Origin of the sequence: Actinobacillus vicugnae, assembly GCF_901687125.1 — a bacterium.
GTDB classification, from domain to species: domain Bacteria; phylum Pseudomonadota; class Gammaproteobacteria; order Enterobacterales; family Pasteurellaceae; genus Actinobacillus; species Actinobacillus vicugnae.
The window spans coordinates 1-57,671 of the sequence record NZ_CABFJY010000005.1 but is presented as its reverse complement, the minus strand read 5'-3'; the positions used below and the strand labels follow the sequence as shown (position 1 = coordinate 57,671).

Here is a 57,671-nt window from a genome sequence, read left to right as displayed (position 1 = left end):
TGTAAAGCAAGGTTCATTTACTGTTACATTTTTAACCGCTTTTAACCATTTACCTTCTTCATAATCTGTCACACGATCAACTAACAGGAATGGATAGCGATGCGGTAACATATTCATAATTTCAGTAACTTCAATTACTTTAGGTTCTCTATTTTCTTGTACTTCAATTGTCATTTATTTGATCTCATAATAAGGAAATTAAAAATTTAACTAAAACTTCAAAAGAGCGATGGACACTTAAAAAAACGTCCATTACTCTTGGAAGTCAATTATTCACTATTGTGTGAGAAATGTTTTTCAAGCACTTTCAAGCGTTTGTTCATTTCATCAATGTTCATAGTCAGAGCGGCAGTTTTACGCCATTCTTTATTGGTTTGAGCAGGAATACCTGACGAATAAATGCCTTTTTCGGTAATTGGTTTCATCACCATACTCATACCCGTAATGATAGCACCATCACAGATTTCCATATGACCATTAATTACGCTAGCACCGCCAATTTGACAGAAACGTCCCACTTTTAAGCTGCCCGCCATAATGACACCGCCTGCTACTGCAGTACCGAAGCCAATGTATACATTATGCGCAATTTGGCAGAGGTTGTCGATGATCACATTATCTTCGATAACTGTTGGATCTAATGCACCACGGTCGATACAGGTACAAGCACCAATTTCTACGCGGTTACCAATAATAACACCACCTGTTTGTGGTATTTTGATCCATTGCCCTTTATCATTTGCATACCCAAAACCATCAGAACCAATCACGGCAGAGGCTTGAATTAAACAATCTGAGCCAATTTGAACATTGTGGTAAACCGATACATTTGCCCATAATTGGGTGCGAGCGCCAATTTTAGTATTTTTACCGACAAAACAGCCAGCACCAATAATGACATCATCGCCCAATTCTACACCGCTTTCAATGACAGCATTTGCACCAATAGCAACATTATTACCTAATTTGGCATCCGCTGAAATCACCGCATTGGGTGAAATGTTGTTTGCGGCTTTAGGCGTTGAATCCATATATTGAGCAAGTAGTGCATAAGCGAGATAAGGATTGTTAACAATAATTAAATTTTGAGATTCTGCACAAAATTCAACATCTGCTTCACTCACAATAATTGCGCCCGCTTGCGACTGAGCAAGCTGAGAGCGATATTTTGCATTTGAAATAAATGTAATTTGTGAAGAGTTTGCTTTATCTAATGCGGCAATACTAGAAATAGCCAAATCGGCGTTACCCTTAAGAGTACCGCCGATTTGTTCCGCCAATTCAATTAAACGGAAATTAGTCATTATTTTTTCGCTTCTTCTGGTTTAGCCGCTTCTTCAGCTTTTAGTGCTTCAGTTGTTGCAGCTTTGTTTTCTTCTGCTTTTGGCGCTGGTTGCTCAATTTTGATTTCTGGATGTTTTGCTTTTAAAGCATCTAACACTTTTTCTGTAATATCTTTACTTTCATCTTCTGCATATAATGCAACAGAAGGTGGTAATACTAAAGTGTAGCCTTTTGATTTTGCTACTTCTTTAATAGTTGAGTTAATTTCATCAACAACTTGTTTTTGTAGTGCTTGTGGATCCATACCACCAGCTTCTTGTTGCGCTTTATTTAATTTCTCTTGGAATGCGTCTGCTTTTTTCTGGAAAGCTTCTGCTTTTTTACCAAATTCCGCTTCGCGTTTTTGAATTGCCGCTACTTTGTTTTGAAAGGCTTTATATTCAGCTTCAATCGCATTTTGGCGAGCTTGAATTTCTTTAGAACGTAAACGAGGTGCATCTTTTTCTAATGCTGCAGATTTTTTCTTAAGCGATGCTTCTACTTTTGATTGTTCCGCTTGTAATTTTTTTGCATCGCTCTCAATTTTATTTCTTTCAGCCGTTAATGCTTTGTTTTCTTCGGCTAATTTTTTATCTTCATCGGCAAATTTGCTTTGATCTTCTTTCATGAATTTTTCAAATTTTTGTGCTGCATCAAGTGCAACTGGGTGATTTTGTAATAAGTAGTTTGGATCTACAAAACCGATAGTATCGCTCGCTTGTGCTAAACCAGCAGTTGCTAATGCTGCGGTTACGGTTGCAATTTTGAATAATTTTTTCATTTAAATATCCTTTATGTGTTAATTATGATTGATTAGGCACAATAAGCGGTAAAATTTGTCACAAAATTTGCAAAAAAGTTACAAAATTCGACCGCTTATCAAATCGTTAGAATGAGCTACCAATACTAAATTGGAATTGCTCAATCTCGTCTCCTGCGTATTTTTTAATTGGTTTAGCATAAGAGAATGCTAAAGGTCCAATTGGTGATTGCCATTGGAAGGCAATACCAGCCGAAGCGCGAACACGTTTATAGTCTTTATAATCTGGTAGCGTTGGGTACGCAGATTTTTTCCATTTAGTGTTCCATACGCTTGCCGCATCTACGAATAGAGACGTACGTACATTGTGTTGATATTTCTCGCTCACAAATGGTGTTGGAGTAATAAGTTCTAAGCTTGCTGTCGCCATTGCATTACCGCCTACGACATCACTACTTGCGTTTGTGAACTTATCATTTTGTGCAGAATAATAAATCGCTTTAGGGCCAACCGCACCGTATGCAAAACCACGCAATGAACCGATACCGCCTGCTGAATATAATTGGTAGAACGGTACTTCTTTACCGCCAAAGCCTTTAGTAAATGCAGCCCCAACTTTGGTTGAAACTACCCATTTGTGTTCACGGTTAAGTGGATAATAATTTCTAAAGTCAGCATTCACACGATAGTATTTATTATCTGAACCAGGGATGGTCACTTTACCACCTAAGTTTGCAACAGTCCCTTCTGTTGGGAAATAACCACGGTTTAAGCTGTTATAGTTCCAACCAAATGAGAAATCAAAATCGTCCGCTTTAATACGTGGATATAAATTGTTACCGTTTACGATTGGGAAATTCATTGATTTCACATATTTTTCACGGGTAAATTCACGTTCTACGTTACTTAATTTATCGTGTGTATAGCCTAAACCTAAATAGTATGAGTTATTTTCATCTACTGGGAAGCCTAATGTTCCGTTAATACCGTAAGTTTGGCGTTTATATGACGCAGAAGTATCGTTATCTGAGTTATCGTAATCCTCATAGAATATGTTACCACCTAAACTTACGCCGTCTTTAGTGAAGTACGGTTCGGTATAACCTAAGTTCACGCTGGTACCGTAGTCGTTACGTGTACCGCTTAAACTTACCGTTGAACCCATACCTAAGAAGTTATCTTGTTTGATACCTGCTTGGTAGCTAATACCACTTTCTGTACCATAACCAATACCAAAGTTGATTGAGCCTGTATTACGCTCTTTAATTTTATAAACTACATCAACTTGGTCATCTACGTTTTGCACATTTGGCATTGCCATATCAACCGTTTCGTAGAAACCTGTACGCTCTAAACGAGATTTACCTAATGCTACTGCACTGGTTGATAACCATGCACCTTCTTGTTGGCGCATTTCACGGCGTAAAGTTGAATCTGCAGTAACGTCATTGCCTTCAAAACGGATTTTGCGTACGTAAATACGACGACCAGCATCTACAACGAAGTTGATTTGTACGGTATGCTCTTGTTCATTAAATTTCGGGTATAAATCTACTTTTGCTGAACCGTAACCGTGATCACCTAAAACTTGTTTAATTCCTTCCTCAATAGTTACTAATTCGCTTTTACGGAATAATTGACCAGGTTTAAAGTCTTTTAATAGCGCATTAAGCTCTTTGTCGAGTTTTGCCGTATCACCGATAATACGAATTTCACTGATATTATATTGCGCACCTTCATGTAATTTATAGGTGAGATCAACTTCAGTTTTTTTATCATTGAATTGTACATTGGTATCTTGTAATGCAAATTGTGCATAACCGCGATCCATATAGAAATCACGTAAGTTTTCTAAATCTTTATTGTACGCTTGTTGCTCAAATTTGCTACTTTCAAAGATATTCCACCATGATACATCTGGTTGAATATCTAAACGTTTAGTTAGTTCTTTTGAGCTAAATGCTTGGTTGCCTTCAAAATTAATTTTCTTAACGTACGCCACTTCGCCTTCTGAAATATTTAATTTGATGTTTACGCCACCATTTTCAGCACGAGTTGTTGTCGTTTCAATTTTTGCTTCATAACGACCGATAGAATGATAGTGATCGAGTAAGCCTTGTTTAAAACCTTCTAATTTTGCAGCATCAAACACTTCGCCTTTGCTAATGAGATTTGCTTTTAAATTATCTTGTAGCGGATCTTTAGGGATTGCACTATTACCTTCAACATCAACACTATTAATTAAAGGACGTTCAGCAACTTTAATCACTAAAGTGTTGCCTTCACGTGTTGCACGTACGTCGTCAAATCGGTTTTGAATAAATAGTTGTCTTACTACATTTGCTACATCGTTATCAGTTGCAGTTTGACCAATTTTTACTGGAAGACTAGAGATAATGGCTTGCCCAGTTTCAGGCTGAACACCATCTACACGAATATCTTTTACCACAAATGGTGCCGCTACAACACCATTTGCAAGTAAAAGTGAAGAAAGTAATAATTTTTTCATTGAAATTATCCTATAAATGTTTGCAAAATTATCAGCGAAAATGACCGCTTATAATCTATGCATTAAAAATGAATGAGATCATTTATAAAGGCAAATGCCATTAAACCTAACACAAATACGACACCTAATTGTTGGAATCGTAGCTGAATCGTTGATGGAATTGGTTTGCCTCTAACCGCTTCACCCGCAAGTAAAATAAGTTGTCCACCATCAAGCGGCAGAATTGGGAAAAGATTCATTACGCCTAGATTGACACTAATCAATGCCATAAAACTTACATAATAGATCCAACCAATTTCAACAGTAGCCCCAGCGCCTTTCGCCATAGAAATAGGACCACCCATATTTTTTAAAGAAAGCTCGCCAGTAAGTAAATTACCTATAAATTGCAAGATTGTTTTCACTAATCCTGCGACTTTCTCTAAACTTTTCCATAAAGCATTAAGAATATCATACTTTAATTCTGTTCGATACTTATCAGCGAGAGGCTCATGGCTTGGTACAATACCAATTAAATAGCGCTCATCTTTTTTCTCGGGCTGTAACGTAACTTGTTTGACCGTACCATTTTGTTCAATCGTGAGAGACACAGGATTACCCGTTTGAACTTGCTCAATTAATTTAAACCAATCAAATGGTTGCTGATTAACCATTAAAATTTTATCACCTGCGACTAAGCCAGCTTTTTGTGCGGGTGAATTTTCTGCAACTTGTTTGAGGTCTGGTTTAACAATACTACTTTTAGTACGAATGCCTAAAGTGGTTAATGGATTTTCTTTTGTGCCATCAACATTCCAATTTGATAAATCTAATTGATAACGTTGTAATCGATCTTCATCAATGAATGAACCTTCAATTTCGACCGCTTGTTTGCCTACTGAACCAATTAATGCGAGGGTCGTTTCCTCCCAATCTTGTACATTTTGGCCAGCAACACGTTTAAACTCAAATTCTTCAGGCAATTTTGCTTGAGCCGCAATCGTATTTGGTAATACTTCGCCAATCACAGGTTTTAAAGTTGGTACACCATAACTGAACACAAGCCAGTATGCCAAAATGGCAAATAAGAAATTTGCCATTGGGCCTGCCACGATGATAAATGCGCGTTGTAGCACAGATTTACTTTCTAACATCTGCTCTTTAGGGGCGTGGTATTCGTTTTCACCATTATACATCTGCACATAGCCACCCAGTGGAATCAGTGAAAAGGCAAATTCAGTTCCTTGTTTATCAGTTTTTTTGAATAATACTTTACCAAAACCGATAGAGAAGCGAACCACCTTTACGCCACATTTGCGAGCAGCCCAAAAGTGACCATATTCATGCACAAAAACCAGTACACAGATTAAAACGAAAAATGCAATAACAGAGGTCATAACAGCCTATAGTACAAAGAAAAAGAATGTCGCAAAGAACGGAATCGCAGCAGTTAAACTATCGATACGATCTAAAATACCGCCATGGCCTGGAATTAGGTTGCTACTATCTTTGATATTCGCTTGGCGCTTGAACATACTTTCAGCTAAATCGCCTAATACAGAAATTGCAACTGTAGCAACGGAAACGAGAATAAAAGGTAAAGTAGCTAATTCACGTCCAAATACATTAGCGGGCGCAAGCTCTAAGAATAATACAGCGATAACACCAGAGGTAAATAAACCGCCAATTGCCCCTTCCCAAGATTTACCTGGTGAAACTTTTGGTGCTAATTTACGTTTGCCAAACGCTCTTCCGAAAAAGTAAGCGCCAGAATCAGCTCCCCAAACTAATAAGCAAACATAGAGCAACAAGTAGGTTCCTTGGAATGGATTTATCGCATAATTATTAAAACGTAGTGCTAAAGTAGCAATAAAAAATGGGATTAATGTACAAAAACCAAAACAGAATTTAGCAATCACGGATTTTGCCCATAAATTGGCAGATTTTGGATAGCTTACGACTAATCCTAAAGCGATGCACCACCAAATACAGGAAATAAATAGGAATGGTGCAGTTTCGTCAGTTAAAAAACGTGCTGCACGGATATAATTGCTATTCGCAAAAATGATTAAAATAAATAAACAAACGGTAACAAAAGCGACAATTGCACGAGGTAATGAACGTTTAAAACCAGCAAATTGTGCCCATTCCCACATTGCCGCAGTAATAATTGTAGCAAGCGCAAAAGTAAGTGGAAGTGGAGAAAGGAAAAAAATAGCTGCCAACACAGCAATAATCATCACAATGGCAGAAAGTACACGTTCCTTAAGCATTTATAAATTCCTTATAATTATTAGCAACCGCCGAAACGACGATCACGTTGTTGGTAAGCAATAATTGCTTCGCTGAAAGATTCATCATTAAAATCAGGCCATAACACAGGGCTGAAAAAAAGTTCTGCGTAGGCGATTTGCCATAACAAGAAGTTACTAATACGTTGTTCGCCACTGGTGCGAATTAATAGATCTACTTGTGGCTGTTCGCCCGTAACTAATGTGGTTTGAAAGCGCTCTGGTGTGATATCAGAGATAGCAATTTCGCCTAATTTTACTTTTACCGCAAGTTGTTGTGCTGCTTGAGTAATATCCCAATAACCGCCGTAATTTGCCGCAATATTTAAGGTTAATCCCGTATTTTGGGCGGTTAAAGCCTCCGATTCAGCGATACGTTTTTGTAGACTTTCGTTAAAGCCTTTTTTGTCGCCAATAATTTTTAAACGGATATTATTTTTATGTAGCTTTTTCACTTCGGAATCTAAAGCTCGCATAAAAAGCGACATCAAGGCAGAAACTTCTGCTTCAGGGCGGTTCCAGTTCTCGCTACTAAAAGCATAAAGTGTTAAGACTTTGATGCCGTGTTTGGCTGCAAAACTTACTGCAGAACGTACCGCTTTCACCCCATTTTGATGACCAAAAACGCGCAATTTTCCTTGTTGTTTGGCCCAACGACCGTTACCGTCCATAATAATTGCAACGTGCTGGGGCATTTTTTGAGGATCAAAATTCACAGAAGTTCTCGCTTTTAGAAATTTAACTAATAGGTTACATAAATGAGGATAACTATATCATAGGATAGCGCGCTAAGATAGACGCCAGAAGAATTGACAGTAGAAAAATTAAAAAGTTTGCAGGAAGCCATAGCTTCCTACATCAAGGTAATAGACTCTAGTTGATTAGAAGTTATCTTTTTGTTGGCGTAATGCGATAAATTGAGCTAAATCGACCGCTTGTAAGAATGGGTTGATTTGTAATTCTCGGGCTAAAGTTGTCGGTAAAGTTGGTTGATTGCGTGAGCGTAAAATTTCTGCTCGCTCTTGAATTTCAAATAACGCACAACTTGGTGGCAGAACAACCTCGGCAAATTTTAAGTTGCTCAATGTATATTCATGAGCTGGAAAAATTTCGACAAATTCGGGAAGCGCTTTAAAGCGTTGTAAGGTATCAAATTGCGCTTGATAATTGCCCGTAAACACACGTCCACAACCTGCAGAAAATAATGCATCGCCACAAAATAAATATTCATTTCCAAATAAAAAACTCACGTGTTGAGCAGTATGCCCAGCGCTTTCTATTACTCGAACATCATAATCAAATAAAGCCAAATGCTGTTCAGGTTGTACAATTTGCGTGGCAAATTGAGCAGCTTCTTGCGGAGCATACACTGTCATATTAGGATAATGCTCAAGTAGCTCAGGTATCCCATCTGTGTGATCACGATGATTATGTGTGAGTAAAATAGTGGTCAAGTTTAGCTGATTTTTTGCAATAAAATCTAATACAGGTATTGCATCGGAAGGATCTACAATAATTAGATCATCCGCTTTTTGAATTGCCCAAATATAGTTGTCGGCAAGTGCAGGAATGGGGGTAATAGTTAGCATAAAATTTCCTAGATAAAAAAATACATGAGTCACCCCATGTATTTTATGTAATGAATTAGTTTAAGAAGAGGGCCGCAGCGCCACGTGTTCCGCCTGCATCACCATGAATCGCTTTTTTGAATACGGGTACTTTAGCACTACGCATTAAGTGTGGCGGAAGGGCTTTTGGTAGCGCTTCATAGATATGTTCAAAATTAGATAAACCGCCACCAAATACGATCATATCAGGATCTAAAATAGTAATTAAATTACCAATACTAATTGCCATTAACTCGATATATTTATCGACAAATTCCACTACTTTTGGCTCATTTTTGTAGAATCGTTCAATAATTTCTTTAGCAGAAATCGCTTCGCCGACAAGATCTCGGAATAACATTTCGAAACCTCTGCCAGAAATATAAGTATCTAAGCAAGCGTGGTTACCACAGCCACAATTATAAATTGGTGCATTGTCCCAACCGAGTAATTTCAAAGCGTGGTAATTTAATTGCATATGACCTACTTCACCCGCCATACCTATTCTGCCAGAGTGAATTTTTCCGTCGAATACAAATCCACCACCGAATCCTGTGCCAATGATTAAACCAAGTACAGTTGAGAATTGTTGGTTATTTGGATCCCAAGCTTCTGAAAGCGCAAAACAGTTAGCATCATTTTCTGCTCGTACTTCGCGCCCTAAACGTTCGCTTAAATCTTTTAAAATGGCTTTACCGTCTGCAACACGGATATTGGTAATTTCTGCAATACCTGTTTCACGGTTCACAAAACCTGGTAAACCCAAGCCGACAGAGCCTTTTTCACCAAATTTTTGGTCAGCATTACGTACCAAAGTTTCCACGGTATAAAGCCAATCTTCATAATTGGTTTGTGGGGTTGGTACGCGTTCGCTATAAAGTTTTTCAAGTTGTTCGTTAAATACGGCAAGTTCAATTTTTGTTCCGCCGATATCTAAACCATAATAAATCGCCATAATTAGCCTCGCTTTTGAAAGATTTTAAAGGTTTCTAAGAAAGGGATAACCCAAACAAACACAACAACGTGGAAAGCCCATGAAATCAGAGTGCTGACAAACAGATCGATAGGATAATGCATACCCAAACGTAAGCGACTGATCAACATCAAACCTGCCCAAAAAATTACAAAAATTTGCGCAAAAACGACCGCTTTTCCTGTTAAACCAAATAATAGACCTGCAAAAACTAATAGCCAGGAAACGGCAAAAATTGTATGACCCGAAGGGAATGAGTAGCCCAATTCGCCTGCTTGATGTTCAGCAACGAAATCAGCATCATTCGGATATGTTTTTTCCGCAAGTGAAATAATCGTTTGAGCTTGTTCCGCTTTTGGTAGTGCGTAGAATTGCGCGGCTTGTGCGGGGAACATTTCCGTCACAAATGGGCGAGGCTCTTTAAAAATGGCTTTTGTGCCTTCTTTAATAATTTGTGTTCCCACCACAGAGCTCGCACAAATGAAGCCAACTAAAAACCACGCATGGCGTTTGCGGGTTAGCCACATTAACCACAACATAAAGAGTACGCAAGTGACTAAAGCGTAAGGGGTTGAACCTGTTTCAGTTAAGAAAAATAACCAAAAATCAAGATCATAAAGACGGTAATCTATTCCTCCAAATGTCCATTTCCAACCTGTTGCCCATGTAAATAACGGAACAAGTAACATCAAAAAAGTGAAAATTGAGAGTTTTTTAATCACGGAAAATTCCTTATAAAAAAGACCGCTTACAAGCGGTCAAATTTGATGAATAAATCACGAAATTGCTTTCGTTGCTTTTGGTAAGCTGATTTTTTTATCTTCGCTTTGGCGATACAGCACAAGTATGTGACCAATTGTTTGCACATTAGTTGCTTTGGTTTCACGTACGATTGCGTCGATAATTAATTGTTTCGTTTCACGTTCAGCACCTGAAATTTTTACTTTAATTAATTCGTGGTGATCTAATGCGTTTTCGATTTCTGCTAACACACCTTCAGTTAAACCGTTGCCACCAAGCATTACGACTGGGCTGAGGTGATGTGCTAAACCTTTTAAAAATTGTTTTTGTTTCGTTGTTAATGTAATAGACATTGCTTTATAAACCTGTGGTTTGTTTGTGAATAAAATTTGGTGTAGAAAATAGCACAAAAGGGGCGAATTTTAAAGTAAAATGCACCGAACGACAAACAAAATAAACCAGAAAAGGAATAGATATGCCAACGTTAAGTGTTGCAATGATTGTAAAAAATGAAGCTCAAGATTTAGCGAAATGCCTTGAAACCGTACAAGGTTGGGTAGACGAAATTGTCATTTTAGATAGTGGCAGTAGCGATGAAACGGTAAATATCGCTGAAAGTTTTGGCGCTAAAGTTTATGCTAATACTGATTGGCAGGGGTTTGGTAAACAGCGCCAACTTGCGCAACAATATGTCACGAGTGATTATGTATTGTGGCTAGATGCCGATGAGCGTGTCACAGCAGAACTCAAACAGAGCATTTTACAAGCGGTCGAAAAACAGGAAAAAAATACAGTTTATCAAATTAGTCGCTTAAGCGAAGTATTTGGCAAACAAATTCGCCATTCGGGCTGGTATCCTGATTATGTGGTGCGTTTGTATCCTACCGATTTTGCTCAATATGGAGATGAATTAGTCCATGAAAAAGTGCATTATCCGAAAACTGCGACGGTAAAAAAATTACAGGGCGATTTATTACATTTTACTTATAAAGATATTCATCATTATTTAGTGAAATCCGCTAGCTATGCGAAGGCATGGGCGATTCAGCGGGCGAATGCAGGTAAAAAAGCAAGTTTATTTGATGGTGTAACTCATGCGTTAAGCTGTTTTGTGAAAATGTATCTGTTAAAAGCGGGCTTTTTAGACGGCAAACAAGGCTTTTTATTAGCGGTGCTTTCCGCCCATTCCACTTTTGTAAAATATGCTGATCTTTGGAACAGAACCCGCAACTAATTACAAAAAAGCTTCAAAAAAAGACCGCTTGTCTGCGCCCAAGCAGTCTTTTTTAATTAAATATCTTCTTCGTTATCATAGCCGTCATAATGGAGATCATCACGGGCTAATGTAGTGCAGCCGTACTGTTCCAATTTGTTTTTAGTAAAGTTAGAACGTAAAGCAGAGCTGTTATTATTTAAGCTAATCACCCCAATAGTTGCGTTGTTACATTGGTGTTTATTGATAAATACCAAGTTGTAGCCAGATTCGCGAATATAACCTGTTTTATTGATTGCAGCATCGAAAATTTCTTCACGCACTAAGGCGCTGGTATTTTGCATAAAAACATTGCGTTTTCCTACACGTATATAAGTGGCTTTAGTATTGGAAAGCTCTTGAATTTTAGCGTGTTTTAGTGAGTATTTTGCCAATTTTACTAAATCCATTGCACTTGAAATATTGGTGCTAGATAAACCAGAACTATCGCTAAAACGCGTTGAACGCATACCTAATTGTTGCGCCTTTTGGTTCATTTTTTGGATGAATTGTGTTCGGCTCATACCCGCAGAACGCGCAAGGGCATGTGCAGCATAATTATCTGAATGAACTAACATTGCTTTTAATAATTCGCTACAAGCAATCGGTGTATATTTGGGCAATTTAGTACCAGTGCCTTTGATATAGTCAAAATCTTCGTCAGAAATTGAGGCGCTACAGTTTTTATTTTTATTGTTTTCAAGAAATACATTAGCGGTCATCAGCTTAGTGACAGAAGCAATTGGTTGAACATTATTGGCCGAACGACTTTCTAAAATTTTATCGTGGGTAAAATCATAAACCACATAGGATTGTGCGTTAGCGAGTGTTGGAAATAGGAAAAAAACGGGAAGAAATTTTTTAAACATATTTTAAGTTACAGCGAGTTAAAAACTAAGCCTGCTATTTTAACAGGCTTTTTTTATACTCGCTATGAATAAAACAATTCTTATGAATGCCAAATGTTCTTTACAAAAGGCAGAATAGTTTTTAATGATTCAGGAATAGAAATTAAACCTAAATTCATTTGTTGTGCTTTTTGTTTTGCCTTTGGTGGCATAAAGGCCAAATGTCTGCCTTCCTCATTAATTGGGCGCCAACGACGGGGTTGCGCAGATAAACGGCTTGGATAAAAACCAATCGTAGGCACATTTAATGCTCCTGCAATATGTAACGGGCCTGTAGAACCTGCAATAAACAGATCCGCACACGCGATCGAACAAGCAAAATCTTGCAAACCATCATTTTTATCATAAACCACCGCCTTGGTGGCTGTGATTTGTTGTGCTAATTGTTGAGCTTTTTCACTTTCACCTTTACCAGCAGTTAGCACGATTTCACAAGTGGTTTCATTAGCAATGCGATTAAGCATTTGTGCATATTGTTCTACAGATAAACTGGTTGCTGAACCACCAGTTGATGCATGCACAAAAAGCCATTTACAAGCGGTCGAGATTTGCAAATTTTTTGCTAATTTTATTTTTTGTTGCGCAATCTGCTGTTCACTAAATTGCAAGTAAGGCGGTTTAGGTTCAACGATAGGTAGTTGATGTTGTTGCAAAAATGCACGTGCTAAGTCGAGATTATATTCGCTTTCGGCTTTTGCTGATTGCGAACGGCGTTGAGTTAACCGTTGGTTATATAAAAATTGAAACACTTTGGTAGCGGGGGCAAGACGATGTTTAATACCGCTTTTCCAAGTTAATTTTGCATTATACCAAGTGGAAACAAAGCAAATAACTGCATCAAATTGGGCATTTTTAACCGCTTGTAATACCTGTTGAACTGCTTTTTTATCTGTTTTATCGCTGGCATCTAAAATCACTTTATCAATGGAAGGGCAAAGCTCTGCAAGTGGCGCAGTGTAACTTGGCACTAAAGCGGTAATTTCTACATTTGGTATTGATTGCTTTAACATGGCAAATGCAGGAAGGCAGACCATAAAATCGCCAATTTTATCGTTGCGAATTACGAGAATTTTTTTCATTGTTTTAACCTTTAAAAGAATTTTTGGCTAATTTTAGCATTTTTAGGCACAATTTTTTGCAAAAAACTGAGTAAATTTGACCACTTGTTAGTAGTTTATGAAAATATGCAATATGCATTTGTATATTTCCCTCTAAATTTTAGATGTAATTTTTACTGAATTGAACTAAAATAGACAGAATGTCGCGAACGCAACCGTTTGCGTTAATTCTCTTTTACGTTTTAAAATTTATAGGAATTCGTATGTCAGCAACAATTTTAGAATCTCTCCCATTAGGTCAAAAAGTAGGTATCGCATTTTCAGGTGGTTTAGATACTTCAGCCGCATTACTTTGGATGCGTAAAAAAGGTGCTGTGCCTTATGCATATACTGCAAACTTAGGTCAGCCAGATGAAGACGATTACAATGCAATTCCAAAAAAAGCGATGGAATATGGGGCAGAAAATGCACGTTTGATTGACTGCCGTTCGCAGCTTGCCCACGAAGGGATTGCGGCGATTCAGTGCGGAGCGTTCCACATTTCAACAGGCGGAATTCCTTATTTCAACACCACGCCACTCGGTCGTGCGGTAACAGGCACAATGCTTGTTGCAGCAATGAAAGAAGATGATGTAAACATTTGGGGCGATGGCTCAACCTTTAAAGGTAACGATATTGAACGTTTCTACCGTTACGGCTTATTAACCAATCCAAAATTAAAAATTTATAAACCGTGGTTAGACCAATTATTCATTGATGAGTTGGGCGGACGTTTTGAAATGTCTCAATTCTTAATTGAGAACGGCTTCGACTACAAAATGTCGGTGGAAAAAGCCTATTCAACCGACTCAAATATGCTCGGTGCAACCCACGAAGCGAAAGATTTAGAAGAATTAAGCACTGGCATGAAGATCGTAAAACCAATTATGGGTGTCGCATTCTGGGACGAAAATGTGGAAATCAAGCCTGAAACAGTGTCTGTGACTTTTGAAGAAGGTGTACCTGTTGCATTAAATGGCAAACGTATTGACGATGCGGTTGAGTTAATTCTTGAAGCGAACCGCATTGGTGGTCGCCACGGTTTAGGTATGTCAGACCAAATCGAAAACCGTATTATCGAAGCAAAATCACGTGGGATTTATGAAGCTCCTGGAATGGCGTTACTTCACATTGCTTACGAGCGTTTGGTTACGGGTATTCACAACGAAGATACGATTGAGCAATATCGCATTAACGGCTTGCGTTTAGGACGTTTATTATATCAAGGTCGTTGGTTCGACCCACAAGCATTGATGCTGCGTGAAACGGCACAGCGTTGGGTAGCGAAAGCGATTACTGGTACGGTAACACTAGAATTACGCCGTGGTAATGACTTTACGATTTTAAATACAGAATCGCCAAACTTAACTTATGAAGCAGAGCGTTTGAGTATGGAAAAAGTAGAAGATGCACCATTTGATCCAAAAGATCGTATCGGTCAATTAACAATGCGCAATTTAGATATCGCTGATACGCGTGGTAAATTAGGAATTTATTCAAGTACAGGTCTAATTTCTGCTCAGCATGGTGTTGTACCACAATTAGGCAAAAAATAAATAAACTATAGTAAATAATATAGAAAGTCGTATCTAATAGAAGTTGGATACGACTTTTATCGTATATATCTAATAATAATATTAAAAAGGAGAAAATCATGGATGAATTATATTCATTTCCAACATTTGAGGCTATGTGCCCGAATGAAGAAAGAAAACTCAAAAAGGTGAGAGAATATTTGCGGTATCAATATCGTACAATATTTTGTTATCAACAATGCAAATACTTTATTAACTTTTTTCGGCTTTCTAACCAATGGAAACATTTATTTTTACATAAACCATATCGGGCAAATACGCTTTTAGAAAAATATTGTGATGCACGGTTTGGACGACAAGAAAGATTAAATGCGATACTTAACAATTTTAAGTTAATAGAGCGTTATTTTCCTGTGGCGCTTTGTTCTATTCTTAGTAAAGAAAAAGAAATTGAATTACTTTGTTTGAATGATGAATTAAGGTTATGTTTGTCAGTTAATCAAATTGATCCATTAGAAGGTTTTTGGGCAATAAGTTTAAAAGAGCAGCAACAGAATATGATTTGCCAAGCGACTTTTTCGTTTATTGAACCTGATGGATTATTGATCTCTTCTGTTCAAGGAAGTAATCATGTTCAAGCATTACAAATGATGCGCCAAACCACAAAAAAATTACATGGTATGCGTCCTATGTTTATGTTGTTAGCCGTTTTTAAGCTGTTAAGTCAGCATTTAAATATTAAACTATTTGGTATTCCTCATAAATATCAAGTTAAATATCGTTGGAATGATCGTTCAAAATTATTATTTAATTATGATGATTTTTGGACTGAAAATCTTGCTATACGTCAAAAACAATATTGGGCAATTCCAAATCAGATAAACCTCAAACCCTTGACTGAAATTGCGAGTAATAAGCGTTCAATGTATCGTAAACGTTATAAGATGTTTGATGAGTTAGAGGCTAATTTACGGCAAATATTTGCTTAAAAATATTATTGAGAAAACAAATGAAATTAGTTGAAATATTTACAGATGGCTCTTGTTTAGGTAATCCTGGGAAGGGCGGTATTGGTATACTTTTGCGCTATAATGGATACGAAAAACAAGTTAGTCAAGGTTATTTTCAAACCACTAATAATCGAATGGAGCTCCGTGCGGTGATTGAAGCATTAGCAATGTTAAAACAACCTTGTCAAGTGCAGTTAAATTCAGATAGCCAATATATGAAGGATGGTATTACTAAATGGATTTTTAACTGGAAGCGTAATAGCTGGAAAACAGCAAATGGTAAACCAGTTAAAAATAAAGATTTATGGGTAACGCTAGATCAAGAGATTCAGCGTCATAAAATTGAATGGGTTTGGGTAAAAGGGCATTCAGGGCATCGTGAAAATGAAATTTGTGATGAATTGGCTAAAGCAGGTGCAGATAATCCAACTTTGGAAGATGTAGGGTATAATGCCCATTAATCAAAATAAGAGGCAAGCGGTTGAGTTTTGCAAGCGTTTTGTGATTTTGAACCGCTTGTCAAATTTTTTATGTACTTTTTTACTAAGTTTGCTACTACGCAAACGTTTTCTTTTTTTGTAGAATAGAGGTTATTAACCTTTAGAGGTTTTTATGGTTGACATTATTATTATCGGATTAATTGCATTTTCTATCTTAGTAAGCCTTTGGCGAGGCTTTGTGAGTGAAGTACTTTCACTTGCTAGTTGGGTTGTAGCATTTTTAGTGGCAAGCAATTTTTACCCTTATTTAAGTAGCTACTTCACTCAAGTAAATTCGGTATATCTTCAAAACTCAGAATATTTACGTAATGGCGTTGCAGCTGCAGTGTTATTTGTGCTTAGCTTGATTGTATGTGGGGTTATTGCAACATTATTAGCTAAATTAGTGGATACCACAGGTTTATCGGCAACCGATCGCGTATTAGGCGGAGCCTTCGGTGCATTACGCGGTATTTTGATTGTTGCAGCAATCTTATTCTTCTTAGATACCTTCTCATCAGCAAGTCATAGCGAATTGTGGAAAGAGTCCCAGCTAATTCCGCATTTTGACTTTATTGTGAAATGGTTCTTTGAGCAACTCCAAGTTAATTCTAGCTTTTTAAATTCGACTAAATAGAGAGGTTTTTATATGTGCGGCATTGTCGGCATTATTGGGGGATCGCCAGTTAATCAGGCGATTTATGATGGTTTAACATTACTTCAACATCGCGGGCAAGATGCCGCAGGTATCGTCACAATTGATGATGAAAATCGCTTCCGCTTACGCAAAGCTAACGGCTTGGTAAGCGATGTATTTCGTCAAGAACATATGTTGAGGCTACAAGGCAATGCGGGGATAGGGCATGTTCGTTACCCAACTGCTGGTTCCTCTAGCGTATCAGAAGCTCAACCTTTCTATGTAAACTCACCTTTTGGTTTAACTTTAGTACATAACGGCAATTTAACTAACAATGTTGAATTAAAAGAGCGTTTATTCAAAGAAGCACGCCGTCATGTGAACACCAATTCAGATTCAGAATCGCTACTTAACATTTTTGCGCATTACCTAGATCAATATTCCACCGCTCATTTAACCTCTGAAAATATTTTTGAAACAGTACGTAAAACTAACGAAGCAATTCGTGGTGCTTACGCTTGTATTGCAATGATTATCGGACATGGTATGGTGGCGTTTCGTGATCCATTCGGTATTCGTCCATTAGTATTAGGTAAACGTGTAGTGGAAGGCAAAACCGAATATATGTTTGCTTCTGAAAGCGTAGCTTTAGATATTGTTGGGTTTGAATTTGTACGTGATGTAAATCCAGGCGAAGCGGTTTATATTACCTTTGAGGGGGAATTACATTCAGCAATTTGTGCCGATAGTCCAAAATTAAACCCATGTATTTTTGAATATGTTTATTTTGCTCGGCCAGACTCAGTAATCGACGGTGTATCAGTTTATAGCGCACGGGTACATATGGGGGAATTATTAGGCGAGAAAATCAAACGTGAATGGGGTAGAATGATCGATGAAATTGACGTAGTGATCCCAATTCCAGAAACTTCAAATGATATTGCGGTACGTATTGCAAATGTGCTGTACAAACCTTACCGACAAGGCTTTGTGAAAAACCGCTATGTGGCTCGAACCTTTATTATGCCAGGGCAAGCACAACGTAAAAGCTCAGTGCGCCGTAAATTAAATGCGATTTCAAGCGAATTTAAAGGTAAAAATGTGTTATTGGTTGATGACTCAATCGTACGTGGCACAACTTCTGAACAGATCGTAGAAATGGCAAGAACAGCAGGGGCGAAGAAAGTGTATTTTGCGTCGGCAGCCCCAGAAATTCGTTATCCGAATGTGTATGGTATTGATATGCCAACTTGTGAAGAGTTAGTAGCTTATGACCGTTCAGTGGAACAAGTGGCAGAAATGATTGGTGTGGATAAATTGATTTTCCAAGATTTAGAAGCGCTTTATAAAGCGGTACAGGCAGAAAATCCAAACATCCATAATTTTGATGCTTCGGTCTTTACTGGTGAATATATTACAGGTGATGTGGACAAAGCATACCTTGATGCAATCGCCAATGCTCGTAATGATAAAGCAAAAACGAAAGCAGCAAAACAAGCAACAAATTTAGAAATTCATAACGAAAGCTAAATAAAAGTATAAAAAAGCCCTTGAATGTGATGATTCAGGGGCTTTTCTCTTTCTGATAAATTGGATTATTCAGAATTCAGTACAAATACAAGCGGTCAAATTTAGCTCATCTTTTACAAATACGCTTATGACTATTTTGCAAAAAACACTCAATTTTGACCGCTTATTGCTATTTATTTAGCAATTGCTTAAGAGCCGAACCAATCTCGGCAAGGCTACGCACTGTGGTTACGCCTGCTTGTTCTAATGCTTGGAATTTCTCATCTGCAGTGCCTTTGCCACCACTAATGATCGCACCTGCGTGTCCCATTCGTTTGCCTTTTGGGGCGGTTACCCCTGCGATATAACTTACAACAGGTTTGCTAACCTGTGCTTTAATAAATTCTGCTGCTTCTTCTTCGGCACTACCGCCAATTTCACCGATCATGACAATCGCTTCTGTTTCGGGGTCTGCTTCAAATAATGCTAAAATATCAATAAAACTTGAACCAGGGATCGGGTCACCACCAATTCCCACACAAGTGGATTGCCCAAAGCCTTGATCTGTGGTTTGTTTTACTGCCTCATAGGTTAGTGTGCCAGAGCGAGAAACAATGCCAATTTTGCCTTTTTGATGAATATGAGCAGGCATAATACCGATTTTACATTCATCAGGTGTGATAATACCTGGGCAGTTTGGGCCAATCATGCGTACGCCAGTTTCTTTTAGCTTTTGTTTAACGATCAACATATCAAGTGTTGGAATGCCTTCCGTGATACATACAATAAGTTGAATACCTGCATCAATGGCTTCTAAAATTGCATCTTTACAACCAGCTGCTGGCACATAGATAACGGTCGCTGTTGCACCTGTATTTTCGACCGCTTCTCGTACAGTATTAAAAACAGGCAAGCCTAAATGAGTAGTACCGCCTTTGTTTGGTGATACCCCCCCAACTAATTGTGTACCGTAGGCAAGTGCTTGTTCACTATGAAATGTACCTTGTCCGCCAGTAAAACCTTGGCAGATAACTTTTGTATTTTTATTAATTAAAATTGCCATATTATTTTCCTTCCGCTGCTGCTACTGCAAGTTGTGCCGCTTGTGTAAGCGTGGTTGCGGCAATTAAACTTAATCCACTGTTGGCGAGAATCTGGCGTCCTAATTCTGCATTTGTCCCTTCTAAACGAACAACAACAGGTAGATTTACGCCAACTTCATTAACTGCAGCAATAATTCCTTCAGCAATTAAATCGCAACGAACAATACCACCAAAAATATTCACTAACACCGTTTTTACATGACGATCAGATAGAATTAATTTAAATGCTTCTGCTACTCGTTCTCTGGTTGCACCACCACCGACATCTAAGAAATTAGCTGGACGACCGCCATGTAATTTCACAATGTCCATCGTACCCATAGCTAAACCTGCACCATTAACCATACAGCCAATATTGCCGTCTAAAGCAACGTAATTTAGTTCCCATTTCGCAGCTTCTGCTTCACGTGCATCTTCTTGGCTTGGATCTTGGAGGGCTTTGAGTTCAGGATGACGATAAAGCGCATTGCTATCAATTACCATCTTGGCATCTAAGCAAAGTAGCTGACCTTGTTGGGTTAAAACGAGCGGATTTACTTCAAGTAGCGAGAGATCTTTTTCAACAAATAATTTGGCAAGCTGGATGAAAATATGAGCGAATTGTTTAATTTGATCACCTGTTAAGCCAAGTTTAAAGGCGAGCTCTCTGCCTTGAAACGCTTGCGCACCAGTGAGGGGATCGATACTAACTTTGTGAATTAGTTCAGGTGTTTGAGCGGCAACCTCTTCAATATTCATGCCGCCAGCACTAGATGCCATAAACACCACTTTTTGTGAAGCTCGGTCGATCACCGCACTAAGATAGAGTTCACGTTCGATTTGGCAGGTTTCTTCTAGATAAATGGTATGAACAGGTTGCCCATTAGCATCAGTTTGAAAGGTCACTAAACGCTGACCAAACCATTTATTGCAGAAGTCGCGCAGTTCAGTTTCATTACGGACTAATTTAACCCCGCCAGCTTTACCACGACCACCTGCATGGACTTGGCATTTTGCAGCCCAACTGTCACCGCTTAATTGTTGGATTGCGGCAAGTGTTTCATCAATATTTGTGCAAGCAATACCACGGCTGACAGGCAATTGATATTGTGCAAAGATTTGTTTTGCTTGATATTCATGTAGGTTCATATTGGTTCCCGTATGGAATTATTTTTGTTAGAAATACCCTCAGGAATTTAATTGATCTAAGCTAAAAAAGCAAACTGAAGATGGAGAGGAAATGCAAAAAAACGCGAAATTTTGACCGCTTATTTTCAGTAGATAAGCGGTCAGATTTTTAGCCTAAAATGCAACAGAATTTAGCTATTTATATTTAGCGCTGTATGGATATGATTTTCGATTTGTTCGAGTAAAGCAAAGCGCTTGCGATACATAGAACGTTTTTTACTCGGTACACGTTCAAGCGATTTATCGATCTGCACGGACATCTGCCAGTAATCTGCTAATGATCCGCCACTTTCACGAAAAATAGTATCATAATCAACCACATAACGTTTGCTTTGGATAAAACGAGATTTATTTTGATACTTATGTGGAATGCCGAGCAATTGTTGATAACCAAGTGCTGCCGCCAGACATTTCATGCTTTCCACCATAAGATAAGCAGGGCGCAAACCGTAACATTGTTTAGTTAATTGTTTGACTAACTCTTTTGCATTTGCCTGATTAGAGCCCTGGATTACTCCCACCAACAAGTCATTTTTAACTTTTCCAAAGGTTAGTAAATACACCAATTGGTGTGTGCTTTTTTGATATAATTCGAGCGCCCAAAAACCTTCCATAGGCTGATGTTCATTAATGTTTAAGCGAAGCTCGAAATCAGGAATAATTTCACCAAAACTAATTGATTTTTCCCATAACGGTGCAAGTTTAAACATTGCCAATTGTTCGGGTAAGAAAGTTAAATTTTTACATACAGCTTGCAAACGCTGTGTTGCATTAAAGCGTTTATCTAAAAAGCGATGAATAAGTGGGTAACTGTAATTTGGACGCTGAGTAAGCAATGGAATCAGCATTGGGTGCTGGTTCACAAATTGGCTAAATAATTTAATTTGCTTTTGGTGTAAACATGTTCGTAGCCAAAAACGTAAGCGTTTAAGACGATAGGATTTTTGTGGGGTATCGGGATAGATTTGTTGTGCGTGAGGGTAATGATAATCTGACATATTTTTTGAGGTTTCTTTAAAAATGTGGAAATTATACATTAATTGGTTAAATTTACAAATAAATACACTTTTGAAGATTAAACCGCTTACAGCAATTGCTACAAGCGGTTTAATTTCTAAGCTATTTTACGAGTTAGATTTCTAGCAAAAGACGAGTTGGGTCTTCTAATAAATCTTTAACAGAAACTAAGAAGCCAACAGATTCACGACCGTCAATTAAGCGATGATCGTAAGAAAGTGCAAGATACATCATTGGGCGAATAACTACCTGACCATCTACGGCCACAGGGCGATCTTTAATCGCATGCATGCCTAAAATGGCACTTTGTGGTGGGTTAATAATCGGAGTGGACATCAATGAGCCAAACACACCACCGTTGGTAATAGTGAAATTACCGCCTGTTAAATCTTCTACGGTTAATTTGCCGTCACGTCCTTTTTCAGCGAGTGCTTTAATCGTTTTTTCAATATCAGCCATAGATAACTTATCGCAGTTACGTATAACAGGAGTCACCAAACCACGAGGTGTCGAAACCGCAATGCTAATATCAAAGTAATTGTGATAAACCACATCATCACCATCAATAGAAGCATTGATTTCTGGATAGCGTTTTAATGCTTCAACCACTGCTTTAATATAGAACGACATAAAACCTAAACGCACACCGTGTTGTTTTTCAAATTTCTCGCCGTAAGTTTTACGCAACGTCATAATAGGTTGCATATCCACTTCGTTGAATGTCGTCAGCATCGCAGTGGTGTTTTTCGCCTCTAACAGGCGTTCTGCAATCCGTTTACGTAAACGAGTCATTGGCACACGTTTTTCGCTACGCGCGGAATAAGCAACGGTACTTAACGTACTTTGTTCGCTTGCGATAGCTTGCTTTGGTGCTTGTTGAGCGAGGTAACGTTCAATATCCTCACGAGTAATACGACCGCCAACGCCTGAGCCTTTCACTAAATGCGCTTCAATATTGTGTTCTGCTAATAAACGGCGAATTGCAGGGCCTTGCGAATCAGCATCAGAGTGATCGTGTTCAATTGCTGCTGATTTACGATCTGCAGGTGTTGCTTCATTGGCTGGTTTAATGGTGGCTTGGCTAAAATCACCCGCTTTTACGGTTGAAATTTTACCGAGTAATTGTTTAGAAACTACGGTTGCACCTTGAGCTTGGTTAATTTCAGCCAAAATACCATCTTGTGGCGCAGGTACTTCTAATACGACTTTATCTGTTTCAATTTCAACGATTACTTCATCACGCTTAATCGTATCTCCTACGTTTTTATGCCAAGTTGCAACGGTTGCATCTGCCACTGATTCGGGGAGGTCGGGCGTTAAAATCTCAATAGTCATGTTTATGTTCCTTTCTTTTTGCTAACACAGTTTCTGCGTTAATCATTTAGCAAGCGGTCATTTTTACTGATTCTTTTGCAAAAAATTGCTGAAAATTGACCGCTTATTTATTATTACATTGTTAAAGCTTCTGCCACTAATTGCTTTTGTTGTTGATTATGCAATGAAGTGTAGCCAACCGCAGGCGAAGCTGAAGCAGGGCGACCTGCGTAGGTTAATTTCGCTTTTTCAGGGATCGAAGCTTCAAAATTGTGTTTACTGCAATACCACGCACCTTGATTTAATGGTTCTTCTTGGCACCAAACAAAATCTTTTACATGGGTGTATGGCGCTAACATTTTTTTCATTTCTTCGTAAGGGAACGGATAAAGCTGTTCGATACGAATAATTGCCACATCGGTTTGTTCGTTTTGGCGGCGTTGTTCGAGTAAATCGTAATACACCTTGCCTGAACACATCACGACACGTTTCACTTTTTTCGGATTGATATTACTATCAATTTCGCCAATCACTGTTTGGAATTCACCATCGACTAATTCTTCTAATGATGAAACCGCTAACGGATGGCGCAATAACGATTTAGGTGAAATTGCAACTAATGGACGGCGCATTTTGCGAATCGCTTGGCGACGTAACATATGGTAAACCTGCGCAGGCGTACTTGGTACACATACTTGCATATTTTGTTGGGCGCAAAGTTGTAGATAACGCTCAACCCGTGCGGAGGAATGTTCAGGACCTTGTCCTTCATACCCGTGTGGCAGTAGCATGACTAAACCACACATTCTGCCCCATTTCTGTTCGCCAGAACTAATAAATTGGTCGATCACAATTTGTGCGCCATTGGCAAAGTCACCAAATTGCGCTTCCCAAATGGTTAATGTTTTTGGATCGGTCGTTGCATAACCGTATTCAAATGCTAATACGGCTTCTTCAGAAAGCACAGAATCCCAAACCTCAAAACGCCCTTGGTTGGCGTGTAAATGAGCAAGTGGCACATAGCCTGTGCCGTCATTTTGGTTGTGAATCACTGCATGGCGGTGGAAGAATGTACCACGCCCTGCATCCTCACCTGATAAACGAACGTGAGTACCTTCGTCTAATAGCGTTGCATACGCCATTGTTTCTGCCATACCCCAATCTAAAAGTTTTTTGCCTTCGTACATTTCTTTACGGTCGTTATAGATTTTTTCTACGCGAGAATGTGGACGTAAACTTTCAGGATATTCACATACACGTTTTGCTAATGTTTGGAAACGATCTAACGGGAATTTACTTTCATAAGGCGCTGTCCAGTCATAATTGAGATATTGTAGCCAGTCGATAGCCGCCATATCCATTTCACGCCATTCAGGCACAACACGATCTCCGTTATCTAACGCATCACGATAATTATTCATGATTTCAGTGACTTGATCTTGGTTGAGAACGCCTTCCGCAACTAAACGATCTGCATACACTTTACGAGGTGTCGGGTGTTTCTTGATAATACTGTACATCATTGGCTGAGTGGCTAGCGGCTCATCTGCTTCATTATGACCGTGACGGCGATAAGAAATCAGATCAATAAAAATATCACGTTTAAATAACGTACGATATTCCACTGCCATTCGTGCAGCAAAAGCGACCGCTTCAGGATCATCGCCATTTACGTGAATAATTGGCGCTTGAATCATCTTAGCAATATCGGTGCAAAATTCAGTTGAACGAGTGTCATTTGGGTTTGAAGTAGTGAAACCGATTTGGTTATTGATCACGATACGGATCGTCCCCCCCACTTTATAGCCACGTGCATTCGACATATTTAAGGTCTCTTGCACAACACCTTGTCCAGCCACCGCAGAGTCACCGTGGACGGTTACGGCTAATACTTTATTGTGCTCAATATCACGCATACGCTCTTGACGGGCGCGTACTGAACCAATGACCACTGGGCTTACAATTTCTAAGTGTGATGGGTTGAACGCAAGGGTGAGATGTACACGCTCACCATCTACATCAAAATTAGAAGAAAAACCTTGGTGATATTTCACATCGCCTGTGCGGTTATCATCAGCGTGTTTACCTGCAAATTCATCAAATAATTCGGCAGGTTTTTTGCCCAATACGTTTACTAACATATTTAAGCGACCACGGTGTGCCATACCCATCACGACATCTTTCATACCTTGGCGGCTTGCATGGCGAATGATCTCTTTCATCATGGGAATAAACGCATCGCTACCTTCTAAAGAGAAGCGTTTAGCACCAGGGAATTTGGCACCTAAATAGCGCTCAAGACCGTCAGCAGCGGTTAACTCGGTTAATAAATTGACTTTTTCATCTGAGGTGAAGAGTGGTGTATTGCACACGCTTTCAATTTTTGCTTGTAGCCAGTTACGTTGTTCCATATCTTGCACATGCATAAATTCCAAACCGATTGTACCTAAATAGGTTTGTTTAAGCGCTTCAGCAAGTTCTGCGAATTTCATGGTTTCTTTACCGTACACATATTTACCAACGGTTACCGTTTCATTGAGATCGGCATCGCTAAAACCGTGATAACGATAATCTAATTCTGGCACTTGTGAAGTTTTCCAACGGTAATAACCGAGTGGATCAAGCTTCGCTTCAAGGTAACCACGGAAACGGTGTGCATTAATCCATTGCAGTAGACGAACTTGTTTTGCACTCGCTTCAGGATCGATTACGCTGACCGATTCAGGAATATTTTCACGGGCAAGTTTACGGAAATAATCACGTACTTGTGAATGGGATTGTTCTACGACTTGTGCTTTTGGAAGGGTATCAAAAATGTCACGCCAGCTAGCATCAACACTAGTCGGATCTTCAAGATATTGTTCGTAGATTTCTTCAACATAAGCTTGGTTTGAACCGCCAAAAGGAGAGGAAGCTAACCAATCTTCAAAATTTTTATGTTGCATACAGACCTAACCTTGTATATATGTGTTTGTGAGTTATGACAGGTATTATATACGTTAAAATAAATAAAATGGATTGAAACTCCACTTTATTAGGCGATTTATAAATCAATAGCGTTATTATGCCCGAAAATTAAAGCGAAGAATGTGAGCTAAGTCAGATTTTTAACAGAATGGTAACAATAAGCAGTCTTTTTCGGTGAGAAATTTGCAAAATTTCGTGAAAAAAAGACCGCTTGTGATCGCTTAATGATTACAGTGACATTGTCCACTACAAACATCACCGTGTAGATTGTGGTGATGATTATGATGATGAGAGTAAAACGCCACATTTTTGGCAAATTGGTCGCCAAAGAAATGAATAAAATGTGGATCATTGGTGACCATTTCAGGCGTACCTGCACAACAAATGTGTTTATTAACGCATAAAACTTCATCAGTATTCGCCATTACGATGTTTAAATCGTGCGAAACCATCAAAATTGCGCAGTTCAACCACGAACGAGTGTTATTTAATAGTTGATAGAGTTCCGTTTGACCTGTAATATCCACACCTTGCATAGGTTCGTCCAACACTAATAAATGTGGGCGATCTAAAATAGCTCGCGCAAGTAAAACGCGCTGTAATTCGCCACCCGATAATTTTTGCATACTATTTTGCGCTAAATGCGTAATTGAGAAGAGCGTTAGCGCTTCTTGAATTGCTTGTGTGGAGCAGTGCGGTTTTAGCGATAAAAATTTTTGTACCGTAATAGGCATTGAGTGATCTAAATGTAATTTTTGCGGGACATAACCAATTTTAAGCCCTTTTTGGTGAATTACTTTACCTTTGGTTGGGACAAGCAATTTGAGTAAAACTTTTAAGAGTGTTGATTTCCCACCGCCATTTGGGCCAACAATCGTAGTAATTGAATTCGCATATACCGTTAAATTGATATTCTGCAATGCTTTTTGGTTGCCAAAACTGACCTCAATTTGTTGAAGTTCTACAAGGGGCGTGCCCTTTTTCTTCGGCTGTGGCACGGGAGTAAGGTGATTTATTTGCATTATTTTAAAAAAATTAAGGGTATAATGTATAAGTGATCAAGTTAGCCGATTTTTGAAAGGTTGACAAGAATGAATTTTCTAACAGAACTTTTGTCGAAGCTTTTCGTAATAAATAAAAGAGAACATAGGACATATTTTGCAACACGTTATTTTAGCAAGAGATCGCCGTAGAAAGAAATCCCGTTTAAAGGGATTGCTTTTTTTAATGGCGCTGTTATCGATTTTAATCGGTATTGTGCTTGCTTTAAAAAATCAGCCTTCTATCAGCAGTGCAACAAATCAAGAACAATACGTTGTGCTAGATGAACAAACAGAACAACATAAAGACGACCCAGAAGAAGCGGTCGCTAGCGAAAATACTCAGAATCAAACAACACCTCAAACATCAGAAAATGAACAAGCTAATAATGAAGCTGAAGCAAATGATGGAGAGATTATCGCAGAAGATGCCAATGCAACGTCTTATGAAGAATTGAATGAGAAGGATGATGAAGTAGAAGGACAAGAAGGCACAATCGTTAGCAACGAACAACAAAAAACTGAAGAAAAATTATCGCCTGAAGCGGAAAAAGTCTTAGATGAGATTTTAGAAGTTGCTGATGAAGCATTACGTATTCAGGATCAATTTAGTTATACCGTTGGTCGAGGCGATAAACTAAAAGATGTTTTAGAACAATCGGGTTTAGGAGCGAGTGATGCACGAGCGATGATCAAACGCTTCCCTGAATTAGCAAGTTTAGATGGTGGTCAACAATTCTATTGGATTTTAGATAACCACGGTGAGTTGGAATATATGAACTGGTTGGTCTCGGAAAAAGAAGAGCGCATTTATGAGCGAAAAGCTAATGGTAAATGGGTTTCTCAGAAGATAGAGAAAAAGGGCGAATGGCGCCAAGATGTTGTACGAGGTACGATTGAAGGGAATTTTGCCACCAGCCTAAAAAATGTTGGTTTATCTGAACGCCAAGTGAACCAACTCGCGGTTGGATTACAGTCACAAATTGCAACGAATAAGCTAAAAAAAGGCGATCGTTTTGCGATCTTAGTAAAACGCGAATATATCAATGGCACGGTCACAGACGTGGGTAACGTTGAAGGTATTGTGATTGTAAGCGCTAAAAAACGGTACTATGCAATTCAGGCAGATAATGGTCGTTATTATAGTAGTCATGGTGAAACATTAAGCAGAGGTTTTGCTCGAATCCCATTGCTCTTTAGCGCAAGGGTGTCATCACCTTATAACCCACGCCGTCTTCACCCTATTACTCGTCGAGTAAGACCACATAATGGGGTTGATTTTGGTATCCCAATAGGCACACCAGTTATTGCACCCAGTGATGGTGTGGTAGAGCATATTGCTTACCAAGCGAAAGGGGCAGGACGTTATATTAAAATTCGTCATGGACATATTACTACTGTATATATGCATTTAAGCAAAACATTAGTGCGCACAGGACAACATGTAAAAAAAGGCGAGCGTATTGCATTATCAGGGAATACAGGCGCTTCGACGGGCCCTCATTTACATTATGAGTTCCATATTAATGGGCGTCCTGTTAATCCAATGACAGTAAAATTACCAGGCTCAAATTCTGGTATGGCAGACAAAGAACGACAATCTTTCTTAAAACGAGCAAAAGCAGTAGAAGCTAAGCTTAAAATTTAATTTGTAGGGAATTTATAATGAAGAAAAATGTAATGGTATTATTCGGGCTATCTGTGCTAAGTACAGTAGTAATTGCTGATGATGCGAGTCTTAAACGTACTTTAGAAAATATGGGTGCAACCAATGTAACCATTCGCGATTCAGCCCTACCAGGCTTTAGAACAGCACTCTCAAATGAAGGCGTTGTACAAATTAGTGAAAACGGACGTTTTGTGATTCAAGGTAAAGTGTTTGAACTAAAAAATGGTCGAGCAACTGATATTACTAATAAATCATTACTTGCAGATTTAAATGCGTTAGAAAAAGAAATGATTATTTATCCTGCAAAAAATGAAAAACACGTGGTAACAGTGTTTATGGATATCACTTGTCACTATTGCCATTTAATGTTTCAACGTATCAAAGAATATAACGATTTAGGTATCACTATTCGCTTCCTTGCTTTCCCTCGTGGCGGTATGAATACCCAAACGGCAAAACAAATGGAGGCTATCTGGACATCAACAGATAACGTGAAAGCGTTAAATGACGCAGAAAACGGCTCTTTACCAAAAGAAGTGAAAACACCAAATATTGTGAAAAAACATTATGAGCTTGGTATTAAATTTGGTGTCACAGGCACGCCAAATATGGTTGATAGCACAGGTCAATTAATTGCAGGCTATGTAGAACCAAAAGAATTGCTCAAAATGTTAAACGAGTAGTATTAAGCTATTGAATACAAGTGGTCTGATTTTGTAAAATTTTTCGGTATTATGTAGCAGTTACACAGGCATTTTTTTGTAGGGGCGAACGCAATTCGCCCCTACATCATTTAAACAAATTCGCACTTTTGTGCATTGGCTACATAATTTCAAAATTTTTGCAAAATGACACCGCTTGTTTTATTTATAACCAAAGAAGAATATCCAGTGCAAAAGCTAATTAAACAACGATCTAAACTCACTTCAATTACTTTATCAGAGCATCCTTTACTTAATCGACTATATCAAAGTCGTGGTGTTGCTTCACCACAAGAATTAGAGCGTACCTTGCAGTTTTTACACAGACCAAATCAATTAGCAAATATTGAGCAAGCAACGGAATTATTAGTAGAAGCATATCAGCAACAATCGCGCATTGTTATCGTGGGCGATTTTGATGCGGATGGTGCAACCAGTACCGCACTAGCCATTTTAGCGTTACGCCAATTGGGTTTTGAGAATGTGGATTATTTGATCCCAGATCGTTTTTCACAAGGCTACGGTTTAAGTTTAGCTGTAGCAGAAATGGTATTGGCAAAAGGTACAGATCTTGTAATGACAGTCGATAATGGGATTTCTTCTTTTGAAGGGATTGATTTGTTGAAAAGTCAGGGAATTAAAGTTTTAGTAACCGATCATCATTTACCCGCAGAAAGCTTACCAAATGCAGATGCAATGGTGAATCCAAACTTGGCTGATTGCTCATTTCCTTCAAAATCGTTAGCGGGCGTTGGAGTTGCTTTTTATGTTATGTTAGCGCTACGTAGCAAAATGCGAGAGTTAGGTTGTTTCAATCATAAAGAACCGAATCTTGCAGAGTTGCTTGATTTAGTCGCATTAGGTACGGTCGCTGATGTTGTGCCACTGGATCATAATAATCGTATTTTAGTTTATCAAGGGTTGAATCGCATTCGGTCTGGACATTGCCGAGCAGGAATTCGGGCGCTAGCTGAAGTTTCTAAACGTGAGATCAGCTCGTTGCAAGCAAGTGATCTGGGCTTTGCGATTGCGCCTCGTTTAAATGCTGCAGGACGATTAGAAAATATGTCTTTAGGCGTCGAGCTATTAATTGCAGAGAACATGGAGATTGCGCGTCAGCTGGCTTTTGAATTAGATAATCTTAACCAAACGCGTAAAGAATTTGAACAAGAAATGAAGACTGAAGCGCTCGCAATTTGTGCTAATTTGCCGAGTTTAATGCAAAGCGAACAAGCGCACGGTATTGTGTTGTATCAGCCAGATTGGCATCAAGGTGTGATTGGGATTTTAGCTTCACGTATCAAAGATCAATTTCATCGCCCTGTGATTGCATTTGCACAAGAAAGCGAAGACAGTGAATATCTAAAAGGTTCGGCTCGTTCAATTGCAGGATTACATATGCGGGATTTATTAGAAAGGATAGATTCCTTATATCCTGAATTAATTATTAAATTTGGTGGGCACGCTATGGCAGCGGGTTTAACTATTCATCAAGATAATTTTTTACGTTTTCAAAAAATATTCGATGAAGTAATTAATGAAATAATTGAACCAGAACAATTACAAGGCATTATTTATACCGATGGAGAATTAGCGCCAAATGAATTAAATATTGAAATGGCAGAATTATTACAACAAGCAGGACCTTGGGGACAAAATTTCCCTGAACCAACGTTTGAAGGGGAATTTCGATTGCTACAACAGCGTATTCTGGGCGGTAAACACTTAAAATTAATGGTTGAACAACCTAATGGTGGATTATTTGATGCAATTTGGTTTAATGCCGATTTGCGTTATTTTCCTGATTTATCAGTTAAACAAGTAAGATTGGTTTACAAACTTGATGTAAATGAGTTTAGAGGAAGTAAAAATTTACAATTAAGGGTGGATACATTAATTATTTAATTTATTCTTCTGTTAGCCCTAGAATAAAATAATATTGTGTTGTAAAATTGACTCGACTTTATACCGAAGGATGGTATTTAGAGCATATGAATGAAGTTTTTAATCTATAACAAGGAACAAGCAACGATGAAAAATACGACTGTTTTTCGCGGATTGTTATTATCTGGTATCGCATTAGCTGTAGCCGCTTGTGGTAACTTAAGCAAAGTAACTGATGAAGGTACAACAGAAAATCCAGTATTCCCAAAAATCTCAGAATCAGAATTCAACCATGATGGTTCGCAATTCGGTTCATGGCCAAACTGGGAAAATGTTCGTCAAATCGAACGTGGCATGAACAAAGACCAATTATATAACCTAATCGGTCGTCCACATTTTGAAGAAGGTTTATACGGCGTTCGTGAATGGGATTACGCATTCAACTACCGTGAAAATGGCGTTCACAAAATTTGTCAATACAAAATTTTATTCGACAAAAATATGAATGCACAAAGCTTCTTCTGGTATCCAAATGGCTGTAACGGCAACTCATCATTTAATTTAAGCGGTGATTTCTTATTTGATTTCGATAAAGATACATTAACTGCAAAAGGTAAAGAAGTAGTTGATAATGTTGCTGCACAATTAAAATCATCTGGTGCACAACAAGTTAAGGTTGCAGGTTATACAGACCGCTTAGGTTCAGAAAAATATAACTTAGATTTATCTAACCGTCGCGCAAATATGGTTAAAGCACGTTTAGTACAACAAGGTGTGACTGCTCAAATTAATGCAGTTGGTTACGGTAAAGCAAACCAAGTTAAAGCGTGTGATGGCGAATCAGGTCAAGCATTACGTGACTGTTTACGTCCTAACCGTCGTGTAGAAATTTCTGCAAATGGTGGCGTGTTAAAACAAAACGAAGGTGGTAATGTTGCAGGTCCTAACGGTCCAACTCCACTTTATCAAACACCACAATATAACGGTAATAAATAATTTACTGTTTGGTAAAAACATAGAGTAAAATATAAGGGCAATCAAATTGATTGCTCTTATTTTTTTATTACAACCCCGTATAGAGGAGAATTTTATGCGTTATCAAGCCGTTGCTTTTGATTTAGATGGGACTTTACTTTCACCGAATGCTACGATTTTAGAATCGAGTAAGCAAGCAATTCAAAAGGCACGAGAGAAAGGTATAAAAGTTTTCTTCGTCACAGGTCGCCATCATACAGCAGTGCGTCCTTACTATGCGGAAATAGCATTAGATACGCCAGTCGTGTGTTGTAATGGCACTTATTTATACGATTTCCACAATGATAAAGTGCTAGCTGGCAAGCCATTAACTGCAGAACAAGCCTCAGGGTTAATTAATCAGGCACAAGCGTTAGGTATTCATACCGCAGTGTATTTTCGTGATGCAATGACTTACGAACAACTTAACCCGCATTTCACTAAATTCCAAAAATGGGTTCAGTCTTGCCCAGAATCTGTCCGTCCTAATGTCCATCAAGTAGAGAAATTCCAACAAGAAATTGATAAAGGCACCACCGTTTGGAAAGTGTTAATCAGCGATCCTGATTTAGAAAAAATGCAAAACTTTGTGAAAAAATTACCGCTTGATCAATTTAGCGCAGAATGGTCTTGGGTTGATCGAGTTGATATTACGAGTGTCGGCAACAGTAAAGGAGCAATGCTAGCAGAATTACTAAAAATGGAAGGGATTGATCCACAAAATGTGCTCGCTTTTGGGGATAATTTTAATGATATTTCGATGTTAAAATTGGTTGGGTTAGGCATTGCAATGGGCGGTTCCGAAAAAGAAGTACAACAAAGTGCAGTACAAACAATCGGTTCAAATAGCGAAGATAGTATTGCGAAAGCTTTAACTGAACTACTTGATTTATAATGAATAAACTGGTTCATCACCCTAAATACTCAATAGCTCGTCGCATTGGATTTTATTTTCTGGTCATGATTGCATTTACTTCTTTAATTAGTGGTATTTCATTAGGCATTATGTGGAGTAATAAATCGGATGCGGGGCTAATTAACGTTTCTGGTTCGTTGCGGATGCAGAGCTATCGTTTTCTCTATGAAATGGAACATCATCCGCAATCAATTGCCACTCGTTTGGATGAATATCGCCAAAGTTTAAATTCACCTGAAATCCAAGATTCGCTGACGCATAAATGTTTATTGCCAACAGAGGTAACCGAAGCTTACGCAAAACTGCAAGAAAGTTGGCACGAAATGGAATCTTTTATTATCAAGCGAGATAGAGATTCCTACGAAGCTCAAATTGAAGGTTATGCGAATCAGGTCAATAATTTTGTTTGGCAACTACAGGAATTTGTTGAGCTGAAATTAAAAGTCGCGATTGGTGTTATTGCTGTGTCGATGTTGCTGATTATTGCTTTAGCTTATTTTGGCGTGTGGTACACTCGTAAACGGATTATTACACCGCTAGATCAACTAGTCACTGCCAGCCAACAAGTTAAGAATGAAGATTTTGACCATATTCAGCTTGCAGTAAATGAGCCAAATGAATTAGGTCTCCTTTCTTCTGCCTTTACCCAAATGGCAAGCGATTTAGCCAAGTTGTATGCTTCATTAGAAGAGAAAGTGGAAGATAAAACACGTCGTTTAATTTCGGTAAATCGTTCGTTATTAGTGCTATTCCAATGCTCACAAATGCTAACGGCAAAACCTGTTAATCAGAATGTGTTATTCCAAGTGTTGCAAACTGTACTAGATAATGAGCAACTACGAGGCATCGAGATTCAAGTTTATGGTGCAGATTATTGGAATGTCACGATTGATAATGCGCCAACGCAAGATTGGCGTTATAACGAAATTGCGATTGAAAATGAAAAAATCGCCTTATTACGTTGGAAGCCATCGCTATTATGTCCAGATGAACGCTTGATCCAAAACGTATCAGAAATGATTGGACGTAGCCTTTATGTTGTTCAAGTGCAAAAACAGCAACAACAACTAGTGTTAATGGAAGAGCGTTCGATTATTGCGCGCGAATTACATGATTCATTGGCACAATCGCTAACCTTTTTCAAAATTCAAGTGAGTTTATTAAAGCGCAATGGGGAAACCAAACAGGATTGGGATAAACAGAAAGCGATTTTAAATGATTTTGAAAAAGCACTAAATGAGGCATATAGCCAGTTGCGAGAACTACTTTCAACATTCCGTTTAACGATTGAAGAAGCGAATCTTACTCATGCACTAGAACGAGTGTTAGATTCATTGCGAGTTCGTACCTCAGCACAAATTCGTTTGAATTGTAAATTGCCTTCGCAGATTTTTAGTGCGCAACAACAAGTTCATGCGTTACAAATTGTGCGAGAAGCAGTGATTAATGCAATTAAACACTCTGGTGCAACAGAAATTGATGTAATCGCCGAAACTAATTCAGACGGCGAACACTGTTTAATTATTCGCGATAACGGCAAAGGTATCGCTAGCGATATTGAGCCAGAAGGACATTACGGGCTGACCATTATGAAGGAGAGAACTGCTGAATTAAAAGGCGAGTTCAGTATTAAAAACCGCCCTGGAAAAGGGGTAGAAGTCATGGTGATTTTACCTAATATGATTACCGCATAGATTTTAAAAGGAAGGTAAAAAAATGCAGATTCGAAAATCGATTGAAGCGGATTTCGAAACAATTTTAACGATTTACAACCAAGCAATTCCTACACATCAGATTACTGCAGATTTAGAATTTGCAACTCCAACTAACCGTCGTGCTTGGTTTGATTTTCATTTAGCGAGTGAACAATACCCTATTTGGACAGTGGAAGACGAGACAGGAATCGCAGGCTGGTTTAGTTTTTCACCATTTTATGAACGCCCAGCTTTTGTGCATACCTCTGAAATTAGTATTTATTTAGATGCGAGAGCAAAGGGCAAAGGTTATGGCTCAAAAATCATTGAATTTATGCAAGCAGAAATGCTAAATCATAATATTCATACGCTGATGGCGTATGTGTTTGAGCTTAATCAAGTAAGCCAAAATCTGATGCGCAAACACGGCTTTGAACAATGGGGTAGATTTCCGCATATTGCCAATATGGGGAAAGATGAAAATGGGCAAGATAAATGGCGTACGCTATTAATGTTAGCTTATCAAAAAGGTATCGAATAAGCGGTCGTTTTTACTTAAAATTTTGCAAAAGGAACAAACATGGAACGAACAAAAGTAGTATTAGCAACGGGCAATCAAGGCAAAGTGAAAGAAATGGCGGATGTGCTAGCTGAATTCGGCTTTGATGTAGTTGCCCAAAGTGAATTTGGCATTCAATCACCAGAAGAAACAGGGCTAACTTTTGTGGAAAACGCCTTGTTAAAAGCGCGCTATGCTTCGAAAATGACAGGGCTGCCAGCGATTGCGGATGATTCAGGTTTATCGGTAGAAGCGTTAAATGGTGCACCTGGGCTTTATTCTGCACGCTATGCAGGTGTGGAGGGTGATGATGTAGCAAATCGTCTAAAATTATTAGCAGAGATGAAAGACGTTCCACAAAATCAACGCCAAGCAAAATTTGTGAGTTGTATTGTGTTCTTACAACATGAAACCGACCCGACACCTAAAATTGCATTAGGCGAATGTTTTGGGGAAATTCTTGAAGAAGAACGTGGCGAAAATGGCTTCGGTTATGATTCATTATTCTTCTATCCACCGAAAAATTGCAGCTTTGCGGAGTTAGATACCGCAGAGAAAAAACAGATCTCACACCGTGCTATCGCACTTAATGTATTAAAACAGTTATTATAGGACAGCTATGATTATTACCACCACACCAACCATTGAAAATCGCACTATTACTGAATACAAAGGCTTAGTCTTTGGCGAAGTAGTATCAGGAGCAAATTTTGTGCGTGATTTTTTTGCAGGTATCACCGATATTATTGGCGGACGTTCAGGTGCTTATGAAAGTAAACTTAACAGTGCACGCAGAGAAGCGTTAAATGAGCTTGAAAAAGAAGCGAAAAAAGTTGGGGCAAATGCAGTTGTGGGAGTTTCGATGGAATATCAGTCAATGGGGGGCAATAAAGGGATGTTTATTGTAGTTGCCACGGGGACTGCCGTAGTAATTCGCTAAGTATTATAAAAAATCCCCTAAATGATAGGTATTTAGGGGATTTTATTTATAACACTTTAAAATAGCCCGCTGATACATCCGTTTTCATCGACATCAATGCGGTTAGCAGCGGGCACTTTTGGTAAGCCTGGCATACGCATAATGCTACCACAAATTGCCACAATAAAGCCTGCTCCTGCAGAAACACTAATACTACGCACTGTTATATTAAAGTCAGTTGGGCAGCCAAGTAATTTCGCATTATCACTTAATGAATATTGAGTTTTCGCCATACAAATAGGTAATTTATCTAAGCCTAATTTTTCAAGGTGTTTAATTTCAGCTAAAGCTTCCGCACTAAAATTTACATTATCTGCACCATAAATTTTTTGCGCAATTGTTTTAATTTTATCTTGAACGCACTCGTTTACGTCATAAGCAAAGCTAAATTGATTTGGCTGCTCATCAATGGCTTTCAACACTTTTTGCGCTAAATCTATGCCTCCTGCTCCGCCTTTGCCCCAAACTTCAGTCAGTGATACCTCTACACCTTGTTCGGCACAAGCGGTCTGAATTAATGCTAATTCTGCATCAGTATCAGACACAAAACGGTTGAGTGCAACCACCACAGGTAAGCCAAACACATGTTTTAGATTGCTAATATGTTTAAGTAGATTTGGTAAACCTTGTTGTAATGCAACTAAATTTTCTTCAGCTAAATTCGCTTTTTCAACGCCACCGTTATATTTCAGTGCTTTTACAGTTGCTACAACCACTGCCACATCAGGTTTTAATTCAGCAAGACGGCACTTAATATCACAGAATTTTTCTGCACCTAAATCAGCACCAAAGCCTGCTTCGGTTATCGCATAATCACCCAAATGTAACGCAAGACGTGTTGCTGTGACTGAGTTACAACCATGAGCAATATTGGCAAAAGGCCCACCGTGAATAAAGGCAGGGCTTCCTTCAATGGTTTGCACGAGATTTGGTTTAATCGCATCTTTAAGAAGTGCCGCCATTGCACCGTGAGCGTTTAAATCTTTCGCATAAACAGGCTGTTTATCGGTGGTATAAGCGACTAAAATATTACCTAAACGAGTTTTTAGATCAGTCAAATCTTTTGCTAAGCAGAAAATTGCCATCACTTCAGAAGCTACGGTAATATCAAAACCGTCTGGGCGGATCACGCCATCTGTTGGGTTGCCTAAGCCACCTAAGATGTTACGCAACTGACGGTCGTTCATATCAATCACACGGCGCCATAATACCCGTTTGGTATCAATATTTAGCGCATTACCTTGATAAATATGGTTATCTAAAAGTGCAGCCAATAAGTTATTTGCACTGGTAATCGCATGAAAATCGCCTGTAAAGTGCAGGTTAATATCTTCCATGGGTAATACTTGAGCATAGCCGCCGCCAGCAGCTCCACCTTTTACGCCGAATACAGGACCTAATGATGGCTCTCGAGCTGCAACCACGGCATTTTTACCAATGTGATTTAGCGCATCAGTTAAACCAATAGTCACGGTAGTTTTACCTTCACCAGCTGGGGTTGGATTAATTGCGGTAACTAAAATCAATTTACCGTTTTTGGCAGGGAGTTTAAACGCATCACTAGGGTTAATTTTTGCTTTATATTTGCCGTATTGTTCAATTTGATCGGCATTTAACCCTAATTTTTCGGCAATTTTATTAATAGGCTGCATTGTGGCAGCTTGTGCAATTTCTACATCGCTTTTCATCTATCCTCCAGAGTGGCAAACGTTTGCTTTTTAAAACCTTGTTAGAATATGCTAAAATCCGCTTAAAATAAAGGATTGTAACAAACATTTAACAAAAAAGATGACGAATCAACTAACCCCAAATTTCTGGCAAACTAAAAGCCTGATTGATATGAATGAAGCCGAGTGGGAAGCATTATGCGATGGTTGCGGAAAATGTTGCTATCGCAAATATATTCAAGGCAGAGGTAAGCGAGAGCGCTTATATTACACTTCGGTGGCTTGTAATTTGCTAGATGTCGATACAGGACGCTGTACCAACTATCCAAATCGTTTCAAAATAGAGCAAGATTGCACCAAACTGACCAAGAAAAATTTACCTGACTTTGGCTGGTTACCTAAAACCTGTGCTTATCGTCTACTTTATGAAGGTAAACCGCTATTTGATTGGCATCCGCTGATTTCTAATGATCCACAATCGGTGAAAAACGCTAATGTGCTTATCCCAAATGGGATTCATGAAAAAGATGTGATTGATTGGTTTGAATTTGTGATTGATGAGGTCTAGCCCATCGTTTTTAATAATTTTTAATACACAAGCGGTTAAATTTGCAAAATTTTCTGCAAATTTGACCGCTTGTTACTTGTATAACAAATGCCCTTGTACTATTTTAAAGTTTTTAGGAAGCGAAAATTCAACATAAAGAAGAGGGCAAACAGATGAAAACAGCATTAGTCACAGGTGTAACTGCAGGATTTGGTTTAGCAATTTGTAAACTGTTGATTCAGTCAGGTTATAAGGTTATTGGCACGGGCAGACGTAAAGCTCGCCTTGATGAGCTACATTCGCAATTAGGTAATAATTTTTTACCGCTTGCGTTTGATGTAAGCGATGAAGTTGCAACTCAACAAGCATTAAATAATCGCCCAGCGGGCTGGCAAGCGGTCGATTTATTGGTGAATAATGCAGGTTTGGCATTAGGGTTAGAACCTGCATATAAAACAGACTTAAAAGATTGGTATCAAATGATCGATACCAATATTAAAGGATTGGTGACGGTTACACGTTTAATATTGCCTGAAATGGTGGAGCGTAATAGCGGACATATTATCAATTTAGGTTCAATTGCAGGTAATTATCCTTACCCAGGTGGTAATGTGTATGGCGGTACTAAAGCATTTGTTAAACAGTTCAGTCTCAATTTACGAGCAGATTTAGCAGGCACTAAAATTCGAGTTAGCAATGTTGAACCAGGTTTATGTGGCGGTACAGAGTTTTCTAATGTGCGTTTTAAAGGCGATGACCATAAAGCAGCAAAAATATATGAAAACGTAAATTATGTTGCGCCAGAAGATATTGCGAATATTGTTTTATGGCTCAATCAACAGCCTGAACACGTCAATATTAATCGGATTGAAGTGATGCCAACGGCACAAACGTTCTCTCCTCTGTCGGTTGCAAGAGGTTAATACACCAAATATGGATGGGAAAAGCGGTCAGAAATAGACCGCTTTCTACCCTTTAAAAATTCTAAATTTTTACTTGCATATTCTAGCATTATGCACTATTTTAATAGTACATGATATTTTTATAGAGAGAGCAATATGTCAGACACACTTCTTAATCCTTATTTCGGTGAATTTGGCGGAATGTACGTGCCAGAAATTTTAGTGCCAGTGCTAAAACAACTCGAAGAAGCATTTGTTTCCGCCCAAAATGATCCTGAATTCCAAGACGAATTTCACGACCTTTTGAAAAACTATGCAGGTCGTCCTACCGCCCTTACCCTTTGCCGTAATTTGACTAAAGACACCAAAACGAAACTCTACCTTAAACGTGAAGATTTGCTACACGGCGGTGCACACAAAACCAACCAAGTATTAGGACAAGCACTGTTAGCGAAAAAAATGGGCAAAACACGCATTATTGCGGAAACAGGAGCAGGGCAGCATGGCGTTGCGACTGCACTAGCTTGTGCAATGCTAGGTATGCCATGCGTGGTGTATATGGGAGCGAAAGATGTTGAACGCCAATCACCTAATGTTTTCCGTATGCGTTTAATGGGGGCAGAAGTGATTCCCGTGCATAAAGGCTCTTGTTCTTTAAAAGATGCGTGTTGTGAAGCAATGCGTGATTGGGCAGCAAATTATGATACTACTCATTATTTGATCGGCACTGCCGCAGGGCCACATCCTTTCCCAACTATGGTGCGTGAGTTCCAAAAAATGATTGGTGAAGAAACTAAACGTCAAATTTTAGCAAAAGAAGGCCGCTTACCTGATGCGGTTATTGCTGCAGTGGGCGGGGGGTCGAACGCAATTGGTATGTTTGCTGATTTTATTGCAGAAGAAAATGTAAAACTTATCGGCGTTGAACCCGCGGGCAAAGGCATCGAAACGGGTGAACATGGGGCGCCATTAAAACATGGTTCTACAGGTATTTATTTCGGTATGAAATCGCCAATTATGCAAACTAAAGACGGGCAAATCGAAGAATCTTATTCAATTTCAGCAGGCTTAGATTTTCCGTCGGTAGGCCCACAACACGCTTATTTAAATGCAATTGGACGTGCAGATTATGTTTCAATTACTGACCAAGAGGCATTAGATGCTTTTCAGGCATTAGCTAAACACGAAGGGATTATCCCCGCTTTGGAAAGCTCTCATGCATTAGCCTATGCGTTGAAACTGATTGCACAAAATCCAGAAAAAGAACAACTTTTAGTAGTAAATCTTTCAGGACGTGGCGATAAAGATATTTTTACTGTAGATAAAATTTTAAATGGAGGGAACTAACATGAGCCGTTTTGACCGTCTATTTGCTACGCTAAAAGCAAAAAATGAAGGAGCATTTGTACCATTTGTTACGCTATGTGATCCTGATTTTGAGCGTTCATTTGAAATTATCGAAACATTAATATCAAACGGTGTAGATGCGCTAGAACTTGGCTTCCCATTTTCTGATCCATTGTTAGATGGCCCAGTGATTCAAGCAGCCAATAAACGAGCACTTGATGCAGGTTACAGCACAGATGCTTGCTTTGAAATGATTGGTAAAATTCGTGCTAAATATCCCGATATTCCAATCGGCTTATTGCTGTGTGCCAATTTAGTATTTGTGCCAACACAAGATGTTTTTTTCAAACGTTGTGCAGAAACAGGTGTGGATGCGGTGTTGATTGCTGATGTGCCACTGTTAGCCGCTGATGAGTTTATTCAGACAGCTAAAAAGTATGCGATTCAATCTGTCTTTATTTGTCCTCCGAATGCGGATCAAGCTACGATTGAACGGATTGCAAATTTAACCGAAGGTTATACTTATTTGGTTTCTCGTGCAGGAGTAACTAGTGCTGAAAATCAGGCTCATGCCAGCAATTTAGATAATCTTGTGGAAAGCCTCAAGCGGTCAAATTCGGCGCCAATTTTGCAAGGTTTTGGTATTGCCAAACCTGAGCAAGTTAAAGAGGCGTTAGCGCTAGGCTGTGATGGTGCGATTTCTGGCTCGGCAATCGTCAAAATTATTGAGGCGAATTTGGCTAACCAAACGCAATTATTGGCAGAATTAGCAGAATTTGTACAAGCGATGAAGCGTGCAACTAAATAGCAAAAAAAAATTTGCACCTTGCCAACTTAGTTGGTTAAGGTGCAAATTTTTTATAAGTGTCGTTAAATAGAATGATAAGCGGTCGATTATTCTTGTTCTTTAGCAAAAAAGTAGCCATTTAAACCTACAATAGCAATGTTTAATACTGAAACCACATACGTGTGAGTGAAAAAGCCGAAAACCGTAAAACCTAATCCCCACAAAATATTAGATAAACGCAAGGTTTTCATGCCACTAATAAAAAACGAAAGAAAAAGAATTAAGACCGAACAATAACTAAGAAGTTCAACAATATTCAATTATTTTTATCCTTAGATAAGCTAAAAATTAAGAGATACACATTTTACACAAAAAAAATGGTTTGATATAGGGTCTCTTGATGATTTTTAAGCCAGTTTTTTAGATTAATTTACAAAAAAATTGGCTAAATATTTATCCAGTATTATAATAGGTGTCTCGCACAAATAATAAACAAAGAAAAACAGATACGAAAGGCTGTTTGCTCATGTTGGGTAAACAGCCTTGCTCCTTTTATATATATGAAAAAACTAGACGATAAAATCATTCATGCCTTTAGCGAAGATGGCTTACTTAGCAATAATATTAAAGGTTTTCGCCCTCGAGCAGCACAACTTGAAATGGCACAAGCGGTCGGGAAATCTGTAAAATTTGCAACCCCAACCGTCGTGGAAGCGGGCACTGGCACAGGCAAAACTTTCGCTTATTTAGTGCCAGCATTGCTGTCAGGTAAAAAAACCATTGTTTCGACAGGTTCTAAAAATTTACAAGATCAATTATTTAATCGAGATCTGCCCACTATTCAAAAAGCGCTGAAATATAAAGGCAGAGTAGCGTTGCTAAAAGGGCGAGCGAATTACCTTTGTTTGGAGCGCTTAGATCAAGTGGTGGCAATGGGTGTATTGGGCGATAAATCGGTATTGGCTGATTTATCTAAAGTCAGTAAATGGCACACTAGCACGAAAACAGGCGATTTGAGTGAGTGTGTGACAATTGCTGAAGATAGTCCAATTTTGCCTCAATTAGTGAGTACTACTGAAAGCTGTTTGGGCTCGGATTGTCCGCATTTTAAAGATTGCTATGTGGTGCAAGCGCGCCGTAAAGCGATGGAGGCGGATATTGTGGTGGTCAATCATCATCTCTTTTGTGCGGATATGGCGGTGAAAGAAACGGGCTTTGGTGAATTGATCCCAGAAGCTGAATTAGTGATTTTTGATGAGGCGCATCAATTACCAGATATTGCTAGCCAATATTTTGGGCAATCGTTGAGTTCACGGCAGTTATTTGATATTTGCAAAGACATTAATATTGTGTATCGCACAGAGTTAAAAGATCTCGCTCAATTAGGCAAAGCCGCCGATCATTTGCAAAAGGTGGTGCAAGATTTCCGCCTATTAATGGGTGCAGAAGGTTCGATTCGGGGCAATTTACGTGAATTGTTTAGCGATCAAAAAGTTGTGGATGGCTTAACCAAAGTTTCGGAAAATATTGATTTTTTAAGTGATGTGATTAAAAAATCGCTTGGGCGTTCGGAAACGCTTGATAAAATTTTCGAAAGGTTAGCAGAAGTCAAAGTGCAATTAAAAAAATTGAGCGATACTACGGTGGTTGGCTATTGCTATTGGTATGAAGCTAATGGACGCTCGTTTGGGTTACATATCACGCCACTTACAGTGGCGGATAAATTCGGCGAACAGCTTAAAAATCAGCGTATTGGCTGGGTCTTCACATCGGCAACGCTTGAAGTAGGCGGTAAGTTTGACCATTTTTGTCAGCGCTTAGGTATTGAGAATGCTGAGCAACTGGTGCTACAAAGTCCGTTTGATTATGCGAATCAATCATTACTTTGTGTGCCACGTTATTTGCCTGATACCAATAAATCGCACACATTAACCACGTTGGGTAAAATGTTGATGCCTGTGATTGAAGCCAATAATGGACGCTGTTTTTTACTTTGCACGTCTTATTTTATGATGCGCGGTTTGGCAGATTTTTTGCGTGAACACAGTAAATTGAGTGTGTTATTACAAGGTGAAACCAGCAAGGCTCGCTTACTTGAAAAATTTATAGCTGAAGAAAATAGCGTGTTGGTAGCAACCCAAAGCTTTTGGGAAGGGATTGATGTACGAGGTGATGCGCTTTCGCTAGTGATTATTGATAAATTGCCTTTTACTTCGCCCGATGAGCCATTATTAAAAGCTCGCATGGAAGATTGTCGTTTACAAGGTGGTGAACCGTTTAACGATATTCAAATTCCAGAAGCAGTGATCACGTTAAAGCAAGGCGTAGGGCGTTTAATTCGTGATGTAACCGACAGGGGCGTAGTGATTATTTGTGACTCTCGGTTAGTGATGCGAAATTATGGGAAAACTTTCTTGAAAAGTTTGCCGCCTTCAGCACGTACCCGTGATTTAAACAAAGTGATTCAATTTCTAAAAAATTAGGTTCTATATGAGGTATAAGCGGTCTGATTTGTGGAAAATTTCGCAAATTTGACCGTTTATGAAAAGAGGTATTCAAATGATGATTCGTATGCTTAGCATGTTTATTTCCTTAGCGTTTCTGTTTGTGATGCTATATGCGGGGAAATTACTTAGTATCCTGATTCCAATTGGGATCCCCGATAGTATTTGGGGTATGCTATTACTATTTAGTTGCTTAGTGATCGGCATTGTGAAGGTAGAATGGATAACACCAAGTGCTAGACCGCTCACCCGTTATATGACAGTTTTCTTTATTCCTATTTGTGCTGAAATTATTCAGCATCTTGATATGTTACAACAGCATTTCACTTCATTTGTCTTCGCAAATATACTCAGCACCTTGGTTTCTTTAGCACTAATTGGGTTGTTTGCGCAATGGATGTTTCACCGTAAATAATTGGCAATAATATGTTATATCTTTATTCACTTCTAACCATTTTGGCCTTCATACTTGGGCAACATATTAGTAAAAAGTTGCGTTCTTCTATTTTAAATCCGTTTGTTATCGCATTAGCGTTGGTGCTTTTAGTGATTGTGATCGGCAAAGTGCCTTATCAGGAATACTATCAGGGTAATTTCCCGATCAACAATTTACTTGGTGTATCTGTAGTGGCGCTTGCACTTCCATTTTATGAGCAATTGCCACAAATTCGTAAAAAATGGCGACCAATTTTAGCGGTAGCAGTGTTTGGTAGCTTTTGCACAATGCTAACAGGCGTGCTATTTGCGCTATTATTGGGAGCAAACCCAGCGATTTTAGCGGCGATTGTACCGAAATCGGTATCAACCCCAATAGCCATTGCAATTTCTGGGCAAATTGGTGCAAGTTCAGCGATTACTGCTGTGGGTGTGCTGGTCGCAGGACTATTAGGTTCAGTGTTTGGCTTTAGTGCGTTACATTATCTTGGCGTGCGTAATGTACGAGCAATTGGCTTAACTATGGGATCTGTTTCTCATGCATTAGGTACAGGACGTTGTATGGAATACAGCATTAAAACAGGGAGTTATAGCTCAATTGCGCTCGTGTTAAGTGGGGTACTTTCTTCTATTTTTGCGCCTTTTGTGTTTAAACTGGTGTTAGCATTGTGCTATTAATCTGAGTCGATTCAGGGTACAATGCCCCGATTTTTGAAAAAGAAGAATGGACATTATGCAAGAAAAAGATCTTTCGACCTTTAAAACATTTAAGCGTTTATTTCCAACGATTGCGCCTTATAAAGTAGGGCTTATTGTGGGGGCGGTAGCACTGGTGCTGAACGCCTTAGTTGATTCGGGGCTGATTTATTTATTAAAACCGTTATTGGATCAGGGCTTTGGGCAAGCGGATCACAGTTTTCTAAAACTGATGGCAGTGTTGGTGGTGGTATTTATTTTGGTTAGGGGGAGTACTAACTATATTGCGAGCTACTGCTTGGCTTGGGTTTCTGGTAATGTAGTGATGACCTTACGTCGTAATATTTTCCAGCATTTAATGTATATGCCTGTTAGTTATTTTGATCAGAATCCCGTAGGGCGTTCTTTATCAAGAGTAACTTACGATACAGAAATGGTGGCAAATTCTTCTTCACACGCATTAGTGACCATTGTGCGTGAAGGGGCTTATTTGATCTCATTATTTGTGGTGATGATTTATACCAGCTGGCAATTATCGTTGGTATTGTTTGTTATTGCGCCAATTATTGGCGTATTAATTGGTATTGTGTCAAAACGTTTCCGCAAATTAAGTCGCCATATCCAAAGCTCAATGGGCGAGCTAACTGTGACCACGGAACAAATGTTGAAAGGACACAAAGTCGTTTTGTCATTTGGTGGTCAGCAAGTTGAGAAAGAACGCTTTGACCGAGTGAGTAATGATATGCGCCGTAAAGGAATGAAAATTGTGTCTGCTGACGGCATTTCAGACGGTGTAGTGCAATTAATTGCTTCTTTTGCATTATCGGTTGTGCTATATGTAGCAACTTTTCCTGAAGTGATGAGTGAACATCTTACAGCAGGCTCATTTACCGTTGTATTCTCATCAATGATGGCAATGTTACGCCCGCTTAAATCATTGACAAATGTGAACTCACAATTCCAACGAGGCATGGCAGCTTGTCAAACCTTGTTTGAATTTTTAGATTTAAAAACGGAAAAAGATCTCGGTACGCAAGAAGTGGTACGTGCAAAAGGTGAGGTGGCGTTCAATAATGTTTCGTTTAGCTATGCAGGAAAAGACGAACGTGCATTAAACCACATTTCTTTTCGTATTCCACGAGGCAAAACGGTGGCATTAGTAGGTCGTTCAGGCTCAGGTAAATCGACCATTGCGAATCTATTAACTCGTTTTTATGATATTGATGAAGGTGAAATTACCTTAGACGGAATCAATGTTCAAGATTATAAACTTGCGAACTTGCGTGAGCAATGCTCAGTGGTTTCTCAGCAAGTGCATTTGTTTAATGACACCATTGCGAACAATATTGCTTATGCGGCAACCGATAAATATAGCCGTGAGCAAATTATCGCAGCCGCAAAAGCTGCTCATGCAATGGAATTTATTGAGAAATTAGATGACGGCTTAGATACGATTATTGGTGAAAATGGGGCAAGTCTTTCTGGTGGTCAGCGCCAGCGTTTAGCGATTGCTCGTGCGTTGTTACGTAATTCACCCGTGTTAGTGTTAGATGAAGCGACTTCTGCGCTAGATACCGAATCCGAACGAGCAATTCAAGCTGCATTGGCTGAACTGCAGAAAGATAAAACGGTACTCGTCATTGCACACCGCTTATCCACCATTGAAAAAGCCGATGAAATTTTGGTAGTTGATCACGGGCAAATTATTGAGCGTGGTTCGCACACTCAATTACTTGATCAAAATGGAGCATATAAGCAATTGTATAGCCTCCAATTTAGTTAATACATGAGTCTCTCTTATGTTAAGAGGGACTTTTCTTATTTGTATAAGCGGTCAAATTTTCACAGAATTTGACCGCTTATAAGGTAGAATAGCCACTCATTTATAAAAGGTTAGCTATGAAAAAATTTTCTTTTTTAGTTTCATTTGGCGCAATGTTAGTATTAACAGGATGTAATTCTGTGCTAGATGCACCTACGACTGTTCAAACGCCTAGCGTTCAAATCCCGCATTCTGATGTGAAATGGCAACAACATTTAGCCCAATTAACTCAAATTAAACGCTATCAAGCGAAAGGGCAATTTGGCTATATTTCGCCAGAAGAACGTTTTTCTTCACACTTTGATTGGCAATACCAATCAGCAAATAACTTTGGTTTAGCGCTTTCATCAAATTTATCGACCAAAGCGATGAAATTACAACGTACTCAGCGAGGTTTAACGGTTTCAGATAGTGAAGGGCGTTCGCGTTCCGATGCAGATGTAAATACGCTGATGGAAGAAATTATTGGTGTATCGTTTCCAATCGATCAATTTGCCTATTGGGTAAAAGGTCAGCCAGAACAAAATGGCAATTATATTGTGAATGAAAAACGTCAACTTTCGCAATTTAGCTATCCAATCAATGGACAAGTGTGGAAGGCAAGCTATGTGGAATATCATGAAGATCGCCTACCAAACTTACCGAAGTTGATTGTGTTAGAAAATGGTCAGCAGACTTTAAAAATTCGTATCGATCAGTGGACTTATTAATGAATAAAGTGACATTACCTAGCCCCGCGAAGTTAAATCTTTTTTTATATATTACCAATCGACGTGCTGATGGCTATCATGAGCTACAAACCCTTTTTCAATTTTTAGATTTTGGAGATGAAATTTCGCTTGAAGTCGATGATAGCGGAGAAATTTCGTTACAAAATGAAATCGAAGGTGTAGAGAAAGAGCAGAACCTGATTTATCGTGCCGCAAAATTATTACAAAATCACACCGCTTGTCGTAAAGGTGCCAAAATTGGCGTGACAAAGCGTTTACCTATGGGGGGAGGAGTCGGTGGCGGTTCATCAAATGCGGCAACCGTATTGGTAGGGCTCAATCATTTTTGGCAAACAGGTTTGAGTTTAACGGAGCTTGCTGAACTAGGGCTGAGCTTAGGTGCGGATGTACCGATCTTTGTGCGAGGCGTTGCGGCTTTTGCAGAAGGCGTCGGTGAGCAATTAACTCCTTGTGAGCCAGCAGAAAAATGGTTTGTAGTGTTAAAACCGAGCGTTTCTATTTCAACAGCGGTGGTTTTTAATGATCCAAATTTACCTCGCAATACGCCAAAACGTAGTTTAACGGAATTATTTGCCAACAATTGGGCAAACGATTGCGAAAAAGTTGTGCGAGATCATTATTCAGAGGTTGAAGATCTTGTCCAAGAATTGGTAGAATATGCACCGTTTCGGTTAACAGGCACAGGTGCTTGTATTTTTGCCGAATTTGATTCAAAAGAAGACGCAGAGAAAGTCTTCGACTGCAAACCTCAAAACGTGTGTGGTTTTGTTGCTAAAGGACAGAATATTTCCCCTTTGCACAAAAAATTAAACTTAATCCCCTAAATTCCCTTTGTAAATTCAAGGATCAATTCCAATGCCAGATATTAAACTGTTTGCGGGTAACGCAACGCCAGAACTTGCAAAACGTATTGCAGAACGCCTTTATATCTCTTTAGGTAATGCAACAGTAGGTCGTTTTAGCGACGGTGAAATTCAAGTTCAAATTAACGAAAACGTACGTGGTTCGGATGTGTTTATTATCCAATCAACTTGTGCTCCAACAAATGACAACTTAATGGAATTGATTGTTATGGTTGATGCGTTACGTCGTGCGTCTGCTGGTCGTATTACGGCTGTTATCCCTTATTTCGGTTATGCACGCCAAGACCGTCGTGTGCGTTCAGCGCGTGTACCAATTACTGCGAAAGTAGTTGCAGATTTCCTTTCAAGCGTGGGTGTTGACCGTGTCTTAACTTGTGATTTGCACGCAGAGCAGATCCAAGGTTTCTTTGATGTACCAGTAGATAACGTATTTGGTTCGCCTGTGCTTATCGAGGATATTTTAAAGAAAACAGACTTAAATAATCCAATGGTAGTATCACCAGATATCGGCGGTGTGGTGCGTGCACGTGCAATCGCGAAATTATTGAATGATGCAGATATGGCGATCATTGATAAACGCCGTCCAAAAGCAAACGTATCACAAGTCATGCACATTATTGGTGATGTCTCAGGTCGTGATTGTATTTTAGTTGATGATATGATCGATACTGGCGGTACTTTAGTGAAAGCAGCAGAAGCGTTAAAAGAACGTGGTGCAACAAAAGTTGTTGCTTACGCAACGCATGCAGTATTCTCAGGCACAGCAGCGAAAAACATCGCAAACCCAGCATTAGATGAAGTGGTTGTAACGGATACCATTCCACTTTCTGATGAAATTAAAGCATTAAATAAAGTACGTGCATTAACATTATCAAGCATGTTGGCAGAAGCTATTCGTCGTATTAGCAACGAAGAATCTATTTCTGCAATGTTTGACGCATAATCCTTCAAGGGCGAGTTTGATACTCGCCCTTAGTTTATTTATTTTTCCTATACAACCGAAGAGTTCATCATGTATTCCTTCATTCGCAAATGTCTTTTTGCTATGGACGCTGAAAGTGCGCATAATTTTTCCGTTCAAGCGCTTAAACTGGTCGGAAAATTACCTTTTGATCCTCTACCTATTCCACAAAATCCCACAGATGTTATGGGGCTACACTTCAAAAACCCCATTGGATTAGCCGCTGGGGCAGATAAAAATGGCGAAGCAATCGATGGTTTCGGAAAGCTAGGATTCGGCTTTGTTGAAGTTGGAACTGTTACGCCTGTGGCACAAGACGGTAATCCTAAACCTCGCCAATTTCGACTGTTGGAAGCAGAAGGAATTATTAATCGTAATGGTTTTAATAATGATGGTGTGGATGTATTGGTTGAGAATGTAAAACGCTCAAAATATGACGGTGTATTAGGCATTAATATCGGGAAAAATGCATTTACTCCAATCGAAAATGCGCTAGATGACTACCAAATTTGTTTACGCAAAGTATATGAATACGCGGATTATATTACGGTGAATATTTCTTCGCCGAACACAAAAAATTTGCGTTCGTTGCAATATGGTGAAGCACTAGATGATTTGCTAAGTGCGCTAAAACAAGAACAGTCTATTCTTTCGCAAAAGTTTTCAAAATATAAACCGCTTGTCTTAAAAATTGCGCCTGATTTAAGTGATGAAGAAGTGGCTTCGGTGGCAGATAGTTTAGTGCGACATAAAATTGATGGCGTGATTGCAGGCAATACAACGTTATCTCGAGACCCCGTCTCTGGTTTAAAGCATGCAGAGCAACAAGGCGGACTAAGTGGTAAGCCTCTAAATTCGCTAAGTACGCATTTGATTACTAGATTAGCAAAAGAACTCAATGGGCGATTACCGATTATTGGCAGTGGTGGTATTCATTCTGTTTCATCAGGGCAGGAAAAAATAGGTGCAGGAGCTAGGTTGTTGCAAGTTTATTCGGCAATGATTTACCAAGGACCTAGATTAATTCAAGAATTGGCAAAACATATCAACCTCAATAAATAACCCTCCTACAAGCGGTTAAAATTTGTAAAAAAATTGCAAGTTTTAACCGCTTGCTTATTGGTAGCGCTAGCTTGTACGGGTCAAAAAAATAGACAAAATAGGGCAATTTTGCTATCTTGTTGGCAAAAATTTTTCTACAAATTTTCAACATTTTTTAGTAAACGTTAAAATATGTTTAAAATCAAGTAGATAAATCAAAGATATTCACTCGAATAGAAAACAGGTTTTTACATTTTGTTAAACTTTCTGTGTGTTTTATGTTTAGTCTATTCAAGTGAATGTTTATAATTTCATCAAACGATAAGTCCTAATTTCATAGCACTTATCACTCATTATTTACTTAAAATAAGGACAACCTATGTCAGAGTTAGAAAGAGATGTAGATCCATTTGAAACAAAAGAGTGGTTAGAATCACTTGATTCATTAATCCGTGTAGAAGGTGTTGAACGTGCACAATTCATTATCGATGAGTTATTAAGCCAAGCGCGTAAAGATGGCGTGCCAGTTCAATCAGGTGTAACAACAGCGTATGTGAATACTATCCCTGTATCAGCACAACCAGCTTACCCAGGTGACCACAAAATCGAGCGCCGTATTCGTTCAGCAGTACGTTGGAACGCTATCGCAATGGTTTTACGTAGCCAGAAGAAAGATCTTGATTTAGGTGGCCATATTTCAACATTCCAATCAGCAGCAACAATGTACGAAGTGTGCTACAACCACTTCTTCAAAGCAGCAACTGAGAAAAATGGTGGTGACTTAGTATTCTTCCAAGGTCACGCTGCACCAGGTATGTATGCTCGTGCTTATGTTGAAGGTCGTTTAACAGAAGAACAACTTGATAACTTCCGTCAAGAAGCATTTGTAGATGGTTTATCTTCATATCCACACCCGAAATTAATGCCTGAGTTTTGGCAATTCTCAACCGTATCAATGGGTTTAGGTCCTGTTAATGCAATTTACCAAGCTCGTTTCTTAAAATACCTTGAAAACCGTGGTTTAAAAGATACTGCAGATCAAAAAGTGTATGCATTCTTAGGCGATGGCGAGATGGATGAAATTGAGTCTAAAGGTGCATTAACTTTCGCAGCTCGTGAAAAATTAAATAACTTAATCTTTACAGTAAGCTGTAACTTACAGCGCTTAGACGGCCCAGTAAATGGTAACGGTAAAATCATTCAAGAATTAGAAGGTTTATTTACTGGTGCAGGTTGGGAAGTAATCAAAGTATTATGGGGCAGCAACTGGGATAAATTATTTGCGAAAGACACTTCTGGTAAGTTAGCGCAATTAATGATGGAAGTGGTTGATGGTGACTACTTAACATTCAAATCTAAAAATGGTGCTTACATTCGTGAACACTTCTTCGGTCGTTACCCAGAAACAGCTGCATTAGTAGCAGATATGACTGATGATGAAATTTGGGAGCTTCGCCGTGGTGCACACGATAGTGAAAAACTTTACGCTGCGTACGCAAAAGCTCAAAAATCTGATAAACCAGTAGTGATTTTAGCGCACCAAGTTAAAGGTTATAAAATTCCTGAAGCAGAAAGTAAAAATACTGCTCACCAATCGAAAAAAATGTCATTAGAAAGCTTAAAAGGCTTCCGTGACTATTTCGAATTGCCATTAACTGATGAACAAGTTGAAAATCTTGAATACATCAAATTTGCAGAAGGTTCTGAAGAATACAACTATATTCACGGTCACCGTAAAGCATTAAATGGTTATGTTCCTGCTCGTCGTACGAAATTCGATGTAGAGTATAAAGTACCTGCATTAGAAGAATTTAAAGCGTTACTTGAAGAACAACCACGTGGTATTTCAACCACAATGGCATTTAGCCGTGTATTAAATATCTTATTGAAAGATAAAAATATTGGTAAAACAATCGTTCCAATGATCGTGGATGAAGCACGTACATTCGGTATGGAAGGTTTATTCCGTCAAGTAGGTATCTATAACCCACACGGTCAAAACTATACGCCTTCAGATCGTGATTTAGTAGCTTACTACCGTGAAGCAAAAGATGGTCAAGTATTACAAGAAGGTATCAACGAATTAGGTGGTGCTGCTTCTTGGGTAGCTGCGGCAACTTCTTACTCTGTAAGTAACCAGCCGATGATTCCATTCTTCATCTATTACTCAATGTTTGGTTTCCAACGTGTGGGCGATATGATGTGGTTAGCAGGTGACCAATTAGCCCGTGGTTTCATGGTTGGTGGTACATCTGGCCGTACAACATTAAACGGTGAAGGTTTACAACATGAAGATGGTCATAGCCATATTCAAGCAGGTATTATTCCTAACTGTGTTACTTACGACCCATCATTCGCATTCGAAGTTGCAGTAATCATGCAAGACGGTATCAACCGTATGTACGGTGAAAAACAAGAAGACGTATTCTACTATATGACTACGTTGAACGAAGTGATGGATCAACCTGCAATGCCAGAAGGTGCAGAAGAAGGTATCCGTAAAGGTTTATATAAATTTGAAACGGTTGCGGGTAAAGGTAAAGGTCACGTTCAATTATTAGGTTCTGGTGCAATCATGCGTCACGTTCGTGAAGCAGCACAAATCCTTGCGAATGACTACGGTGTAACTGCAGACGTATTCTCAGCACCATCATTCAATGAATTAGCACGTGAAGGTAACGATGCGGTACGCTGGAATTTATTACATCCAACAGCAGAACAACGTGTTCCTTATGTAGCGCAAGTGTTAGCTGATTTACCAACAGTAGCTTCAACTGACTACGTGAAACAATATGCGGATCAAATCCGTGCATTCGTACCAACAAAACACTATCACGTGCTAGGTACAGATGGTTTCGGTCGTTCAGATAGTCGTGCAAATTTACGTGAACACTTCGAAGTAGATGCACGTTATGTTGTGATTGCAGCATTATCACAATTAGCGAAAGAAGGCACAGTAGAAACTAAAGTGGTTGCTGATGCGATTGCTAAATTCGGCTTGAACGTAGATCGTATTAACCCGTTATATGCATAATCAGTAGGGACGCGAAGCTTCGCGTCCACATAAAAAGATAAAGGATGCCACACGTGGCGTCCCTGCAATAAAAAAGGATTACCAAATGTCAAAACAAATTAATGTACCAGACATCGGTTCGGATGAAGTAAGCGTAACCGAAGTAATGGTAAAAGTAGGCGATACTATTACTGTAGATCAATCGATTATTAATGTGGAAGGTGATAAAGCTTCAATGGAAGTGCCAGCACCAGAAGCAGGCGTAGTGAAAGAAGTTTTAGTAAAAGTTGGCGATAAAGTAACAACTGGTTCACCAATGTTAGTGTTAGACGCGGCAGATGTAGCACCAGCTCCATCAGCTGAAGCACCAGCACAACAAGCAGTAGCTGCGCCAGCAGCATCAGCAGTAGTTGAAGTGAATGTACCTGATATCGGTTCAGATGAAGTTAATGTAACTGAAATTATGGTTAAAGTTGGCGACTCAGTTGAAGTTGATCAATCAATCATTAACGTTGAAGGCGACAAAGCTTCAATGGAAGTACCAGCTCCAATCGCAGGTGTAGTAAAAGAAATTTTAATTAATGTTGGCGATAAAGTAACCACTGGCAAATTAATCATGAAGTTTGAAACCGCATCAGCAACACCAGTCGCTACAGCGCCAGTTCAAGCAGAAGCACCAGCAGTTGCAACGGCAACAGTAATTAAGGATGTAAATGTACCTGATATCGGTGGTGATGAAGTAAACGTAACTGAAATCATGGTAAATGTTGGCGATACAGTATCAGAAGAGCAATCTTTAATTACTGTTGAAGGCGACAAAGCATCAATGGAAGTACCAGCGCCATTTGCAGGTGTAGTAAAAGATATTTTAGTGAAATCTGGCGATAAAGTATCAACAGGTTCATTAATTATGCGCTTTGAAGTTCAAGGTGCTGCACCAGTAGCGACTCCAGCACCAGTTGCACAAGCAGCTACTCCAGCGCCAGTAGCACAGACAGTAGCGCCTGCACAAAGCGGTAATGTTTCTGGCTTGAGCCAAGAGCAAGTTGTAGCAAGCAATGCATATGCACACGCAACACCAGTAATTCGCCGTTTAGCGCGTGAATTTGGCGTGAACTTAGATAAAGTTAAAGGTACAGGTCGTAAAGGTCGTATCGTTAAAGAAGATATCCAAGCATATGTTAAAACTGCAGTTAAAGCATTTGAAACAGGTACTGTTGCAGCAACAGCAGGTAATGGTGTGGCAAATGGTGCAGGTTTAGGCTTATTACCATGGCCGAAAGTTGATTTCAGTAAATTCGGTGAAGTAGAAGAAGTAGAGTTAAGCCGTATCAATAAGATTTCTGGTGCAAACTTACACCGTAACTGGGTAATGATTCCACACGTTACACACTTCGATCGTACAGATATCACAGAATTAGAAGCGTTCCGTAAAGAACAAAATAAAGTTGTTGAAAAACAAAAACTTGATGTGAAGATTACGCCAGTCGTATTCATCATGAAAGCGGTAGCGAAAGCATTAGAAGCATACCCACGTTTCAACAGCTCAATTTCTGAAGACGGTCAAAAATTAACGATTAAGAAATACATCAACATTGGTGTTGCGGTAGATACGCCAAACGGCTTAGTTGTTCCTGTATTCAAAAATGTGAATAAAAAAGGCATTATCGAATTATCACGTGAGTTAATGGAAGTTTCTAAGAAAGCGCGTGACGGTAAACTTTCTGGTTCTGACATGCAAGGTGGCTGTTTCACAATTTCAAGCCTTGGTGGTATCGGTACAACTCACTTTACCCCAATCGTGAATGCGCCAGAAGTTGCAATCTTAGGTGTGTCTAAGTCTGAAATGGCACCTGTATGGAATGGTAAAGAGTTTGAACCACGCTTAATGCTTCCTCTTTCTCTATCATTCGACCACCGTGTAATTGATGGTGCTGATGGTGCAAGATTCCTAAGCTACATCAATGGTGTATTAGCGGATATTCGTCGCTTAGTAATGTAATAGGTAAGCGGTCGAATTTGTAAAAGTTTTTGCAAAATTGACCGCTTGTAGGGACACACTGCGTGTGTCCATGGACGCAGGTAATGCGTCCCTACAATTAAAAAGGAAAAATTATGAGCAAAGAAATTAAAACGCAAGTCGTGGTACTTGGTGCGGGTCCTGCTGGTTATTCAGCGGCATTCCGTTGCGCAGACTTAGGCTTAGAAACGGTTATTGTTGAACGTTATTCAACTTTAGGTGGTGTATGTTTAAACGTAGGTTGTATCCCGTCTAAAGCATTATTACACGTCGCAAAAGTAATTGAAGAAGCAAAACATGCGGAAAAAAATGGTATTACTTTTGGCGAACCGACAATTGATTTAAATAAAGTTCGTGCGGGTAAAGAGGCGGTTGTAGCAAAATTAACAGGTGGTTTAGCGGGTATGGCTAAAGCACGTAAAGTAACTGTTGTAGAAGGTTTAGCAGCATTTACTGATCCAAATACTTTAGTTGCACGCGACCGTGATGGTAACCCAACAACAATTAAATTTGATAATGCGATTATCGCTGCAGGTTCTCGTCCAATCGAATTACCATTTATTCCACATGAAGATCCACGTATTTGGAACTCAACAGATGCACTTAAATTAAAAGAAGTGCCGAAAAAATTATTAATTATGGGTGGTGGTATCATCGGTTTAGAGATGGGTACTGTTTACCATGCATTAGGTTCGGAAGTTGAAGTGGTTGAAATGTTCGACCAAGTAATTCCAGCTGCGGACAAAGATATTGTTGCGATTTACACTAAACAGATCGAGAAAAAATTCAAGTTAATGCTTGAAACAAAAGTAACGGCTGTTGAAGCGAAAGATGATGGCATCTACGTTTCAATGGAAGGCAAAGCATGTAACGATACTAAACGTTACGATGCGGTGTTAGTTGCTATCGGTCGTGTACCAAATGGTAAATTAATTGATGCGGGTAAAGCAGGTGTGAACGTTGATGAGCGTGGTTTTATTGCAGTAGATAAACAAATGCGTACAAACGTGCCACATATCTTCGCTATCGGTGATATCGTAGGTCAGCCAATGTTAGCACATAAAGGTGTTCACGAAGGTCATGTTGCTGCTGAAGTGATTGCAGGTCAAAAACACTACTTCGATCCAAAAGTGATTCCATCAATCGCTTATACTGAGCCAGAAGTTGCTTGGGTTGGTAAAACCGAAAAAGAGTGTAAACAAGAAGGCTTAAACTATGAAGTGGCTAAATTCCCTTGGGCTGCTTCAGGCCGTGCAATTGCTTCTGAATGCTCAGAAGGTATGACTAAACTGATCTTCGATAAAGATACACATCGTTTACTTGGTGGTGCAATCGTAGGTAGTAACGGTGGTGAGTTATTAGGTGAAATTGGTTTAGCAATCGAAATGGGTTGTGATGCTGAAGATATCGCTTTAACTATTCACGCTCACCCTACATTACATGAATCTGTAGGTTTAGCAGCGGAAGTGTTTGAAGGCTCTATCACAGACTTACCAAACGCAAAAGCTAAAAAACGCTAATACGTTAGTTTAATATTTATACAAGCGGTCGAAATTCGCAAAAAATAGCAGAATTCGACCGCTTTTTGATCTGCCCCCCAAAAGTTGGACAGGTTAGTACACTATAAATATTGAGCTCTGTATTGTGCAGGGCTCAATCCTTTTAAATCCATTTTAATACGCTTTTGGTTGTAATACATCA

The 57,671-nt window shown here is 39.0% G+C and carries 51 protein-coding genes (1 of these 51 running past the window's edge); 30 read left to right on the top strand and 21 right to left on the bottom strand.

What is annotated here, in order from left to right:
* The 11 genes from fabZ to yhbY all read right to left on the bottom strand — a co-directional run.
* On the bottom strand, window positions 1–174 hold the beginning of the coding sequence (gene fabZ / locus F8M47_RS01700) for a 3-hydroxyacyl-ACP dehydratase FabZ (protein ID WP_150538495.1). 291 nt of this gene lie to the left of the window's left edge; only the first 174 of its 465 coding nucleotides appear in the window; it begins with the start codon at window positions 172–174; its stop codon lies off the left edge, out of view.
* A 95-nt stretch (window positions 175–269) separates the two neighbouring features.
* Window positions 270–1,304, bottom strand: coding sequence for a UDP-3-O-(3-hydroxymyristoyl)glucosamine N-acyltransferase (gene lpxD, locus F8M47_RS01695; protein WP_150538494.1), 1,035 nt, complete (start codon window positions 1,302–1,304; stop codon window positions 270–272).
* Window positions 1,304–2,104 carry an OmpH/Skp family outer membrane protein gene (locus F8M47_RS01690; RefSeq protein WP_150538493.1) on the bottom strand — a complete coding sequence of 267 codons (801 nt, stop codon included), beginning with the start codon at window positions 2,102–2,104 and terminating at the stop codon, window positions 1,304–1,306. Before F8M47_RS01690 ends, lpxD begins: the two co-directional genes overlap by 1 nt.
* A gap of 106 nt (window positions 2,105–2,210) precedes the next feature.
* Window positions 2,211–4,592 (bottom strand): outer membrane protein assembly factor BamA, encoded by a 2,382-nt coding sequence (gene bamA, locus F8M47_RS01685; protein WP_150538492.1) that lies wholly within the window; start codon window positions 4,590–4,592, stop codon window positions 2,211–2,213.
* Between the two features lie 62 nt (window positions 4,593–4,654).
* Window positions 4,655–5,968 carry an RIP metalloprotease RseP gene (rseP, locus tag F8M47_RS01680; protein ID WP_150538491.1) on the bottom strand — a complete coding sequence of 438 codons (1,314 nt, stop codon included), beginning with the start codon at window positions 5,966–5,968 and terminating at the stop codon, window positions 4,655–4,657.
* 6 nt (window positions 5,969–5,974) lie between these two features.
* Window positions 5,975–6,844, bottom strand: coding sequence for a phosphatidate cytidylyltransferase (locus tag F8M47_RS01675; RefSeq protein ID WP_150538490.1), 870 nt, complete (start codon window positions 6,842–6,844; stop codon window positions 5,975–5,977).
* A 20-nt stretch (window positions 6,845–6,864) separates the two neighbouring features.
* The gene (uppS, locus tag F8M47_RS01670; RefSeq protein WP_150538489.1) at window positions 6,865–7,578 is read right to left on the bottom strand and encodes a polyprenyl diphosphate synthase; all 714 of its coding nucleotides are present in this window, start codon (window positions 7,576–7,578) and stop codon (window positions 6,865–6,867) included.
* A 165-nt stretch (window positions 7,579–7,743) separates the two neighbouring features.
* Window positions 7,744–8,451 carry a hydroxyacylglutathione hydrolase gene (gene gloB, locus F8M47_RS01665; RefSeq protein WP_150538488.1) on the bottom strand — a complete coding sequence of 236 codons (708 nt, stop codon included), beginning with the start codon at window positions 8,449–8,451 and terminating at the stop codon, window positions 7,744–7,746.
* 55 nt (window positions 8,452–8,506) lie between these two features.
* Window positions 8,507–9,424, bottom strand: a complete 918-nt coding sequence (nagK, locus tag F8M47_RS01660; RefSeq protein ID WP_150538487.1) for an N-acetylglucosamine kinase — start codon at window positions 9,422–9,424, stop codon at window positions 8,507–8,509.
* Window positions 9,425–9,426: 2 nt separating this feature from the next.
* Complete coding sequence (locus tag F8M47_RS01655; RefSeq protein ID WP_208790020.1) at window positions 9,427–10,131, bottom strand: phosphatase PAP2 family protein; 705 nt, start codon at window positions 10,129–10,131, stop codon at window positions 9,427–9,429.
* 87 nt (window positions 10,132–10,218) lie between these two features.
* Complete coding sequence (gene yhbY, locus F8M47_RS01650; protein WP_150538485.1) at window positions 10,219–10,536, bottom strand: ribosome assembly RNA-binding protein YhbY; 318 nt, start codon at window positions 10,534–10,536, stop codon at window positions 10,219–10,221.
* 122 nt (window positions 10,537–10,658) lie between these two features.
* Between yhbY and F8M47_RS01645 the strand changes: the two genes are divergently transcribed.
* Entirely contained in the window at window positions 10,659–11,417 is a 759-nt protein-coding gene (locus tag F8M47_RS01645) for a glycosyltransferase family 2 protein (RefSeq protein ID WP_150538484.1), read from the top strand.
* Window positions 11,418–11,473: 56 nt separating this feature from the next.
* Here the strand turns inward: F8M47_RS01645 and F8M47_RS01640 are convergent, their stop codons facing one another.
* A complete protein-coding gene (locus F8M47_RS01640; protein ID WP_150538483.1) occupies window positions 11,474–12,304 on the bottom strand; it encodes a D-alanyl-D-alanine carboxypeptidase family protein in 831 nt (276 codons plus the stop codon).
* A gap of 80 nt (window positions 12,305–12,384) precedes the next feature.
* Window positions 12,385–13,422 carry a glycosyltransferase family 9 protein gene (locus F8M47_RS01635; protein WP_150538482.1) on the bottom strand — a complete coding sequence of 346 codons (1,038 nt, stop codon included), beginning with the start codon at window positions 13,420–13,422 and terminating at the stop codon, window positions 12,385–12,387.
* A 242-nt stretch (window positions 13,423–13,664) separates the two neighbouring features.
* Between F8M47_RS01635 and argG the strand changes: the two genes are divergently transcribed.
* The 5 genes from argG to purF all read left to right on the top strand — a co-directional run bounded on the left by argG (window position 13,665) and on the right by purF (window position 18,631).
* Window positions 13,665–14,996 carry an argininosuccinate synthase gene (gene argG, locus F8M47_RS01630; RefSeq protein ID WP_150538481.1) on the top strand — a complete coding sequence of 444 codons (1,332 nt, stop codon included), beginning with the start codon at window positions 13,665–13,667 and terminating at the stop codon, window positions 14,994–14,996.
* Window positions 14,997–15,094: 98 nt separating this feature from the next.
* Complete coding sequence (locus tag F8M47_RS01625) at window positions 15,095–15,964, top strand: VirK/YbjX family protein (RefSeq protein WP_150538480.1); 870 nt, start codon at window positions 15,095–15,097, stop codon at window positions 15,962–15,964.
* A gap of 20 nt (window positions 15,965–15,984) precedes the next feature.
* A complete protein-coding gene (rnhA, locus tag F8M47_RS01620; protein WP_150538479.1) occupies window positions 15,985–16,446 on the top strand; it encodes a ribonuclease HI in 462 nt (153 codons plus the stop codon).
* A 151-nt stretch (window positions 16,447–16,597) separates the two neighbouring features.
* Window positions 16,598–17,101 (top strand): CvpA family protein, encoded by a 504-nt coding sequence (locus tag F8M47_RS01615; protein ID WP_150538478.1) that lies wholly within the window; start codon window positions 16,598–16,600, stop codon window positions 17,099–17,101.
* A gap of 12 nt (window positions 17,102–17,113) precedes the next feature.
* On the top strand, window positions 17,114–18,631 hold the full coding sequence (gene purF, locus F8M47_RS01610) for an amidophosphoribosyltransferase (RefSeq protein WP_150538477.1): 1,518 nt from the start codon (window positions 17,114–17,116) through the stop codon (window positions 18,629–18,631).
* Window positions 18,632–18,800: 169 nt separating this feature from the next.
* Here the strand turns inward: purF and sucD are convergent, their stop codons facing one another.
* The 6 genes from sucD to znuC all read right to left on the bottom strand — a co-directional run bounded on the left by sucD (window position 18,801) and on the right by znuC (window position 27,200).
* On the bottom strand, window positions 18,801–19,673 hold the full coding sequence (gene sucD / locus F8M47_RS01605; protein WP_150538476.1) for a succinate--CoA ligase subunit alpha: 873 nt from the start codon (window positions 19,671–19,673) through the stop codon (window positions 18,801–18,803).
* 1 nt (window position 19,674) lies between these two features.
* On the bottom strand, window positions 19,675–20,841 hold the full coding sequence (sucC, locus tag F8M47_RS01600; protein ID WP_150538475.1) for an ADP-forming succinate--CoA ligase subunit beta: 1,167 nt from the start codon (window positions 20,839–20,841) through the stop codon (window positions 19,675–19,677).
* Between the two features lie 170 nt (window positions 20,842–21,011).
* On the bottom strand, window positions 21,012–21,878 hold the full coding sequence (locus tag F8M47_RS01595; RefSeq protein ID WP_150538474.1) for a VirK/YbjX family protein: 867 nt from the start codon (window positions 21,876–21,878) through the stop codon (window positions 21,012–21,014).
* Between the two features lie 133 nt (window positions 21,879–22,011).
* Window positions 22,012–23,232, bottom strand: a complete 1,221-nt coding sequence (gene odhB / locus F8M47_RS01590; RefSeq protein WP_150538473.1) for a 2-oxoglutarate dehydrogenase complex dihydrolipoyllysine-residue succinyltransferase — start codon at window positions 23,230–23,232, stop codon at window positions 22,012–22,014.
* Between the two features lie 113 nt (window positions 23,233–23,345).
* A complete protein-coding gene (gene sucA / locus F8M47_RS01585; protein ID WP_150538472.1) occupies window positions 23,346–26,156 on the bottom strand; it encodes a 2-oxoglutarate dehydrogenase E1 component in 2,811 nt (936 codons plus the stop codon).
* Window positions 26,157–26,399: 243 nt separating this feature from the next.
* Window positions 26,400–27,200 (bottom strand): zinc ABC transporter ATP-binding protein ZnuC, encoded by an 801-nt coding sequence (znuC, locus tag F8M47_RS01580; RefSeq protein ID WP_150538471.1) that lies wholly within the window; start codon window positions 27,198–27,200, stop codon window positions 26,400–26,402.
* A gap of 205 nt (window positions 27,201–27,405) precedes the next feature.
* Here znuC and mepM point away from each other — a divergent pair, with 205 nt between their 5' ends.
* The 9 genes from mepM (at window position 27,406) to F8M47_RS01535 (ending at window position 36,595) form a co-directional block, all read left to right on the top strand.
* Window positions 27,406–28,866: a murein DD-endopeptidase MepM gene (mepM, locus tag F8M47_RS01575; protein ID WP_150538506.1), complete on the top strand. Its 1,461-nt coding sequence runs from the start codon at window positions 27,406–27,408 to the stop codon at window positions 28,864–28,866.
* Window positions 28,867–28,883: 17 nt separating this feature from the next.
* Entirely contained in the window at window positions 28,884–29,570 is a 687-nt protein-coding gene (dsbC, locus tag F8M47_RS01570) for a bifunctional protein-disulfide isomerase/oxidoreductase DsbC (protein ID WP_150538470.1), read from the top strand.
* 207 nt (window positions 29,571–29,777) lie between these two features.
* Complete coding sequence (gene recJ, locus F8M47_RS01565) at window positions 29,778–31,493, top strand: single-stranded-DNA-specific exonuclease RecJ (RefSeq protein ID WP_150538469.1); 1,716 nt, start codon at window positions 29,778–29,780, stop codon at window positions 31,491–31,493.
* 126 nt (window positions 31,494–31,619) lie between these two features.
* Window positions 31,620–32,468 (top strand): OmpA family protein, encoded by an 849-nt coding sequence (locus F8M47_RS01560; RefSeq protein ID WP_150538468.1) that lies wholly within the window; start codon window positions 31,620–31,622, stop codon window positions 32,466–32,468.
* A gap of 94 nt (window positions 32,469–32,562) precedes the next feature.
* The gene (locus F8M47_RS01555) at window positions 32,563–33,381 is read left to right on the top strand and encodes a pyridoxal phosphatase (RefSeq protein WP_150538467.1); all 819 of its coding nucleotides are present in this window, start codon (window positions 32,563–32,565) and stop codon (window positions 33,379–33,381) included.
* Window positions 33,381–35,096, top strand: coding sequence for a nitrate/nitrite two-component system sensor histidine kinase NarQ (narQ, locus tag F8M47_RS01550; protein WP_150538466.1), 1,716 nt, complete (start codon window positions 33,381–33,383; stop codon window positions 35,094–35,096). The genes F8M47_RS01555 and narQ overlap by 1 nt, the downstream gene beginning before the upstream one ends.
* 22 nt (window positions 35,097–35,118) lie before the next feature.
* A complete protein-coding gene (locus F8M47_RS01545) occupies window positions 35,119–35,637 on the top strand; it encodes a GNAT family N-acetyltransferase (protein WP_150538465.1) in 519 nt (172 codons plus the stop codon).
* 39 nt (window positions 35,638–35,676) lie between these two features.
* On the top strand, window positions 35,677–36,267 hold the full coding sequence (rdgB, locus tag F8M47_RS01540; RefSeq protein WP_150538464.1) for an RdgB/HAM1 family non-canonical purine NTP pyrophosphatase: 591 nt from the start codon (window positions 35,677–35,679) through the stop codon (window positions 36,265–36,267).
* Window positions 36,268–36,274: 7 nt separating this feature from the next.
* Window positions 36,275–36,595 carry a YbjQ family protein gene (locus tag F8M47_RS01535; RefSeq protein WP_150538463.1) on the top strand — a complete coding sequence of 107 codons (321 nt, stop codon included), beginning with the start codon at window positions 36,275–36,277 and terminating at the stop codon, window positions 36,593–36,595.
* Window positions 36,596–36,651: 56 nt separating this feature from the next.
* Here the strand turns inward: F8M47_RS01535 and F8M47_RS01530 are convergent, their stop codons facing one another.
* Window positions 36,652–38,322 (bottom strand): formate--tetrahydrofolate ligase, encoded by a 1,671-nt coding sequence (locus F8M47_RS01530; RefSeq protein WP_150538462.1) that lies wholly within the window; start codon window positions 38,320–38,322, stop codon window positions 36,652–36,654.
* Between the two features lie 100 nt (window positions 38,323–38,422).
* Between F8M47_RS01530 and F8M47_RS01525 the strand changes: the two genes are divergently transcribed.
* The 15 genes from F8M47_RS01525 to lpdA all read left to right on the top strand — a co-directional run bounded on the left by F8M47_RS01525 (window position 38,423) and on the right by lpdA (window position 57,490).
* On the top strand, window positions 38,423–38,869 hold the full coding sequence (locus F8M47_RS01525; RefSeq protein ID WP_150538461.1) for a YcgN family cysteine cluster protein: 447 nt from the start codon (window positions 38,423–38,425) through the stop codon (window positions 38,867–38,869).
* Between the two features lie 152 nt (window positions 38,870–39,021).
* Window positions 39,022–39,771, top strand: coding sequence for an SDR family oxidoreductase (locus tag F8M47_RS01520; RefSeq protein WP_150538460.1), 750 nt, complete (start codon window positions 39,022–39,024; stop codon window positions 39,769–39,771).
* Window positions 39,772–39,906: 135 nt separating this feature from the next.
* Window positions 39,907–41,097: a tryptophan synthase subunit beta gene (trpB, locus tag F8M47_RS01515; protein WP_150538459.1), complete on the top strand. Its 1,191-nt coding sequence runs from the start codon at window positions 39,907–39,909 to the stop codon at window positions 41,095–41,097.
* A 1-nt stretch (window position 41,098) separates the two neighbouring features.
* A complete protein-coding gene (gene trpA, locus F8M47_RS01510; RefSeq protein ID WP_150538458.1) occupies window positions 41,099–41,905 on the top strand; it encodes a tryptophan synthase subunit alpha in 807 nt (268 codons plus the stop codon).
* A 539-nt stretch (window positions 41,906–42,444) separates the two neighbouring features.
* Window positions 42,445–44,367 carry a DNA repair helicase YoaA gene (yoaA, locus tag F8M47_RS01500; RefSeq protein ID WP_150538456.1) on the top strand — a complete coding sequence of 641 codons (1,923 nt, stop codon included), beginning with the start codon at window positions 42,445–42,447 and terminating at the stop codon, window positions 44,365–44,367.
* A gap of 76 nt (window positions 44,368–44,443) precedes the next feature.
* Window positions 44,444–44,803: a CidA/LrgA family protein gene (locus tag F8M47_RS01495; protein WP_150538455.1), complete on the top strand. Its 360-nt coding sequence runs from the start codon at window positions 44,444–44,446 to the stop codon at window positions 44,801–44,803.
* Window positions 44,804–44,814: 11 nt separating this feature from the next.
* Complete coding sequence (locus tag F8M47_RS01490; protein ID WP_150538454.1) at window positions 44,815–45,501, top strand: LrgB family protein; 687 nt, start codon at window positions 44,815–44,817, stop codon at window positions 45,499–45,501.
* 55 nt (window positions 45,502–45,556) lie between these two features.
* Window positions 45,557–47,302 (top strand): lipid A ABC transporter ATP-binding protein/permease MsbA, encoded by a 1,746-nt coding sequence (msbA, locus tag F8M47_RS01485; protein WP_150538453.1) that lies wholly within the window; start codon window positions 45,557–45,559, stop codon window positions 47,300–47,302.
* Between the two features lie 116 nt (window positions 47,303–47,418).
* Window positions 47,419–48,051, top strand: a complete 633-nt coding sequence (gene lolB / locus F8M47_RS01480) for a lipoprotein insertase outer membrane protein LolB (protein ID WP_150538452.1) — start codon at window positions 47,419–47,421, stop codon at window positions 48,049–48,051.
* The gene (gene ispE, locus F8M47_RS01475) at window positions 48,051–48,896 is read left to right on the top strand and encodes a 4-(cytidine 5'-diphospho)-2-C-methyl-D-erythritol kinase (protein ID WP_150538451.1); all 846 of its coding nucleotides are present in this window, start codon (window positions 48,051–48,053) and stop codon (window positions 48,894–48,896) included. Before lolB ends, ispE begins: the two co-directional genes overlap by 1 nt.
* 31 nt (window positions 48,897–48,927) lie before the next feature.
* Complete coding sequence (locus F8M47_RS01470) at window positions 48,928–49,878, top strand: ribose-phosphate pyrophosphokinase (RefSeq protein WP_150538450.1); 951 nt, start codon at window positions 48,928–48,930, stop codon at window positions 49,876–49,878.
* A gap of 69 nt (window positions 49,879–49,947) precedes the next feature.
* Window positions 49,948–50,958, top strand: a complete 1,011-nt coding sequence (pyrD, locus tag F8M47_RS01465) for a quinone-dependent dihydroorotate dehydrogenase (RefSeq protein ID WP_150538449.1) — start codon at window positions 49,948–49,950, stop codon at window positions 50,956–50,958.
* Window positions 50,959–51,316: 358 nt separating this feature from the next.
* Entirely contained in the window at window positions 51,317–53,971 is a 2,655-nt protein-coding gene (aceE, locus tag F8M47_RS01460) for a pyruvate dehydrogenase (acetyl-transferring), homodimeric type (RefSeq protein ID WP_150538448.1), read from the top strand.
* A gap of 85 nt (window positions 53,972–54,056) precedes the next feature.
* Window positions 54,057–55,952: a pyruvate dehydrogenase complex dihydrolipoyllysine-residue acetyltransferase gene (gene aceF / locus F8M47_RS01455; RefSeq protein ID WP_150538447.1), complete on the top strand. Its 1,896-nt coding sequence runs from the start codon at window positions 54,057–54,059 to the stop codon at window positions 55,950–55,952.
* 113 nt (window positions 55,953–56,065) lie between these two features.
* Entirely contained in the window at window positions 56,066–57,490 is a 1,425-nt protein-coding gene (gene lpdA, locus F8M47_RS01450; protein WP_150538446.1) for a dihydrolipoyl dehydrogenase, read from the top strand.
* Between the two features lie 101 nt (window positions 57,491–57,591).
* On the opposite strand, the gene F8M47_RS12415 is transcribed toward lpdA, so the two are convergent.
* Window positions 57,592–57,669, bottom strand: coding sequence for an IS3 family transposase (locus F8M47_RS12415; protein WP_150538505.1), 78 nt, complete (start codon window positions 57,667–57,669; stop codon window positions 57,592–57,594).
* Window positions 57,670–57,671 lie beyond the last annotated feature (2 nt).

Excerpts from the sequence above, each read along its gene's own strand:
- lpxD (WP_150538494.1), bottom strand. The coding sequence starts at position 1,304 with ATGACTAATTTCCGTTTAATTGAATTGGCGGAACAAATCGGCGGTACT.
- F8M47_RS01690 (WP_150538493.1), bottom strand. The coding sequence starts at position 2,104 with ATGAAAAAATTATTCAAAATTGCAACCGTAACCGCAGCATTAGCAACT.
- bamA (WP_150538492.1), bottom strand. The coding sequence starts at position 4,592 with ATGAAAAAATTATTACTTTCTTCACTTTTACTTGCAAATGGTGTTGTA.
- rseP (WP_150538491.1), bottom strand. The coding sequence starts at position 5,968 with ATGACCTCTGTTATTGCATTTTTCGTTTTAATCTGTGTACTGGTTTTT.
- F8M47_RS01675 (WP_150538490.1), bottom strand. The coding sequence starts at position 6,844 with ATGCTTAAGGAACGTGTACTTTCTGCCATTGTGATGATTATTGCTGTG.
- gloB (WP_150538488.1), bottom strand. The coding sequence starts at position 8,451 with ATGCTAACTATTACCCCCATTCCTGCACTTGCCGACAACTATATTTGG.
- nagK (WP_150538487.1), bottom strand. The coding sequence starts at position 9,424 with ATGGCGATTTATTATGGTTTAGATATCGGCGGAACAAAAATTGAACTT.
- F8M47_RS01655 (WP_208790020.1), bottom strand. The coding sequence starts at position 10,131 with ATGTTACTTGTTCCGTTATTTACATGGGCAACAGGTTGGAAATGGACA.
- yhbY (WP_150538485.1), bottom strand. The coding sequence starts at position 10,536 with ATGTCTATTACATTAACAACGAAACAAAAACAATTTTTAAAAGGTTTA.
- F8M47_RS01645 (WP_150538484.1), top strand. The coding sequence starts at position 10,659 with ATGCCAACGTTAAGTGTTGCAATGATTGTAAAAAATGAAGCTCAAGAT.
- F8M47_RS01640 (WP_150538483.1), bottom strand. The coding sequence starts at position 12,304 with ATGTTTAAAAAATTTCTTCCCGTTTTTTTCCTATTTCCAACACTCGCT.
- F8M47_RS01635 (WP_150538482.1), bottom strand. The coding sequence starts at position 13,422 with ATGAAAAAAATTCTCGTAATTCGCAACGATAAAATTGGCGATTTTATG.
- argG (WP_150538481.1), top strand. The coding sequence starts at position 13,665 with ATGTCAGCAACAATTTTAGAATCTCTCCCATTAGGTCAAAAAGTAGGT.
- F8M47_RS01625 (WP_150538480.1), top strand. The coding sequence starts at position 15,095 with ATGGATGAATTATATTCATTTCCAACATTTGAGGCTATGTGCCCGAAT.
- rnhA (WP_150538479.1), top strand. The coding sequence starts at position 15,985 with ATGAAATTAGTTGAAATATTTACAGATGGCTCTTGTTTAGGTAATCCT.
- F8M47_RS01615 (WP_150538478.1), top strand. The coding sequence starts at position 16,598 with ATGGTTGACATTATTATTATCGGATTAATTGCATTTTCTATCTTAGTA.
- purF (WP_150538477.1), top strand. The coding sequence starts at position 17,114 with ATGTGCGGCATTGTCGGCATTATTGGGGGATCGCCAGTTAATCAGGCG.
- sucD (WP_150538476.1), bottom strand. The coding sequence starts at position 19,673 with ATGGCAATTTTAATTAATAAAAATACAAAAGTTATCTGCCAAGGTTTT.
- sucC (WP_150538475.1), bottom strand. The coding sequence starts at position 20,841 with ATGAACCTACATGAATATCAAGCAAAACAAATCTTTGCACAATATCAA.
- F8M47_RS01595 (WP_150538474.1), bottom strand. The coding sequence starts at position 21,878 with ATGTCAGATTATCATTACCCTCACGCACAACAAATCTATCCCGATACC.
- odhB (WP_150538473.1), bottom strand. The coding sequence starts at position 23,232 with ATGACTATTGAGATTTTAACGCCCGACCTCCCCGAATCAGTGGCAGAT.
- sucA (WP_150538472.1), bottom strand. The coding sequence starts at position 26,156 with ATGCAACATAAAAATTTTGAAGATTGGTTAGCTTCCTCTCCTTTTGGC.
- znuC (WP_150538471.1), bottom strand. The coding sequence starts at position 27,200 with ATGCAAATAAATCACCTTACTCCCGTGCCACAGCCGAAGAAAAAGGGC.
- mepM (WP_150538506.1), top strand. The coding sequence starts at position 27,406 with ATGGCGCTGTTATCGATTTTAATCGGTATTGTGCTTGCTTTAAAAAAT.
- dsbC (WP_150538470.1), top strand. The coding sequence starts at position 28,884 with ATGAAGAAAAATGTAATGGTATTATTCGGGCTATCTGTGCTAAGTACA.
- F8M47_RS01560 (WP_150538468.1), top strand. The coding sequence starts at position 31,620 with ATGAAAAATACGACTGTTTTTCGCGGATTGTTATTATCTGGTATCGCA.
- F8M47_RS01555 (WP_150538467.1), top strand. The coding sequence starts at position 32,563 with ATGCGTTATCAAGCCGTTGCTTTTGATTTAGATGGGACTTTACTTTCA.
- narQ (WP_150538466.1), top strand. The coding sequence starts at position 33,381 with ATGAATAAACTGGTTCATCACCCTAAATACTCAATAGCTCGTCGCATT.
- F8M47_RS01545 (WP_150538465.1), top strand. The coding sequence starts at position 35,119 with ATGCAGATTCGAAAATCGATTGAAGCGGATTTCGAAACAATTTTAACG.
- rdgB (WP_150538464.1), top strand. The coding sequence starts at position 35,677 with ATGGAACGAACAAAAGTAGTATTAGCAACGGGCAATCAAGGCAAAGTG.
- F8M47_RS01535 (WP_150538463.1), top strand. The coding sequence starts at position 36,275 with ATGATTATTACCACCACACCAACCATTGAAAATCGCACTATTACTGAA.
- F8M47_RS01530 (WP_150538462.1), bottom strand. The coding sequence starts at position 38,322 with ATGAAAAGCGATGTAGAAATTGCACAAGCTGCCACAATGCAGCCTATT.
- F8M47_RS01525 (WP_150538461.1), top strand. The coding sequence starts at position 38,423 with ATGACGAATCAACTAACCCCAAATTTCTGGCAAACTAAAAGCCTGATT.
- F8M47_RS01520 (WP_150538460.1), top strand. The coding sequence starts at position 39,022 with ATGAAAACAGCATTAGTCACAGGTGTAACTGCAGGATTTGGTTTAGCA.
- trpB (WP_150538459.1), top strand. The coding sequence starts at position 39,907 with ATGTCAGACACACTTCTTAATCCTTATTTCGGTGAATTTGGCGGAATG.
- trpA (WP_150538458.1), top strand. The coding sequence starts at position 41,099 with ATGAGCCGTTTTGACCGTCTATTTGCTACGCTAAAAGCAAAAAATGAA.
- yoaA (WP_150538456.1), top strand. The coding sequence starts at position 42,445 with ATGAAAAAACTAGACGATAAAATCATTCATGCCTTTAGCGAAGATGGC.
- F8M47_RS01495 (WP_150538455.1), top strand. The coding sequence starts at position 44,444 with ATGATGATTCGTATGCTTAGCATGTTTATTTCCTTAGCGTTTCTGTTT.
- F8M47_RS01490 (WP_150538454.1), top strand. The coding sequence starts at position 44,815 with ATGTTATATCTTTATTCACTTCTAACCATTTTGGCCTTCATACTTGGG.
- msbA (WP_150538453.1), top strand. The coding sequence starts at position 45,557 with ATGCAAGAAAAAGATCTTTCGACCTTTAAAACATTTAAGCGTTTATTT.
- lolB (WP_150538452.1), top strand. The coding sequence starts at position 47,419 with ATGAAAAAATTTTCTTTTTTAGTTTCATTTGGCGCAATGTTAGTATTA.
- ispE (WP_150538451.1), top strand. The coding sequence starts at position 48,051 with ATGAATAAAGTGACATTACCTAGCCCCGCGAAGTTAAATCTTTTTTTA.
- F8M47_RS01470 (WP_150538450.1), top strand. The coding sequence starts at position 48,928 with ATGCCAGATATTAAACTGTTTGCGGGTAACGCAACGCCAGAACTTGCA.
- pyrD (WP_150538449.1), top strand. The coding sequence starts at position 49,948 with ATGTATTCCTTCATTCGCAAATGTCTTTTTGCTATGGACGCTGAAAGT.
- aceE (WP_150538448.1), top strand. The coding sequence starts at position 51,317 with ATGTCAGAGTTAGAAAGAGATGTAGATCCATTTGAAACAAAAGAGTGG.
- aceF (WP_150538447.1), top strand. The coding sequence starts at position 54,057 with ATGTCAAAACAAATTAATGTACCAGACATCGGTTCGGATGAAGTAAGC.
- lpdA (WP_150538446.1), top strand. The coding sequence starts at position 56,066 with ATGAGCAAAGAAATTAAAACGCAAGTCGTGGTACTTGGTGCGGGTCCT.
- F8M47_RS12415 (WP_150538505.1), bottom strand. The coding sequence starts at position 57,669 with ATGTATTACAACCAAAAGCGTATTAAAATGGATTTAAAAGGATTGAGC.